Here is a 56,518-nt window from a genome sequence, read left to right on the forward strand (position 1 = left end):
CTTCACGTGCACGATGGGCAGGCGCTGGCGCTCGGGCAGCGTCTCCAGCAGGCCGGCAAGGTCGCGCTTCGCATCGCTGGCTTCGGTGGCCGAATCGGCGAACACCGCGAGGTCGTCGTCCAGCGGGTCATGCAGGTCTTCACGGACCGACTTGGCACGCAGCAAGTCGATCATCTTGTAGCGCGCGATCGCATGCACCCAGGCCGTCAACGGCTGGTCGCTCTGGTAGGTGTGGCGCTGGTTGTGCATGGCGAGCAGGCATTCCTGGACAAGGTCTTCCACTTCATCGGGCCAGCCGAAAAGGCGTTTGCCCAGAAAGGCGCGCAGGTGCGCGCTGAGTTTCTGCAGGAATTCGCGGTAAGCCTTCGCATCGCCGGCCAGGCCGCGAAGAAACAGGCTCCGCAGCGCCGCTTCCGCGTCGCTCATTTGCATCCTGCTGCCTTCGGAGGTTCGTGCCATCGGGCGATTCGGTTACAGCTGCGTCGGAAAAGGGTGCGACGGATTGTGCCGCGACCTCGCCGACCCCATGGGCTAAGCTGCGCCGATGTGGAACGCACTCGTCTCGCATCCCTGGGCCTATCCGGCGCTGGAAGTGGTGCACATCGTCGGCATCGCGCTGCTGTTCGGCGGCCTGGTGGTCTTCGAGCTGCGCGTGCTGGGCATGGGCCGCGAGTTGCCCGCGCCGCTGCTGGCGCGCCTGACCCTGCGTCCCGCGCTGGCCGGCTTCGGCCTGTGCGCCGTCACCGGGCTCACGATGTTTGCCAGCCAACCGGACGAGCTGCTCGCCAACAACGCCTTTCGCATCAAGCTGCTGCTGATCGCCCTGGCCGGCGCCAACGCCGCGCTGTTCCACTTTCGCAGCGGCGTTGCGGCCCTCGACCGGACGGCCCGGGTGCAATGCCTTCTGTCCTTGGGGTTTTGGCTGGCTGTCATCATCTGCGGGCGCTGGATCGCGTACGCCTGAACACAAGGAGATCGAAATGATGCAAAGACGCCTCTTCGTTGCCGGTTCCGTGGGCCTCGCGGTCCCCCTGCTGCCGGTGCTGCCCGCCATGGCCCACCATGGATGGAGCAGCTTCGACCAGGATCGCCCGTTGTACCTGGAGGGGCGCGCCGCCAAGGTCGTGTGGCGCAACCCGCACGGCGAACTGGAGCTCGAGCTGCCCGAGAACCCCACCCTCCCCGCCGACCTGAAGCAGCGCGCGCTGCCCAAGCAGTCTTCGGCCGTGGACGGCGCGGCCCTGCTGGCCAAGGCGCAGTTGCCGACGCGGCGCGACCGCAAGTGGCAAGTCGAACTGGCACCGCTCACGCGGCTGCAGGCCTGGGGCGTGGAAGAGATCAAGCCCGGCACGCAGCTCGGCGTGCTCGGCTTCACCTTCACCGGCGAAAAAGGCGATGCCGTGCTGCGCGCCGAATACCTGTTCGTCGGCGGCAAGGCTTACGGCCTGCGCTCCTCGCCAGCCTGAGCGCCCCCCGCTCGACGTCGGCGGGGCATGGTCCGCCCCGGCTTGCCAGCCGCACAAGTGCTCGGTACATTGCATTTTTTGAGGGCCTCCAATGTCCGTAGATAGCACCGAGATCCCTTCCGCGCTGCCGGCCGGCACGGCACCCTTCCCTCCGCTCCATCCCTCCTCGTCGACCGGGCACATCCGCCTGACCTCGCATGCCGGCGGCTTCGGCGCACTGCCCATCCAGTGGGGCGCGGCCACCGCCACCGAGCGCGGGCCGATGGTGGGCACCACCACCAAGCGCGCGCACCGCAACGTCATCGGCACGCACAGCGGCTCGTACAGCGTGTACCGCGCGCTCGCGGTCGCGTCGGGCGCCCTGAAGCGCGAGCACAAGGCCGACCTCACCAACACCGCGCCCACCGACGTGATCGGCCCGTATCCGCAGTGGAGCGAGCCCGGGCGCATCGTCTCGCTCGACCCCTGGGGCGCGTTGATCGCAGATGTGTTCTCGGCCGAGTTGGCCGCGGGCTACGACATCCGCCCGACCATCGCGATCACCAAGGCCCATGTGATCCTGCCCGAGGTGATCGAGGCACTGCAAAGCGGGCGCCTCAAGGCCGACGGCCACTTCCTCACCAGCGGCGGCGCCGCGATGGTGACCAAGGCGGCCATCGAGCCCGTGTGGTACCTGCCGGAAGTGGCGCGCCGCTTCGGCTGTTCCGAAACCGACCTGCGCCGCACGCTCTTCGAGGAGACCGGCGGCATGTACCCCGAACTCGTCACGCGCTCCGACCTGGAGGTGTTCCTGCCGCCCATCGGCGGGCAGACCGTCTACATCTTCGGCAACCCGCGCGACCTGGCCAACCCCGAGGTGGAACTCACCGCACGCATCCACGACGAGTGCAACGGCTCGGACGTGTTCGGCTCCGACATCTGCACCTGCCGCCCCTACCTCACGCACGCCATCGAAGAGTGCATCCAGGGCGCGCAGCGCGGCGGCGTGGGCCTCATCGCCTACTCGCGCAAGGAAGGCCGGGCGCTGGGCGAAGTGACCAAGTTCCTGGTCTACAACGCCCGCAAGCGCCAGGTGGGCGGCGACACGGCCGAGCAGTATTTCGCGCGCACCGAGTGCGTGGCCGGCGTGCAGGACATGCGCTTCCAGGAGCTGATGCCCGACGTCTTCCACTGGCTGGGCATCAAGAAAATCCATCGCCTGGTGTCCATGAGCAACATGAAGTTCGATGCGATCACCGGTTCGGGCATCGAGATCGGCGAGCGCGTGAACATTCCCGATTCGCTGATTCCGGCCGACGCCCGCGTCGAGATGGACGCCAAGATGGCCGCCGGCTATTTCACGCCCGGCCCGGTGCCGGACGCCGACGAACTCAAGAAGGCCAAAGGCCGGGGACTGAGCGAATGAGCAGCAGCAACAGCAACAACAGCAAGATCGACCCGGCCAGCGAATTCACCACCGACACCAGCCACGCAACCGGCGCGGCCACCCTGCTGCGCACCACCGCCGCCATCCGCCAGCGCGCGGGCGCCCTCCTCGCACGCGCGCGCCGGGGCGAGTCGCAGTGGTTCCGCATCGGCAGTGACGACGCGCTCGAAGACGCGGCGCGCACCGTGGCCGAGGTCACGCGCGAGCGCTATCCGTGGGACACCATCCCGTACCACAGCCGCTGGCGCCACTTCGAGGCGGGCGGCGTCGACCGGCTCAAGCAACTCGATGCGCTGCTGGGCAAAGGCATCGACAGCCGGCAGCGCGCCCGGGCGCACATCGACCTGGTGCTGGTCAGCGTGCTGCTCGATGCCGGTGCCGGCCCCGACTGGCATTACACCGAGTCCGCCACCGGCGAGCGCTTCACCCGCTCCGAGGGCCTGGGTGTGGCGAGCTTCCATGCGTTCACGAGCGGGCTCTTCTCGTCCGACCGCGACCATCCGCTGCAGGTCGATGCGGCCGGCCTCAAGGGCCTGGTGGCCGACCGGCTGGGCGACGCGTTCCAGGTCAGCGAAGTCAATCCGCTCGTGGGCCTGGCCGGTCGCGCCACGCTGCTGCGGCGGCTGGGCGAGGCGATGAACGAGCAGCCCGAGGTGTTCGGCAACGACGGCCGGCCCGGCCGCCTGTTCGATGCGCTGGTCGGCCCCTACGGCCCGGCCGCGCCGCCCACGGCCGAGGTCACCGCGCACCAGATCCTTTCGCTGCTGCTGGAGACGCTCTCGCGCATCTGGCCCTCGGCGAATTCGGTGGACAGCATCGCCATCGACGGCAGCGACAGCGCCGGTGGCATCGGCTCGGGCGACCCGGCGCTGGCGCTGGGCGACTGCTGGCGGCACAGCGCGGTGCGCGGCCCCGGGCTCACCAACGGCTGGATGCCCTTTCACAAGCTCTCGCAATGGCTCACCTATTCGCTGCTCGAACCCTTCGAATGGGCGGGCGTGAAGGTACGCCATCTCGACGCGCTCACCGCCCTGCCCGAATACCGCAATGGCGGCCTCCTGATCGACAGCGGCGTGATCGTGCCGAAGGACCCCGCCTTTCTCACCCGCCGATGGAAGGCGGGCGACGAATTCATCGTCGAATGGCGCGCGCTCACCGTGGCGCTGCTCGACGAGGTGGCGCCGCGCGTGCGCAAGGTACTCGACCGCACCGAAGAAGAACTGCCGCTGGCCTGCGTGCTCGAAGGCGGCACCTGGGCGGCGGGCCGCGCACTGGCACAGCGCTTGCGTGATGGCGCACCACCGCTCCTGATCGAGAGCGACGGCACCGTCTTTTAGACTCACCGGTCCAGCAACGGTACAAAGAATTCCAATGAGCAACGTCCATCTCGTCGACCACCCCCTCGTGCAGCACAAGCTCACGCTGATGCGCCGCAAGGATGCATCCACCAACAGCTTTCGCCGGCTCCTGAACGAAATCAGCATGCTCATGGCCTACGAGGTCACGCGCGACATGCCGATGCAGGACATCGAGGTCGAAACGCCGCTGGAGACCATGCAGGCCAAGGTCATCGACGGCAAGAAGCTGGTGCTGGTGTCCATCCTGCGCGCCGGCACCGGCATCCTGGACGGCATGCTGACCGTGGTGCCCGGCGCCCGTGTCGGCCACATCGGCCTGTACCGCGACCCCAAGACGCTCACGGCCGTCGAGTACTACTTCAAGATGCCCGGCGAAATGGAGAACCGCGACGTGATCGTGGTCGACCCGATGCTGGCCACCGGCAACTCGGCCGTGGCCGCGGTCGAGCGGCTGAAAGAGCTGAACCCGAAGTCGATCAAGTTCGTGTGCCTGCTGACCTGCCCGGAAGGCGTGGCGACGATGCAGAAGGCGCACCCGGATGTGCCGATCTACACCGCCGCGATCGACCGCGAGCTGAACAGCCACGGCTACATCCTGCCGGGCCTGGGCGACGCGGGCGACCGCATCTTCGGAACGAAATAAAGCTCGCCCCCAGGCTGCGCGGCACTTCGTGTCCGCTTCTCCTTCCCCCTACCGGGGGCAACACCAGCGGCCCGGCGAAGCCGGTTCCGCGGTGTTTCCCGAATGGGGGGGCGGTGGAGAACTGGGCATGGAGGTTGCAGCGCTTGAATTTTTTACGACCGAGGAGAAGACCGTGACAGCACGCCGTCAGTTGATCATTCGTTCCGTCGCCATCGCCGCAGCGCTTGCGGCCGGTGCGCCGGGCATCGCGCTCGCGCAGGCCAAGCTCAAGGTGGCGGCGGTGTACACCGTGCCCTTCGAGCAGCAATGGGTGGGCCGCATCCACAAGGCGCTCAAGGCGGCCGAGGCGCGCGGGGAGATCGAATACAAGGCCACCGAGAACGTGAGCAACGCCGACTACGAGCGCGTGATGCGCGAGTACGCCACGGGCGGCAACCAGCTGATCCTGGGCGAGGTGTTCGGCGTGGAAGCGGCGGCGCGCAAGGTCGCGAAGGACTTTCCCAAGGTCGCCTTTCTGATGGGCTCGTCGCTCAAGCCGCAGGCGCCCAACTTCAGCGTGTTCGACAACTACATCCAGGAGCCGGCGTACCTGAGCGGCATGGTGGCCGGTGGCATGACCAAGAGCAACCGCATCGGCATGGTCGGCGGCTTTCCGATTCCCGAGGTCAATCGCCTGATGAACGCGTTCATGGCAGGCGCGAAGGAAACGAACCCCAAGGTCGAGTTCAGCGTGAGCTTCATCAACAGCTGGTTCGACCCGCCCAAGGCCAAGGAAGCGGCCTTCGCGATGATCGACAAGGGCTCCGACGTGATGTACGCCGAGCGTTTCGGCGTCTCGGATGCAGCCAAGGAAAAGGGCAAGCTCGCCATCGGCAACGTGATCGACACACAGAGCCAGTACCCCGACACGGTGGTCGCCTCGGCCCTGTGGAACTTCGAGCCTTCGGCCGACCGCGCGATCAAGCTGGTGAAGGAAGGCAAGTTCACCGCCGAAGACTACGGCGTGTACTCGCAGATGAAGCACAAGGGCTCGGAGCTCGCACCGCTCGGCACCTTCGAGAAGAAGGTGCCGGCCGACATCGTCGCGAAGGTGAAGGCCAGGCAGGCGGACATCCTTTCGGGCAAGTTCACCGTGAAGGTGGATGACGGTCAACCCAAGTCGACGGCGAAGTGAGCAAACGAATGACGACGATGCGCTGGCGCACTCTTCTCGCGGCTGGTGCGCTGGCCCTCGGTCTCTCGGGCTGCGTCGGTGTCTACAAGGGCACCGGCGTCAGCATCAACAGCAGCACCCGCCTGGACGACACGCCCCGCATCGCGGTGCTTTCGGCCTTCCAGCCCGAGCTCACGTTGCTGCTGGCACGGCTGCAGGGGCCGGCAAAGCACAGCGTGAACGGCGTCGAGTTCACCACCGGCACGCTCGAAGGGAAGCCAGTCGTGCTGTTCCTCTCGGGCATCAGCATGACGAACGCGACGATGAACACGCAGCTCGTGCTCAACCGCTTTCGCATCACCCACATCGTGTTCAGCGGCATCGCGGGCGGCGTGAATCCGAAGCTGCATGTCGGCGATGTGACGGTGCCCGCGCAATGGGGCCAGTACCTCGAGGTGCTGATGGCACGCGAAACCGCGCCCGGCAGATACAGCAAGCCGCCTTTCATCAAGGACGCCACCTTCCCCAATTTCGGGATGATGCATCCGCGTCCGGTCGAGGTCCGCTCCGCGGCCAAACCGGAGATCGAGCGCAAGTTCTGGTTCGAGGCCGACCCGAAGATGCTCGAAGTGGCGCGCAGCATCCGCAACGTCGACCTGGCCAACTGCAGCGCCGGCAAGTGCCTGCCGCGCAAGCCGCAGCTGGTGGTGGGCGGCAACGGCGTCTCGGGCCAGGCCTTCATGGACAACAAGGCCTACCGCGAATACACCTTCAAGACCTTCCAGGCGAATGTGCTCGACATGGAAACCGCGGCCGTGGGCATGGTGGCCTACAGCAACGGCGTGCCCTACATCGCCTTCCGCTCGCTCAGCGACCTCGCGGGCGGCGGCGACGGCGACGGCGAGAACGAGATGGGAACCTTCATGGGCATCGCGGCCGACAACTCGGCGAAGGTGATGCTGGCGTTCCTGGCTGCGTGGAAGTGATGCGGGTCTTTCTCCCTCCCCTCCCGGGGGAGGGTCGGGGTGGGGGCACGCGGCGCTCGATAGATCACTGCGGCGTTGCGGGCGCCGCTTGCCCCCATCCCTGCCTTCCCCCGGAAGGGGAAGGAGCAAGGCCTTCATGACCAACGCGAGCGTCCTGCGCCTTCAAGCCATCACCAAACGCTTCGGCACGCTCGTGGCCAATGACGCCATCTCCCTCGACCTGCAGGCCGGCGAAGTGCTGGCACTGCTCGGCGAGAACGGCGCGGGCAAGTCCACGCTGATGTCGATCCTGTTCGGCCACTACATCGCCGACGAAGGCAGCATCGAAGTGTTCGGCGCGCCGCTGCCGCCCGGCAACCCCAAGGCCGCGCTCGCCGCGGGCGTGGGCATGGTGCACCAGCACTTCACGCTGGGCGACAACCTCAGCGTGCTGGACAACGTGATGATGGGGACCGAGCCGCTGTGGCGCCCGGTGTCGCGCCGAGCAGCCGCCCGCGCGCGGCTGCTCGAAGTCGCGCAGCGCTTCGGCCTGCCGGTGCAGCCCGACGCGAAGATCGGCAGCCTGTCGGTCGGCGAGCGCCAGCGCGTGGAAATCCTCAAGGCGCTGTACCGCGGTGCGCGCATCCTGATCCTCGACGAGCCGACCGCCGTGCTCACGCCGCAGGAAAGCGAGGCGCTCTTCGCCACGCTGGCGCAGATGGTGGCGCAGGGCCTGTCGGTGATCTTCATCAGCCACAAGCTGGGCGAGGTGCTGCGCGTGTCGCAGCGCATCGCCGTGCTGCGCGGCGGCAAGCGGGTGGCCGAGGCGCGCACCGCCGACACCACGCAGGCGCAGCTCGCGCTTTGGATGGTCGGGCATGCGGTCGAGGCACCGCAGCGGCGGCCCGCCAAGTCGGTGGGCGATGCGGTCTGCGTGCTCGACCATGTGAGCACCGCATCCACCAAGGACGGTGGACAGGACCGGCTGCGCGAGGTATCGCTGACACTGCGCGCCGGTGAAATCACCGCCATCGCAGGCGTCTCTGGCAACGGGCAAGTGGCGCTCGCCGAACTGCTGTGCGGCACACGCCGCGCTGTCTCCGGCACCGCCCAGTTGATGGGCCGCGCGCTGCCGCCGTCGCCCGCCAAACTCGTGCAGCGCGGCGTGGCACGCATCCCCGAAGACCGGCATGCGGTCGGCGTGGTGGGCGACCTGCCGGTGTGGGAGAACGCGGTGTCCGAGCGGCTGCGCAGCCCGGTGTTCTCGCGCTGGTCCGTGTTCGTGCGACGGGCGGCCGCGCGGCTGCATGCCCGGCGCATCGAGAAGGCATTCGACGTGCGCGGCGCGGGGCTTATGGCACCGGCGCGTTCGCTCTCCGGCGGAAACATGCAGAAGCTCATCCTGGGGCGCGCATTGCTCGCGCCCGAACAGGCGGAAGACTCTGACAACAAGAAGTACCCCACGCGCGCGCCGCGCCTGATCGTCGCGCATCAGCCGACCTGGGGCCTGGACATCGGCGCCGTCGCTTATGTGCAGCAGCAGCTCATCGCAGCGCGCGATGCAGGCGCGGCGGTGCTGGTGATTTCGGACGACCTCGATGAAGTGCTCACGCTAGGTGACCGCGTGGCGGTGATGCACGGTGGCCATCTCGGCGAAGCACGCCCAGCCACGGCCTGGACGCGCGAAGCCATCGGCCTGGCGATGGCTGGCGCCACCAAAGGCGCGCCATGATGCGGCTCGAACGACGCCATGAAACCTCGCGCGCCGCACTGGTGCTCGCGCCCATCGGCGCGGTGGTCTTCACCATGATCGTCAGCGCATTGCTCGTGCTCTGGGCCGGCGCGCCGGTCGGCCGCACCTACGCGTTGCTGCTGCAGGGCGGCTTCGGCTCGGTGTTCGCGTGGAGCGAGACGCTCACTCGCGCGATCCCGCTGATCCTCACCGGCCTGGCCGCCACGGTCGCCTTCAAGGCGCGGCTCTTCAACATCGGTGCCGAGGGGCAACTCTTCGCCGGCGCGCTCGCCGCCGTGGCCGTGGGCGGCATGCATGGCGGCACGGGCTTCGAACTCTCGCCCTGGGTGCTGTTCCCGCTGATGATGCTGGCCGCCGCCGTGGCGGGCGCCCTGCTGCTGCTGGGCCCGGCGCTCATGAAGAACAAGCTCGGCGTCGACGAAGTGGTGACAACACTGCTGATCAACTTCATCGTGCTGCTCGGCGTCTCGGCGCTGCTCGACGGGCCGATGAAAGACCCGACCGCCATGGGCTGGCCGCAGAGCGTGTCGCTGCAGCCCGATCTCGAACTCGGCAAGCTCATTGCGCAGACGCGCGTGCACACCGGGCTGCTGTGGGCGGGGTCGCTGGCGGTGATCGTCTGGGCGATCTTCAAATACACGGTGCTGGGTTTCGACATCCGCGCAGTGGGCGCCAATGCGCGCGCCGCCGCGTTCGCCGGCGTGCCGGTCACGCGCACCGTGGTGATGGTGTCGCTGCTCTCGGGCGCGCTCGCCGGGCTGGCCGGCGCCATTGAGGTGGCGGGCCGCACCAGCTACGTCACGCTCGACATGTCGCCGGGCTATGGCTACACCGGCATCGTCATCGCGATGCTGGCCGGGCTGCATCCGCTGGGGGTGATCGCAGCCGGCGTGTTCGTGGCGGGCGTGCTGGTCGGCGCGGACACGATGAGCCGCGCGGTGGGCGTACCGACCTACATTGCGGACGTGATCGTGGCCGCTTCGCTGATCGCGGTGCTGGTGGCGACGCTGCTGACGCAGTACCGGGTGCGGCTCAAATGACAAAGCGGCCTTCCCCGGATTTGCTCCTTCCCCTCCCGGGGGAAGGCTGGGATGGGGGCATCGGCCTCCAATGCGAGCACCGCTTGCCCCCACCCCAACCCTCCCCCAGAGGGGCAGGGAGAAACACCCGATGACCGACCTGCTCGACATCCTCGCCAACCCCTCCTTCTGGGTCGCAGTGCTGCGCATCGCCACGCCGCTGATCCTCGGCACGTTAGGCGTGCTGCTGTGCGAACGCGCAGGCGTGCTCCATCTCGGCATCGAAGGGATCATGGTTGCCGGCGCCTTCACAGGCTGGCTCGCGGTGTACGCCGGCGCGCCGCTGTGGGCCGGCGTCGGCGTGGCGGCGCTCACGGGCATGGTGTTCGGGCTGCTGCACGCCTTTCTTACCGTGGGACTCGCGCTGTCGCAGCACGTCTCCGGCCTCGGCATCACGCTCCTCGCGACGTCGCTCAGCTACTTCGGCTACCGCGTGAGCTTTCCGAAGGTGGACACGCCGCCGACCATCACGCCCTTCGCGCCGATGGACTGGCTGCCCGTGCCCATCCTCAACGCCCAGACCGCGCTCACGCTGTTCGCGCTGCTGCTGGTGCCCGCCGTCGGCTGGGTGCTCTACCGCACGCCGCTCGGCCTCGCGCTGCGCATGGTCGGCGAGAACCCGCAGGCGGCGGAGAGCCAGGGTGTATCGGTCGCGGCCACGCGCACAGGCGCCATCGTCGCGGGCTCGGCGTTGATGGGTGTGGCGGGGTCGTTTCTCACGCTCTCGGCGTTCAACGCCTTCTTCTTCAACATGGTGAACGGCCGCGGCTGGATCTGCGTGGCGCTGGTGGTGTTCGCCTCGTGGCGGCCGGGCAAGGCCCTGCTGGGCGCGCTGCTGTTCGCGTTCTTCGACGCGCTGCAACTGCGGCTGCAACAATCGGGCGATGCGGTGCTGCCCTACCAGATCTACCTGATGCTGCCGTACCTGCTGTCGATCCTGGCGCTGGTGCTGGTGGCGCGCAAGGCCAGCTATCCGCAGGCGCTGATGAAGCCGTACCGCAAAGGGGAACGTTGAGATGGTGAAGACGACCGCTGCCGCGCTGCTCGCCGGCCTGCTGGCGCTTTGCGGCCCGGGCGCGCATGCCCTGGGCAGCGACTACAGCTACGACACGTTCAAGACGCCCGACTCGGTCAGTTGGGTGCAACTGTGCGGCGCCTGGGGCAAGAATCACCAAGGCACGTACCGCGTGGTTCACGCGGACCAGTACGCGCAATCCTTCCTGTACGTGCAGTGGATGACGCGCGACGCCAACGGCGGCCTGCATGCAGCGCACACGGTCGCCATTGCCGAGCTCGACAACGACCATGCCGAGATCGCCCTCACCGACATCACATGCCGCGCCACGCCGCGCGGCATCGTAGTGACCGCAAAGGCAAGCTCGGGGCATGACGACAAGCTGCGCCGCGTGACCATCGAGGTCGGGCCGGCGGCGGGGCAATACCGCTATCGGGCGCAGCGCACGCGCTGAAGGACGCCCGGGCGCGCTCAGCGCCTGAATGACGTAGCCAAGCCGTCGATGAAAGTACCGTACTTGACGCAAGGTACGCCCTTGCGAGCGATGTGCTCCTTTGCCTTCTTGTCGGCCATGCCCAGGACTTCGAAAAGCAAGGCGTCTTGCTCTTTCTCGGACGCAAGACCACGCCTCTTTCCCTCCGTCCGCACGGCCTCGATCGACTGCCGGAAGAGCGGTTCGTGCTGCCCCTGCCAGGCCTTGAGGACCGGGCGGGTCGGGACCTTCTGCTTTTCGCAGTGATCGGATGCGAGAGACGCGTACTCAAAGTAGAGGAGATTTTCCGTCGCAGCTCCGAGGGTCAACGCAAAGCACATCGGTGCACTGGTCAGCAAAGCGGTCAGAACCAGGGCTGCTTTCATCGGGACCTTTGAAGTGTGGCGCGGGATTCTCGCGTTAATTCGCGTCCCAGGCGCCATCGAGAAGGAAAATAGCGCTTACCCGATCTCACCGCCCCCACGATGCTCGACCTCCTCATCACCAACGCCACCCTCCCCGACGGCCGCACCGGCATGTCGATTGCCGTGCAGGACGGCCGCATCGCCGAGGTCACCGAAGGCCTCAACGCACCGGCCCACGAGACGCTCGATGCGCAAGGCCTGCTGCTTTCACCGCACTTCGTGGACCCGCATTTCCACATGGACGCCGCGCTGAGCTACGGCCTGCCGCGCGTCAACGAGAGCGGCACGCTGCTCGAAGGCATTGCGCTGTGGGGCGAGCTCAAGCCGCTGCTCACCGCCGACGCATTGATCGAGCGCGCACTGGCGTATTGCGATTGGGCCGTGGCCAAGGGGCTGCTTGCCATCCGCACGCATGTGGACACCAGCGACCCGAGCCTGCTCGCCGTCGATGCGCTGCTCGAGGTCAAGCGCCAGGTCGCGCCCTACCTCGACCTGCAACTCGTCGCGTTCCCGCAGGATGGCGTGCTGCGCTCCCCGGGCGGTGTCGAGAACCTCACGCGCGCGCTCGACAAGGGTGTGGATGTGGTCGGCGGCATCCCGCATTTCGAGCGCACCATGGCGGATGGCGCCGCCAGCGTGAAGCTGCTGTGCGAGCTGGCCGCCGAGCGCGGCAAGCTGGTGGACATGCACTGCGACGAGTCCGACGACCCGCTCTCGCGCCACATCGAGACGCTGGCTTTCGAGACGCATCGCCTGGGCCTGCAGGGCCGCGTGACCGGCTCGCACTGCACCTCGATGCATTCGATGGACAACTACTACGTGAGCAAGCTGCTGCCGCTCATTGCGCAGAGCGGCGTGGCCGTCATCGCCAATCCGCTCATCAACATCACGCTGCAGGGCCGCCACGACACCTATCCGAAGCGCCGCGGCATGACGCGCGTGCCCGAGCTGATGGCCGCCGGCGTGAACGTCGCTTTCGGCCACGACTGCGTGATGGACCCCTGGTACGGCATGGGCTCGGGCGACATGCTCGAAGTGGCGCACATGGGCCTGCACGTCGCGCAGATGACAAGCCAGGCCGGCATCCGCCAGTGCTTCGAGGCGGTGACGACGAACGCCGCGCGCGTGATGCACCTGAAGCGCTACGGCATCGAGGCCGGCTGCGACGCGAGCTTTGTGCTGCTGCAGGCGCGCGACCCCGTCGAAGCGATCCGGTTGCGGGCGACGCGGCTCAAAGTGTTCCGCAAAGGCAAGCTACTGGCCGAGACGCCCGCGGCAACCGCCACGCTGCACCTGCCGGGACGCGCGCAGGCCAGCAGCTGGATGATTCCCAAGGCGTCGTAGTCCGTGCAGATACCCGGCGGCCGCCTCTCGTTCCGACCGATGCTGGCTTCGGACCTGCCGCTGCTGCGCGAGTGGCTGGGCCGGCCCCACATCGCCGAATGGTGGGGCCCGGCGCCGTCGCAGGCCGAAGTCGATGACGACTACGCACCGATGCTCGCGCCCGGCTCGACCGATCGCGCCTACATCGCCCTGCTGGACGAGGCGCCCTTGGGCTACATCCAGTCCTACGTGGTCATGGGCTCGGGCAACGGCTGGTGGGAGGAAGAGCGCGACCCGGGCGCGCGCGGCATCGACCAGTTTCTCGCCAATGCCGATCAGCTGAACCTCGGACTGGGCAGCGCGATGGTCCGCGCCTTCGTCGACCGGTTGTTCGAAGACCCGGCCGTGACGAAGGTGCAGACAGACCCTTCACCGAACAATCACCGCGCCATCCGCAGCTACCGGCGAGCCGGCTTCCAGGACCAGGCGGAAGTGCTTACGCCGGACGGGCCTGCGCTGCTGATGGTGCGTCAGCGTTAGTGGCTTGCAGGTCGCACCACATGTGGACCTTGGCAAAGAACACATCGTCCAGCGCAACGGCCTGCGGCTCGACGCCGAAGACCCGGAAGCCGCAGCGCTCGTACAGCGTCTGTGCCGCGCTGTTGCCCTCAGTCACGGTGAGCTGCACCAGTCGCAGCCCGCCGTGGGCGCGTGCGTGGTCCAGCAAGGCGAGCACCAGGCGCCGGCCGAAGCCCGCTCGGCGCGCCGAGGCGATCACCGACATGCCGAACAGCGTGGCCTTGTGCCGCTCACGCTCGCGGCCCCCGAAGCTCAGGCCGGCCGCGCCGACCAGCGCGCCTGAATCGTCGAACGCGCCGTAGACCACGCTGGGCGCATCGGACTCGGCACCCAGGCGCTGCGCCCACCAGCTCAGCGGCAAGTCTTCTCGCTCGGCGACGGTGGTGGTGAAGGCGCTCGGGTGCGTGGCGTAGGCATTGAGCATCAAGGCGCGATACGCGGCCGCGTCCGCAGCGGTCAGCCGGCGAACGAGCTTGCCGTGCTGGAAGACGGTGTTTTCAGAAGCGGACACAGACGCAGTGCTTTTCAGGCCTCGGGTGCGATCGCTTCGGCGTATTCGTAGAGCGCGCCCAGAATTTCCTCGCCGCGTTCATCCGCCGTTTCGGACAGCGCATCGACTTCGCTGAACAGCTGCTCGATGGTGCGGGCCCCGCCCTCGCCGTGGAACAGGCGCGCCACCCGCAGCGCCTCCCAGCGCCCGGCCTCTTCGGGAGCCAGCGATTCGGGCCAGTTGCGCGCGCGGTAGCGGAACAGGATTTCCTCGAGGCGGCCGTCGTCGAAACCGGTGCGGTCTTTCGCCAACTCTGCCGCCGAGAGGCCGCGCAGCTGGTTGAGCCGGCGGCGATCGGCGTTGCCGACGAAACCGCCGTAGAGGTCTTCGTCCACGTCGGGCGCCGCCTCCTTCGGCCGGGCGTACACCTGCGACCAGATGGCGCTCATGTCGGGCAGGTCGCGTGCGATGGCCGCGTGGCGCATGGCAGTGTCCAGGTCCACACCCCAGCGCTCGGCCATGGGCGGTGCCAGCGTGCGCAGGTTGCCCACCACCATCGGCGACTTGTTGAGATGAATGCCCTTCACCGGCAGGCGGGTCACGCCCTCGGGCAGGTCGGCGGTGCGGGTGAACAGGCGCAGGCGCAGCGTGTCAGCATCCAGGTCGCGCAGCTCGCTCGGGTCGTGGGCGAGGTCCCAGGCGAGCAGCTCGTTCTTGTTGGTCGGATGGCTCGCCAGCGGCCACATCACCGCAAGGCAGCCGCGCTCGACCGGGAACATGCCCGAGACATGCAGGAAGGGCTTGGCGGTCTCGCGCATCGCGGGCAGGCCGAGTTCGCTTGCCACGCGGTCCTTGCGATGCAGGCCGAAGGCAAAGTCGAAGAGCTTGGGTTGTTTGTCGCGAATAAGCCGGGCCAGCGCGATGGTGGCGCGCACGTCGGAGAGCGCGTCGTGCGCCGACTCGTGCAGCAGGCCGTTGGCGCGCGCCAGGTCTTCGAGCTTGAAGCTGGGCTTGCCGTCTTCCTTCTTCGGCCACTCGATGCCCTCTGGGCGCAGCGCGTAGGTCAGGCGCACCACGTCGAGCAGGTCCCAGCGGCCGCAGTCGTTCTGCCATTCGCGCGCGTACGGATCGATGAGGTTGCGCCAGAACAGGAAGCGGGTGACCTCGTCGTCGAAGCGGATGGTGTTGTAGCCGACGCCGATGGTGCCGGGCTGCGAGAAGGCCTGCTCGATCTGCGCGGCGAATTCATGTTCGGGAATGCCGCGCTCCAGGCACACCTGGGGCGTGATGCCGGTGATCAGGCACGCCTCGGGGCTGGGCAGGTAGTCCGGCGCGGGCTTGCAATAGACCATGAGCGGCTCGCCGACTTCGTTGAGTTCGGCATCGGTGCGGATGGCGGCGAACTGCGAAGGCCTGTCGCGGCGCGGCACGGCGCCGAAGGTTTCGTAGTCGTGCCAGAGAAAGGTGTGGTTCATTCAGAGCAAGGGTGAAAACAAGCGCGCAATGGAATCGCCGAGGCGACGCCAGAAATTCTGTCGCCGGTGGGCGCGCACCGCGCCGGCGCTGTGCAGGTCGGTCTCGAACTGTGCCGCCAGCGGGCGGGCCAGCTCGGGGCCGTAGACCACCGCGCAAACCTCGAAATTGAGCCGGAAGCTGCGGTTGTCGAAATTCGCGGTGCCGATCATCGCGCAATGGTCGTCGACCACCAAGGTCTTGGAGTGCAGCATGCGCGCCTTGTACTCCCACACCTTCACGCCGGCGGCGATCAGTTCGTCGAAGTACGAGCGCGCGGCGGCGCTCACGATGGCCGAGTCGCTGCGGTGCGGCACCAGGAGGCGCACGTCCACGCCGCGCAAGGCGGCACTGGTGAGCGCCATCAGCGCGGGCTCGCCGGGCACGAAGTACGGCGTGGTGAGCCAAGCGCGGTGCGTGGCCGAATGGATCGCCTCGACGTGCATGCGGTGGATGGGCTCCAGCCCGTTGTCGGGGCCGCTGGTGACGATCTGCACGGGAATGTCGCCGGCTTCGTGCTGCGGCAGCATCGCGCCCATGGTGTCGTCCATGCCGCGCGGGTCTTCGCCGGTGGCGTAGGACCAGTCTTCAAGAAAGGTCGTCTGCAGCCAGCGCACCGCGCTGCCCTCGATGCGCAGGTGCACGTCGTGGTACGCGTCGGGGTTGGTGCGCTTGTCTTCCTCGTCCGTGATGTTGACGCCGCCTGTAAAGCCGACGCGGCCGTCGCACACCACGATCTTGCGGTGGGTGCGGTAGTTGGTCACCGGGCGCAGGCGCCGGCCGATCTTGGTGTCGTGGAAGAGCGCCACCTTCACGCCCGCCTCGTGCATCGGCGCCATGAACCTGCGGCCGATGCGCTTGGAGCCGAGCGCGTCGAGCAGCAGGCGGACCGTCACGCCTTCTTTCGCGCGCTCGACCAGGAGGTCGCGCAATGCGGTGCCGATGCGGTCGGGCTCGAAGATGTAGTACTCGAGGTGGATGTGATCCCTGGCCGCGCGCACGGCCTCGAAGATGGCGTCGAAGGTGCGCGCGCCGCCAGAGAGCAGCTCCACATCGGTCGCGCTCGACACCGGCAGCCCGCAGGCCGCCGTGCCCAGTCGCGCCATCTGCTGCAGCGCCGGCGGCGCGTTCTGCGCCGCATCGCGCAATCGCGCCACATCTGCCTGGGCGTGCGCGCCGGCGCGGCTGCGCAGCCGCTTGATGCGTTGCTTGCGCAAGCGCTGCGGCCCGAGGAAGTAATAGATGACGAAGCCCGCGAACGGCAGCAGCGCCAGCGACAGGATCCAGCTCATGGTGGACACCGGCGCGCGCTTCTGCATCACGATCCAGACCGACAGCACGGCGATGTAGCCGCTCCACGCCAGGGAGAGGCCGGTTTTCCATTCGTGGCTGAGTTCGGGGAGGATCAAGGTGCTTGCAGGCGGGTGGTTGCCGGCGCCCAAAGAAAAAAGGCCGGCAGCGCGATGCTACCGGCCTTTGGAGGCGGTTCCGCGGCCTTGTCGGCCACGGAATGCCTGGTTCCGTTCAGCTTGCCGCGGCCTCTTCAGCCTCGGGCTTGGATTTGCCCTCTTTCTTGGGCAGCGGCTGGATGTCCAGCAGCACTTCGTCCTTCTCGTCAAGGTCGACTTCGAGGCGCCCGCCTTCGGTCAGGCGACCGAAGAGCAGCTCGTCGGCCAGCGCACGACGGATCGTGTCCTGGATCAGGCGCTGCATCGGGCGTGCGCCCATCAACGGATCGAAGCCCTTCTTGGCCAGGTGCTTGCGCAGCTTGTCGCTGAAGGTGACTTCCACCTTCTTCTCGGCCAGCTGGGTTTCGAGCTGCAGCAGGAACTTGTCGACCACGCGCAGGATGATGTTTTCATCGAGCGCCTTGAAATTGACGATGGCGTCCAGCCGGTTGCGGAACTCGGGCGAGAACAGACGCTTGATGTCGCCCATTTCGTCGCCCGCTTGGCGCGGGTTGGTGAAGCCGATGGTCGCCTTGTTCATGGTCTCGGCACCCGCGTTCGTCGTCATGATGATGATGACGTTGCGGAAGTCGGCCTTGCGCCCGTTGTTGTCAGTCAGCGTGCCATGGTCCATCACCTGCAGCAGCACATTGAAGATGTCCGGGTGCGCCTTCTCGATTTCGTCGAGCAGCAGCACCGAATGCGGCTTCTTGGTGACGGCTTCGGTCAACAGACCGCCCTGGTCGAAACCGACGTAGCCCGGAGGCGCGCCGATCAGGCGACTCACCGCGTGACGCTCCATGTATTCCGACATGTCGAAGCGGATCAGCTCGATGCCCATGATGTAGGCAAGTTGCTTGGCCGCTTCGGTCTTGCCGACACCCGTGGGTCCGGAGAACAGGAACGAGCCGATCGGCTTGTCGCCCTTGCCCAGGCCCGAGCGCGCCATCTTGACCGCCGAGGCGAGCACTTCGAGCGCCTTGTCCTGGCCGAACACCACGCTCTTCAAGTCGCGTTCGATGGTCTGCAGCTTGCCGCGGTCGTCGTTGCTGACGTTGGCCGGGGGAATGCGCGCGATCTTGGCCACGATTTCCTCGACCTCGGTCTTGCTGATGGTCTTCTTGCGCTTGCTCGGCGGCAGGATGCGCTGCGCGGCGCCGGCTTCGTCGATGACGTCGATGGCCTTGTCGGGCAGGTGACGGTCATTGATGTACTTGGCACTCAGCTCGGCCGCAGCCTGGAGTGCCGCCACCGCGTACTTCACGCCATGGTGTTCCTCGAAGCGCGACTTCAGGCCCTTGAGGATGTCGACGGTTTCCTGCACCGTCGGCTCGACCACGTCGACCTTCTGGAAGCGACGCGACAGGGCCGCATCCTTCTCGAAGATGCCGCGGTACTCGGTGAAGGTGGTCGCGCCGATGCACTTGAGCTGGCCGCTGGAGAGCGCCGGCTTGAGCAGGTTCGATGCATCGAGCGTGCCGCCCGAGGCCGCGCCCGCACCGATCAGGGTGTGGATTTCGTCGATGAACAGAATGGCGTTGGGCTTGTCCTTGAGCGACTTGAGCACGCCCTTGAGGCGCTGTTCGAAGTCGCCGCGGTACTTGGTGCCGGCCAGCAGCGCGCCCATGTCGAGCGAATAAACCTGCGCCTCGGCGAGGATCTCGGGCACGTCGTTCTGCGTGATGCGCCAGGCCAGGCCCTCGGCAATCGCGGTCTTGCCGACGCCGGCTTCACCCACCAGCAGCGGGTTGTTCTTGCGCCGGCGGCACAGGATCTGGATGACGCGCTCGACCTCGTATTCGCGGCCGATCAGCGGATCGATCTTGCCGTCCTTGGCGAGTTGGTTGAGGTTTTGGGTGAACTGCTCGAGGGGCGATGCCTTCTCGTTGCGTTCGCCGCCGCCCTCTTCGCCTTCACCTTGAGGCGCTTCGCTGCTGCCTTTGACGGCTTCCGGCGGATCGCTCTTCTTGATGCCGTGGGCAATGAAGTTGACCACGTCCAGGCGGGTCACGCCCTGCTGGTGGAGGTAGTAGACCGCGTGCGAGTCCTTCTCACCGAAGATCGCGACCAGCACGTTGGCGCCGGTGACTTCCTTCTTGCCGTTGCCGGTGGACTGCACATGCATGATGGCGCGCTGGATCACGCGCTGGAAACCCAGCGTGGGCTGGGTGTCTACATCGTCGGTACCCGCCACTTGCGGCGTGTTGTCCTTGATGAAGTTGGTAAGGGACGCCCGAAGGTCGTCGACGTTGGCCGAGCAGGCGCGCAGGACTTCTGCGGCGCTCGGGTTGTCCAGCAAAGCGAGCAACAGATGCTCCACGGTGATGAACTCGTGGCGCTGCTGCCGGGCCTCGACGAAGGCCATGTGCAAGCTGACTTCCAGTTCCTGGGCAATCATGTGATTTCCTTTTGCCTTGCTGTAAATAAGTTCTCAGATGGGTTGGAGCTTGCGCAATTCAACAGGTTCACGCAACTGGCTCGCTGACGCATTGCAGCGGGTGCCCAGCCTGCTGCGCCGCCTCCATGACCTGATTCACCTTGGTGGCCGCCATGTCGCGGGAATAAACCCCGCAGATACCGCGGCCATCGAGGTGGATCTTCAACATGATCTGGGTGGCCGTCTCGCGGTCCTTGCTGAAGTATTCCTGCAGAACCACGATCACGAACTCCATGGGGGTGTAGTCGTCGTTGAGCATGACCACCTGGTACATCTGCGGCGGCGCGGTCTTTTGCGGCCGGCGCTCCATGACGACCGAATCTCCGTCATCCCCGGCCGGTTTTTGGGCCGGGGGGGTGGGAGGGGTCTTGGGAATTCTCGTTGCCATGAAAAAGATTCTATAGAGCGTGCAAGCACCGTGCCGACGCACGAAGACTTGGTGGCGCGTATTCGACAAATCAAGAGGCTTGCGCCGTGTGCGCCAACTCAAGGGCGAAGAAAAGCCGGCGAAAGGCCGGCTGGATCAAATTTGCTGCAGTACCGGCTTCGAAGGCCCTTGCCGCTTCTTGCCCCGCAATCGGGTCATCGCGGGCAGATCAGGCGGCAAAGCATCGATTTCTTCGTCGCTGAGTTCTCGCTGGGGAATCTTAGGCGCCTCAAGGGTGTAGACGGACACCGGGTGCTGCGCGGCGTCGTCCCGTTCGGTACGCAAAACCGATGCGACAGGTGCAATGCGGGGAGCGGGGGCCGCGACCGGCAGGGGTGGCGGTGGCACGGCGTCCGGCCTCGATACCAAAGGGCCCGACAGCAGGGCCTGCCATTCGGCCCGCCTGCGGTCGTCTTGCTCCAACTGCCAACGCTGCAAAGCGCCGAATCCTGCCTTGTCGCGCTCGGCCTGCTGCCGGCCCAGAAGCTCCAGTTCGACCCGCAGGCCCTGCTGGATCCACTGTGGAACGCACAGCAAAGCCTGTTGCAGGTCCCGCTGAGCCTGTTCACGCGCCTGCTCGAAGGCCTGTCGCTGAGCGCACAGTTGCCCGCGGATGGCATGCGAGAGCGCCCATGCGCCCACGCCAGCGCCCAGCACCCCCACGGCCAGGCAAACCAGCACCAAACCGAACGGGGTATCGACCGTCATCGCGGCAATGCTCCTGCGGAATCCCATTTCTGCAACAGATCGAGCGGGATGGCATCGGCGATCTGGGCAAAGCGCTTGCCGACCATGAATTCCGCCTGCTTGAGCAACACCGCGACAGGACTGCTCGGCTCGTGGTGCTCGAACCACTCCCGCGCGGCGCGAATGCTGTGCAGGACTTCGCTGCGCGTTGCCAGGTTTGCACCGGCATGGCCGAGCGTGCTTTCGGGCTCTTCACGCGGCGTCGGGGACATGGTCTGCGCCGGAGGGGTGCTCTCCTCGAATGGCGCCAGCAGCCGGGTCAGCGCCAGCAACGACGGGGCATCCTGCGTCAGGTGATGCGCGGCCCATGCCGCGATCTGCCCGGCGGCCCGCGCCGCCTGTGCGAGCAGGTTCACCGGCGAATCAGCATCGCCGTTTGCAGCTAGGCGCAGTTGGGCAAGCTGCTGCGCAACGGACTCCGGACTGGCTGCATCGGCGGGACGCGGCACCGACCATGCACGCTCGATGTCGCGCACCGTCAGGTGCCGCACGGCGTTGGCCGCGACGACGATATCGCGCACATCGCCCAGCAGGCCGTCGGGGTCCGCCAGCGCCGCCAGGGCATTGGCGCGCACGGCCGGATCGCGTTCACCCTCGACGACGAGCTGTGGATGCATCGCATCAGGCCAGGCCTCCAGCGCCGCAGCCAGTGCGCCCAGCGAATGCGCGAGCCCCGCAGCCTGCGCGAGCCGCGTTCGCGCCCTGCACAACCAGACGAACAGATGGATGTCTCGGGTCCTGAGCAGAAGGCGGCGGCAATCGCGCTCGACCTCGACCCAGTTGGGCGCCTCCGGGGTGCGGACGAACTGCCCGTACTGGGCGTCCCCGCGCGGTGACATGCGCGAAAGCAATACGGAAAACTCGGCGTCGTATTCGAGACTGGGGCCGCAGGGCTCATGGGCGCTCAGCGGCTCGAGCACGGTGACTGAAACAGGAGAGATCGCGTCTTGGGTCATGGATGACAAACGAGAAGATTCAATTCAATGAACAGCCTGAGCGGCATCGCGACAACGCGCCCCGATGTACTGCTCCGGCTCGAACACCATGCCCACGGTGTAGTCGGCCGCTTGCGCTGCGTTGGGCGCGACACCCCTGCCTTCCGACCCGCCGAGCCAAGTGGACCAGCCGAGCTTTTCGGTGTCGTCGAGACGCGCAGGCGGGGTGCTGTCGTTGCGCACACGCAATTCGACCTCCCAGACGAATTCGTAGCCTACGAAGCCTCGCACCCATTCGACGAGCAATGCGAGGTCCTCGCCCTGCGGCGTGAAGCGCAGGTACTGACCGAGGCTCAGCGGCCCGAGCACCAGCCTGAACTTGTTCTGCCGATCGGCCACGACCTCCCCCGCCATCGCGCCAATGCCCATGACGCTGGAAGCGCGCGCCCGGCCCAGAAGGCTCTGGTCCTCGGCGTCGATGCGGATCCAATGCAGCACGAATTCCTGCAACTGCACGGGCACGGCAAAGAACTGGGCCAACGTGGCCGCCAGGCCGTCCGGATTGCGTGCCTCGCGGCACAGGTGCGTCGATGCCGCCAGGCGGGCATGCGCCGGCAACACCGAGTCTCTGATCTCCAAGGGGTCATGACCGGTGAGACGCGCGATGTAGCGACTGAAGACCTCGTCTTCGGCACGGTCCAGGCCCGCGGCGGCCTGGCTCTGGGCCCACGCCCGGTACATGTGCGTCAGGTATCGGTGGTGGAACAGATCGAGAAAATCCGCGAGCGTGCTGTCGTTGTGGTTTTCGGTGCGATCGCGCACCAGCTCCGTGTAGTGCAGCGGGAGAGGACCGTTGGGGCCCAGCAGACCGAGACCGTACACCCGCACCATCGGAAGCGCCGGATTGTTTCCCATACGGGAATGCGCGGTGCCCGACGTCGGCGAACTCGCGTCGCCGGGCAACGCAGCGCCGGCGATCTCGCGCGGCGCAAATATCAGTGCCGCCGTCTGGCCCAGGCGAAAAGGTTCTTCCTGCGGACGGCTCGCAAGTCCGATGGGAGGATGTGCTGCATGAAAGGCGCCAAGGCGCCGCAACAGCGCGAAGAAGCCGAACTTCCAGGGCGACTGGCGCAGTCGCCCGAGCATCTGCTGCAGCACCGGTTTCACGCTTGAACTCATCGCGAAGTCCCATCGACTTCATCGTCGTGCGCGGAAGATCCGCCCATGCGGACATGGCTGTCCGGCGAAAACGCGTGATGCTCTCGCCGCGTCAGGCTGGGGAGCACCGCCACGGTCTCCCGCGCCAGGTCAGGGGCGAACAAAGCGAGCACCTCCCTGGGCGGCTCCATGTCGAGAAGCGCCGAGCCGATGAAAGGCTCGAAGGTGTCGAGCGTCCGATCGATACCTTCGCGCGGCGACAGAATGTCGCGCAGCAACGGATAGGTCTCGGCCTGCTTGCTCAGCAGCTCCAGCGAAGGCGCGGGCTCGTTGCCAACGGCCAGGAAGCCTTCCCAGTCGGCACGCCCCGCGAGCTGGTCGGGGTCTTGCACCACCCGCACAAACTCTTCGTGCAGCTCGTCGAGCAGCGTGACGGCGGGGCCGGTGTTCATCGAAGACGCCGGCTGCCGAACGACAGGCGCGCTGCGCACCTCTCGCCGACGCGTTTCACCCAGCATCTCGGCGAGGGTGTCCGTGGCCGGGCGAGACCTCGCGCCCGCGATATCCAGCACGCCGAAAGGATCCGTCAAAGCGCTGTCACGCCGACCGCCCGCCTCGCCGTATTGCCCCTCCAGTTCCTGCAGTTCGAACGGGCTTTCGGCTTTCGCTTGCTCGTACACCTCATCGCCCTCTTCCAGCACGAAACGCAGCAGGCCCAGCTCGATCGTGTCGCCCGCGGCAACAGGCACCACGGATCCGGACTGCACGCGTTCGCCATTGCGCACGCAGACCATCGTGAAACTGCCGTTCGACAGCGTCCAGCTGTTGGTCTTCTCCTGCCACGCGATCCGGCAAAGGTTGGCAACGCGCCACTGGGCATCGCTTTGGCATTCGCCGCACAGTTCGAGCGCGTCGGCCATGCCTGCGCCGGCGGGCGGAATCAGCATGGACGCATTGCGGGGCTCACCGGCACTGTGGATAAGGCGCAGGCGCAAACGTGTTGCGCCGCGATCTTTCGCGAGGATGCTCACGGTGCTCACGGTGCTCACGACGGGCCTCTCCAGAGCTTTTGTAGCTGGTTGCCAGCGCTGATGAAACGCCCTTCGGCATCCTGTTGCCAGAAGGCGCTCTCGACGCGTGCGCCTTGCAGGCGCCGGGGCCAATCGGCCCAAGGAAGATGGCGAACGCCGTGCAATTGCGCGGCCGGATCGTCAGCCGAAGCCGGTCCCGCGTAGCGATCCAGCAAGGCTTTCATCCGGCGGGTTCTTTGAACAGGGGCGTCGTCTCGCGCCTGCCGCTGCTCGCGCCAAAGCGCACGCAGGGTGGCCTCGAGCGCGGCGGCATCGGCCCGTCCTGGCAGCCGTATGTAGTGCGCGACGGCGCGGGCCAACCAGAATTGCCAGTCAAGGGGTTGTCCGTGTTGCGCCTCGAAATGGCGGCGAACCCAGAGCGGATGCGCTTGCTGATAGACCACCAAGGGATAGTGGCGCCCGACCATGTCGACCGATGGCGCGATGACGCCCAGTACGAAGCGGCGTCGCGCGAACTCCAATGTGCCGGGCGGCAACACAAAGGCGACAGGCATGGCGGACGCGCTGGATGCAACCCCGGCGCCGGCGGTCGGGCTTTGCCGCGCGATCCAGGTCATCCAGGCTTCAGATTCGCCGTGACGCATGCCGCTGCGCACGAAATCGGCATGGCCCGGCAGCTTGCCCCAGATGGCAGGTGACAGGATTTGCCAGGAGGCGATCAGCTTCCACCACATGGCTCAGGCCGCCCTTCCTGGACAGCGAAAGCCCTTGAGGACATCGCTGCCGAGCGGATTGGGCTGACTGCCGGAACTGATGTCGATCAACGCCTTGCGTCCGTCAAATACATATTCGACGCTCAAGCGCCCTGGCGTCGCCGTGCTCACGATACGCCCCTTTTCGAGCAGCCGAAACAACGCCCACGGACCGCTGGCCAGCACGGTCGACGTCGGACCCGAGATTCGTGGATTGGCCGTGATCTCCGCCATTGCGCCGCCGCGCGGCCCCGGCCAGGCGACAGCGAAGGCCTGCACGGGGCCGTGAACGTAGCGCTGGCCCTGGCCGTCGATGTCGATGACCAGGTCGGTGATGCTGGGCTCCAACTCGAGCACCCGCAGGTCCATCTTCCAGGCGAACTTCTTGCCGCCTGCATCCCGAAAAAACAGCTCGCGTATCTGCTGCGCCCGGTAGAAGGCATCGAGATTCGGGCCGCTCTGGGCGAGCAGCTTGAGCAGCTCGCCGAGCATCGTCGGCCCGGCCGTTGCAGGCGCCGGCGCGACGCCCTGGCCGACGCCTTCCGCACCGACCATGGCATTGGCCATGTTCGGATCCTTGTAGCGCCAAGGGCGCACGCTGGTGTCCACATGCGGCGCGAGGTACTTGTTGAAAAACTCGTCGGCCGCACCGCCTGAGGAAAATACCAGCGTGAAGTCTTCGATGGACGCGTCCTGAGCCACCGCGGCCAGCGGATAGCGCCCTTCCACACCGCGCTTGCAGGGCTCGCTGACCTGCATCGCCATCAGGCCCATGATGCGATCGAGCTGGTGTTGCGCCTGGCTGCGCAGGATGCCGGTGGCGCCCAGCGTCACCTTGTCGCCGCCGCTGGTGGCCAGCGCGGTCAGCACCTCCCGAAAAGGCGCCGGGAGTTTGCCGGCCTCCAGTTTCAACCGCGCGCCTACATCGGCACCGCCGGGCGGGAGGCTACCGGCCGACAGCGCCGTATCGGCGACTACCAGCAAGGTGTAGAACTCGTTGACCAGCCCCGAAATGGTTTCGAGCCCCGGCTTGGCGCCGGAGGGACCGGCGCTGCCGACCCCGATGTCCGGCTGGCCGGTGACCACCTCGCGCAATGCAGCGAACCGGTTGTCGACGGCTTGCCTTTCGAGTCGCTCTTCCGCGCGAATGCCCAGATTCCGGCCAATGGCGCTGGTCTGCTTGTTCAGTTCGGCGGTGGCCTTGTCGAGAAAACCTTTCTCGTCCGGCGCGCGCACGACGAGCGGACGCGACAGCGTGGTCTCGCGAGCCGCTGCGCGCGCCAACCGTGCCAGGGGTGAGTCAGGCGCGGCGAACTGCCGCAGCACGCTCAGGTCGAAGCCCAGGCTGGTGCCGGTGGTGTCGCTGCCGCCGACTGTGCGGATCGAGTCCAGAAAACTCTCCCAATGCTGTGCGTACTCGTCGAGGTACTGACGCCGGATGTCCTCCAGCAGCGGGTCGTTTTGCAGTTCGCGCGCAGCCGCGCCCACAAGACCAGCCGCGCCGCGTCCCATGACCCAGGCATCGTCGTCAAGTGCTTGTCCAACGAATTCGGGAAGCCGCTTGCTGAAGACATCGTGGTACCCGTCGTAGGTGAACAAACCCGGCACGCCCTTTTCGAGAGGCAGCCCGTCGGCGCGCGAAAAAACGGTGCCGGCCTGCGGGCCGACCGCCCGCACCAGGGTGAACTCCTGCGGCGCGTCGGTCTGCATCGCCGCCTTGGCACGCTCGTAGACGCGCTGCGTCGACGTGTTGCTGTTCAGAAAGTCCTGCGTGGTCCGCACCAGCCCCTCGTTCGGCAAGGATGCGGACTGCACCGGCCGTTCGCCGGAAAACAGTGCCGTCACGTGCCCGACCATCGAGGCGCGCCCACCAAAGGCGGCGGCGCTGTCGGCGCGCTCCCAGTCCTTCAGCACCCAGTTGCGAACGTCCTGCGCCCCGCCCTTCATGAACCTGTCCTTGTCGTGCAGGAGCTTGTAGACGCGCAAGGTTTCGTAGGCCGTCTTGGCGTCACCATCCTTCACGCTCTGTGCAAGTACCGCTTCCATCCGCTGAAGAATGGCCGGCAGCAGGGTGTGGTCCTGCAACTGTGCATAGGCGTCGTTCGACGCCTCCAGAATCGGAGGTACCGTGTACAGGCCGTAGAGAAAACTGCCGGGCGGGTTGTCGATGTCGAGCCCCGTATAGCCGGGCAACTCGCGCGCACTGTTGAGCACATCGGGTACGCCGGTCGGCTTGAAGCTGGCGAACAGCGTGCGCACCTGACCGGTGAGCATGTCCGCCCGCTGGCCAACCGTGGCCAGATACTCGCGGTTATTGCCGAAACTCAGCGCCAAAGCCCCGGCCAACCACAGGAAGATCACCACCGACAAGGCATGCCCCATGAGGCGCAACATGCGAAAGCGAAATTCCCAGCGCAGGTTCGGCCGCACCAGATGCGCTTCCGGAATGACCACCCTGCTCAGGACATCCTGAAGGAAAAATCCCTGCTGTCCGCGACCGGGCAGCGTATAGGCCAGGGCTGCGTCGCCGCTGACCCCGGGTAGAGCCCCCAGGCTGCGCTGCAGCCGTGCGAGCAGCGTGCCGGGGTCTGCGGGCAGATCCACATCGGCCTGCGCACCGCTCGTGAAGTAAACGCCGCGCAAGGTGTCGTGCCATTGGGTTCCATCGAAACGCGATGCAAGAAAGATCTCGTCGAGCATGGGTACCAGCAGCACGGAGAGTCCGGCCAGTTCCTGCGGCAATGCGAACAGGCGCTTGCGGCGGTCCACATCGAATTCTTCGTTCAAGCGCGAACGCAGGCCCGCCGCGAGCCGATTGTTGAGCAGCGCAAGTTCGGTTTCCAGCTGTCCCCGCAACGCCTCTCGGTTCTGCACGGCGGCACGCGTGCTCTTCATTCCGTGGAACGGCAGCGTAAAGCCCCAGGGCTGCGCCCGCCCTTCGCTGGTGAGCGACTGAAAGTACTCGCCGAAACCACGCAGAACGTCCATCTTGGTGACGATGACGTACACCGGGAAGCGAATGCCCAGCTCCTGGCGAAGCTCGGCCAGGCGGTCGCGCACCATGCTCGCGTGCTCGGCGCGCTCCGCTTCGGTCGTCGTCAACAGCTCGACGGCATTGAGCACCACGATCACGCCGTTGAGCGGCGCACGCGTACGGTGCTTGCGCAACAGGCCGAGGAAACCTCGCCACTCGACCGGATCGGTGCTGGGATTGCTCTCCTGTGTCGTGAAGCGGCCGGCGGTGTCGATCCACACCGCCTCGTTGGTGAACCACCAGTCGCAGTGCAGCGTGCCACCCTCTGAATGCAGCACCATGCGCTTGGAGGCATGCCCCATGCGGCGTGCCAGCGGGAACTGCAGCCCTGAGTTGAGCAGCGTCGTGGTCTTGCCGGCCCCGGAGCTGCCGACAAGCATGTACCAGGGCAGTTCGTAGAGATACCGCTTGCCCTCGAACAGGCGACGCAGACCGCCCCGACTGCGCAGGCCCTTGAGCTGCACCAGCGCGCGATTGACGGCTGCGGTGACCGTCTTGATCTCTTCCCTGCCGGTCTCGTCCTTGTCGGCGTCCTTTCCGAAGCTCAGAAATTTGGCCAGCAGATCGTCGTTGTTGCGAAGGGCATGCCAGAGCCGGTAGAGCCAGTAAAGCGCATACATCAGGAGGATGGCAGCGACGATCGCCGCGCGTACCCACAGCGGTGCCAGGGGTCTCGCCGCGCCGACAGCCAGCAAGGGCCCCGCATGCCACAACAGCAGGCACAGCGCTGTCACCCCCACGAGGCTGTAAGGCCCGGACACCAGCCAAAGAATGCCCAGCACGAGCAGCAGCACGATGAGTGTCACGCGCACGCCCACCGAGGCCAGGGGCCGCAGGCCGTCCAAGGCGAGCAAGGGACCGATGAACCAGATCGCCAGTGCCAGCATGCCCATCGCGAGGAATGCCAGCATCTGCCGCGAAAAAAGGAATGCGAGGAACTGTTTGAGGTATTGCATAAGTGACTCCCGACCGATCCTTGGTGCCTAGCGCGCTGCGACAGGCGCAACCGCATGAGCAGCGCTGCTCGCGTCGCCTTGCGTGACAACGATGTCGACGCGCCGGTTTCTGGCGCGGCCCGCTGCTGTTGCACCGTCGGCGATCGGCACCGTGTCGCCCCGCCCTTCTGTGCGAATGCGCGAGGCCTCCACGTTTTCTTCGAGCAGCACCGCAGCCACCGCGGCGGCGCGCTTCTCGCTCAGGACCTGGTTGTTTGGAAACTCGCGGGTGCGGATCGGCTGGTTGTCCGAATGGCCAGTGATCTGAACCGCTCCCGGCACCTCCTTGATCTCTTTGGCCACCTTGACCAGAAGCGGCAGGACCCTGGCGTTCAGACGAGCCTGCCCCGGCACGAACATGTCATCGCCCTTGAAGGTGATGGCGCTGCGGCGCTCGTCTTCGTCCACCGTGACTGTGCCGCGTTCGATTTCGGCAGCCAGCAGCTCTTTCAGGCGCAAGGGCTTCACCGCGGGCGGCGGGCGCATCCGGCCGATGGCGGCGATGCGTTGCTCGACACCGGCACTCAGCTGCAGAAGTTGGTATTTGTACCAAGCGAACAAGCCGAACAGGACCAGCAGCAGCACGGTCCCCGTCACCCATACCGGCACACTACGCAGCAGCCGCAATTTGCCTGCTGCGACGCCTCTCCAGTGCGGCGAAAGCTCCAGGGGAACATCGCCGCGCGCCGTGCCCAACAGCGTGAACAGGCGATGGCGAACGGTCTCCAACTGACGGCGGCCGTTGGCCGCGGTGCTGAAGCGGCCTTCGAAGCCCAGGCCCAGGATCTGATACATCAACTCGAGCAGATCGATATGCTCCTGCGGGCTCGCCGCCAGGCGTCCCACCAGCAGAAAGAACTTGTCGCCGCCCTTGGTGTCGCCGTGGAACTTTGCCGCAAGCTGCTGACCGGCCCATATGCCGGCTTCACCGTTCTGGCCGCCGCCCCACGGCGTGCTGTTGGCGGCTTCGTCGAGCGCGGTGCACAACGCGTAGCTTGCCGCCACCACATGCTCGTGCCTGATCTGCGCGCTGCTGCAGAGAGACTGGAAAGTCGCGACTTCGCGCTCCAGCAACTGGCGCAACACGGTCACACCCTCGCTGCCGAGCGTCGCCGGCATGTCGGCCAATGCGCGCAGCAAAGGCTGAGCAGCGGCCAGCAGCGGATTCTGTGCCGCAGTGATCGCGGCGAGTCGCTCCTGCACAGATGGCTCGGGGGCGATGCGATTGCGTGCGTGCGACTCGTCCGCTCCCATGCCATCGAACGCCTCGCCTTCCGGGTTCGGCAGGTTCTCATCCGCCGCTGCGTTTGCTGGTTCTTCTGTGTGGAGCATGGGCGTATCGGGATATGAAGGGGTCGTGGTCATGGGTAGCACCGATGCGTCATTTCTCGCGCACGCCCCACAGTTCCATGCGCAGGCCCGGGAAGTCGCCTGCCACGTGCAGCGCAAGTCCGCCGTGCTTGACCATGTGCTCCCACAACGGACCGCGCGGGTCGATCTGGAAATAGACGAAACCTGCGTTGAACGGGATCTGGCGCGGCGGCACCGGCAGCGTTTGCAGCGGGATGCCCGGCAGGTGCGAGCGGATGAGTTCGGCGAGCCGGTCGCTGGGCCCGACCTTGCAGCTCGCGGGAAACTGGCTCGCCAACTGATCGGGCGGCGTGTGCGCCGCGACCGCGAACACGAGGCTTGAGAAACCTTGCAGCTCCGAAGGCTCGACGCTCGCCACGTGCACTCCGTTCGCGCGGCTGGCAAGAGGAATGCACTGCGCGCTGCGCACCAGCACGTCGTTGAGCAGCGCCTGAATGTCGGCCATCAGCGCCCTGAAAGACAAGCAGGGGTCCAGGTGCTGGTACGCGGGGTGCGGGTTCGGACGCCGCGTGCTCGCACGCACGAAGGTCGCGAGTTCACCGCTCAAGGTACGCAATGCCGTGTAGAGCGCCTCCGGCGGCGTCTCCCGCACGCGCAGCCAGTGTTCGAGCAAAGGCTCATAGCGGTTGAGGATCTGCAGCAGCAGGAAGTCGGACACCTCGGCCGCCTCGCTCGACTTGCCGTCGTTGCCGCTGAGCCGTGCCGCAAGAGACTGTGCGCGCAACCGGCACAGCCCATGCAGGTTGGTGATCCAGTCGGTCAGCATCGGGCTGGCCCCATAGCCGGCGACTGGGGGAATCAGGTGCGGGTCCGTCGCGATGCTGCCGTCGGAGCGCAACACCGTCACCTTGGCTATCGGAAGACCGATCCAGGCGTCGGTCAGCTCCCGCTGCGGCAGCAGGCGCAGGCGCAGGCGGGAGAGCTGCACTGTCTTGGGGCCCTGGCCGACGGAGTTGGCATCGCGCAGTTCGGTATCGAAAACCGAGAATCGCGCCAACGACCCTGCCGCAGCCATGGCATCGTCGAAAGTCGTTTCCTCGCCGTTGGGGGTCCGTATGGGCACGGCAAGGTAGATGACCTGCTCCAGGTGCTCCGGCAAGACCGTGAGCGGCGCCGGGGGCAGGGTCTGGCCTGGCGCATCGAAGGGTGTTCCGTCCGGAAAAATGCCTGCGGCCCCCGCGAGCACCAGCTTGCCCAAGGACAGTGACTCTGCGTCGATGCTGTAGTGGCTGAAGCCCCAGAAAAAAGGGCTGAGCGAAGCGGCGCGTTTGTGCGCCAGGTGTTCGAGATAACGCTCCTGCTGCTGAAACAGCTGCGGACGCAGAAAAAGGCCCTCGCTCCAGGCGACTTTGTTGTACCAACTCATGGGATCGATCGTTTTGCTTGCGAGCCGGAGGCTTATTTGAGAGGGGTGAGCCGGATGCCCTTGGCCTGCAGGTCGATCTGCAACCTGAGCTTGTTCGCCGGCAGGACCGAGCGATACCAGGCGGCTTCGGGTGCCGGATCGACCTTTTGAACCGCGCGCCAGTCCGCCTGCGCGAGATCGCGGTAACCCGCGACAACGCCGATGGCGGCGAGGTCCGGATGCGACTTTCGGCGCAGGGTCTTGACGTCCCCCGGCCGCAGAATGAATTCGTCGCGAACGAGCAGGTCGCTGCCGATCAAGGCCTTGTCGTTGCCGGCAAGCGAGAAGTAGTCGGCGGATTCGAAACCGCCATCCGACTTGAGCTCGTAGATGCGGACCAGGATCGGTGCTGCCCTTCCCTTGTCGTCGGGATTGACGCCCGCCTCGGCCCTGATCGTGATATCGAGCCGTGTCTGTTCCCTGGGATGGGTGAACTGGGCGTGCGAAGACTGCGCGAAGGCCAGCGCCAATGCCAGGGCCATCGGCGAACACGCGGCAAGAAGCCACCGGCGGAAACCGGACACATTGAGGACCATGCTGGAAAAGGTAAGGCGGAGTCGTCGAGAAGGTCGGCCACAAGCGCGCGACGCGCCTTTGCGCATCGCATCGCGTCACCTGTGGCCGAAAGAGGCCCTGAAGAAGCTCAGGGGCGCGCTGGCGCCATCAGGACTCCTTGTTGCCCTTGATGTCGTAGCCGGCGGTGACTGCCCCGCCACTGCCGCCCTGTGCGTTCTGCACCGAGTACTCCTGCTTGATCTTGGAGAACGACAGGCGCACGCGCTCCTTGACGCGCATCTCGTCGGAGTTCGAGCCGAAAGGCTGGATGGAGGTAATGATCACGTCGCTGAAGGTGAACCTGAGGTACTCGAGCGGATTGCCGCCCGCCTTGCGCACGGTGAGCTTCGCTTCCTGGACGTGCTTGCCCGTGAGGCAATACTTCATGAGGTTGGGACTGGAGCGGTCGACAAAGTGGTCGAACTCCAGATCCTCCACGGTGGCCTTGCCCGCACCGCCGCCCGAACCGGCATGCATGGTGGACTCCTGAAATGCCTTCCAGTTGAAGGCAAGAACCTCGATCTCGTTCTTGTGGTCGGAATCCTGGGACTCGCCCTCGATGCCGTTGATCTTCAGAAAAATATCCTGCGCCATAAAAAACTCCCTGATTGATTTATCGAATGTCTGACGAATGTCCGAACGCTCTGGCGGCGTCTCGAACGACTTTGCGGATGGCGTCTGCGCGCCACTTCCTCGAACAATGCTTGACGATGCAGAAAAAGACGCTTTGCAGCCGCTCAGGCCGTTTCCTTGAGGGACGGCAGCTTCGCCACCAGACGCAGCGAAACGGTCAGCCCTTCGAGCTGGAAGTGCGGGCGAAGGAAGAACTTCGCGCTGTAGTAGCCGGGATTGCCCTCCACGTCTTCCACCACGACCTCGGCGGCCGCGAGTGGTCTGCGGGCCTTGGTCTCCTGCGAGGAGTTGGCAGGATCGGCATCGACGTAATGCATGATCCATTCGTTGAGCCAGCGCTGCATGTCGTCCCGCTCTTTGAAGGAGCCGATCTTGTCGCGGACGATGCACTTGAGGTAGTGCGCGAAACGGGTGCTCGCAAACAGGTACGGCAAACGTGCCGACAGGTTCGCGTTGGCCGTTGCGTCGGGGTCCATGTACTCCTGCGGCTTCTGCATCGATTGCGCGCCGATGAAGGCGGCGTGGTCGGTGTTCTTGCGATGAATCAGCGGAATCAGGCCGGCCTTTGCGAGTTCGGCCTCACGCCGATCGGAGATGGCGATCTCGGTCGGGCACTTCATGTCGAAGCCGCCGTCGTCGGTGGGAAATGTGTGGCATGGCAGGTTCTCGACGGTGCCGCCGGACTCCACGCCGCGAATCATGGTGCACCAGCCGTACAGCTTGAAGCTGCGGTTGATGTTGACAGCCATCGCATAGGCCGCATTGCTCCACACGTAGTTCCTGTGGTCGGCGCCTTCGGTTTCTTCTTCGAAGTCGAACTCATCGACCGGATTGGTTTTCGCGCCGTAGGGCAAGCGTGAAAGAAAACGCGGCATGGCAAGCCCGACGTAACGCGAATCCTCGGTGTTTCGCAGCGCGTTCCAAGGCGCGTGTTCGAGGTTCGACGTGATCTTGGCCAGGTCGCGAGGGTTTGCGAGTTCTTGCCACGACTCCATGCCGAGCAGCGATGGCGCCGATCCTGCGATGAAAGGTGCGTGTGACGCCGCAGAGATCTTGGCGATTGCGGCCAGGAGTTCTACATCGGACGGCGTGTGATCGAAGTAGTAGTCGGCAACAAGGCAGCCGTAGGGTTCACCGCCAAGCTGGCCATACTCTTCTTCATAGATGCGCTTGAAGATCGGGCTCTGGTCCCATGCAATGCCCTTGTGGCGGCGCATCGTGCGGCGCACCTCGTCCTTGGACACATCCATGAAACGGATCTTGAGCTTCTCATCGGTTTCGGTGTTGTAGACCAGGTGGTGCATGCCGCGCCACGCCGACTCGATCTTCTGGAATTCGTCCTTGTGCAGCACGAGATTGATCTGCTCGGACAGCTTGCGGTCGATCTCGGCAATGATGGCTTCGATGCTGCTGTAGGCATCGTCGGTCATCGTTGCCGTGTTGACGAGCGCCTGCTCGGCCAGCGTGCGAACGGCCGCTTCGACCGCGCTGCGGGCCTCCTCGGTCTTGGGCTTGAACTCCCTGTCGAGTAGCAAGGAGAAGTCGGAGGGCGCAACATATTGCGCTGCTGCCGGTGCATCGAGCACCAAATCGTTTGCGATGTTCATGTGAAGTTCCTTGGGATCAGGCCCGTTGCGCCGATTCGATGGCCGAAGCTTCGTCGGAGCCCGTTGCGCGAGGCTTGGGTGCCTGCGACAGCGACTTCATGAGCGCGGGGTCTTGCAACAGCTTGTTGACCAGGCCTTCGGCGCCGGCCTTTCCATCCATGTAGGTCTGGAGATTGGCCAGCTGGCTGCGTGCCTCGAGCAGGCGAGCCAAGGGCTCGACCTTGCGGGCGACGGCGGCCGGCGAAAAGTCATCGATGCTCTCGAAGGTGATGTCGACCATCAATTGGCCCTCGCCCGTGAGCGTGTTGGGAACGGCGAAGGCAACGCGCGGCTGGATGGCCTTCATGCGTTCGTCGAAGTTGTCGATGTCGATGTCGAGGAACTTGCGATCGGCCACCGGCGGCAGTGCTTGGGCAGGCTTGCCGGACAGATCGGCCAGAACACCCATGACGAAGGGCAACTCGATCTTCTTTTCCGAACCATAGATTTCCACGTCGTATTCGATCTGCACACGTGGCGCCCTGTTGCGGGCGATGAACTTCTGGCTGCTGCTGTTGTTGGTCATGAAACTCCCTGATGAAAAACGGCGAGGCGCGCCGAAAGAACGGCGACTTGAAGGAATCAGGCGTACTCGGTGTGACAGGCGATGAGGTCCCCTCCTTGCAATGGCTGGTTGGAGACGACATGCGCCTTGTTGTCGAGGTACATCCGGGTGATCGTGCGTCGCTGCTGCAAGGCGTCGAGCCACTCGCCCGACAAGACGGGCAACAGGTTCTGTTCGATGAAGGCGATCAGGCGGCGAGCGCCGGTCTCATGGTTGCCGCATCGCTCGACCATGCCGGCCGCCAGTGCGGGTGAGTAGTCCAGATCGATACCGTGCTGCTCCTTCATGCGGCCGATCACGCGGCCAAGGTGCAGCGAGACGATGTTGTCCAGCGCCTGCCCGCTCAACGGGAGGTACGGCACGACGGACAGGCGCCCGAGGAAAGCAGCAGGAAAGACCTCGCGAAGAAGGGGCTTGAGCGCTTCGCACAGAACTTCGGAGTCGGGGGGTGACGCCGAGTTTTCACACCGGCTCGCGATCAGTTCGGCCCCCGTGTTGCTCGTCAGCAGGATCGTGGTGTTCCGAAAGTCGATGCGGCGGCCTTCGCCGTCTTCCATCCAGCCCTTGTCGAACACCTGATAGAAGATCTCATGCACATCGGGATGAGCCTTCTCCACCTCGTCAAGCAGGATCACGCTGTAGGGCTTTCTGCGCACGGCTTCCGTGAGGATCCCGCCCTCGCCGTAGCCGGCATAGCCCGGCGGCGAGCCCTTGAGCGTTGACACCGTATGCGGCTCCTGGAACTCGCTCATGTTGATGGTGATGAGGTTCTGCTCGCCGCCGTACATTGCCTCGGCCAATGCCAGGGCGGTTTCGGTCTTGCCCACGCCCGAAGGGCCGACCAACAGGAAGACACCCACCGGCTTGTCCGGATCGGCAAGTCGCGCGCGAGATACCTGGATGCGCTTTGCAATCGCGGCGAGCGCATCGCCCTGCCCGATGACGCGTCTGTCTAGCGTGGAGTGCAGGCGGGTGACTGCATCGACCTCGTCCGTCACCATGCGGCCCACGGGAATGCCCGTCCAGTCTGCGACGATGGAGGCAACCACCGACTCGCTGACGTGGGGAAAGATCAACGGCGCGTCCTGCTGGCGGCAGAGAAGCTCGTCCTCCAGTGCGAGCAACTGCGCCGAGGGCCATTCGCCCTCGGCGCCACTCCTGCCCTCCTCCCTCTTCTTTGTTCTCAGCGCTTGAATCTGCCGAACTAGGACAAGCTCTTCCTGCCACTGAGCCTCGTGGACCGACAGCTCAAGCTCGGCCACGCTCAAGCCTGCCTTTGCCGCCTCGATGCGCTGGCCCCTGGCTTCGCTGCCTTGAGCGATCACCCCTTCTTGCGCCAGCAGCGCGAGTTCGGTATCCAGGGCCGCAATACGCTGACGCAGCCTGTCGACAACGGGGGGCAGCGTGTGCAGCGACATGGCAACGCGCGCGCAGGCCGTGTCGAGCAGGCTGATGGCCTTGTCGGGCAACTGGCGCGACGGGATGTATCGATGCGACAGCGTCACCGCGGCGCGCACCGCTTCATCGAGCACGGCAACCCCATGATGTTCTGCAAACGTGGCGACCAGGCCGCGCACCATCTGGATGGCAGAAGCTTCCTCGGGCTCCACTACTTGCAGGAGCTGGAAGCGCCGCGTCAGCGCGGGATCTTTCTCGATATGGCGCTTGTATTCGCTCCAGGTGGTCGCACCGATGGTGCGCAAGGTTCCGCGTGCGAGCGCAGGCTTGAGCAGATTGGCCGCATCCCCGGTTCCGGCCTGCCCGCCAGCGCCAACGAGGGTGTGGACCTCGTCGATGAACAGGATGACCGGCTGGCTCGACTTGCCTGCCTCTTCGAGCAGCGATTTCAGGCGCGACTCGAACTCTCCGCGCATGCTGGCACCGGCCATCAGCGCACCGACATCCAGGCTCAACAGGCGTGCATCGCGAAGCTGCGGGGGCACCTCGCCGCTGGCAATTGCCAGCGCAAGGCCTTCGACCACTGCTGTCTTTCCCACACCGGCGTCTCCGGTGAGCAAGGGGTTGTTCTGCCGCCGGCGCAGCAGGATGTCGATCATCGTGCGGAGTTCATCGGCACGGCCGATGACAGGATCGATGCGCCCGCTCCGCGCACCTTCCGTCAGGTCGGTGCAGTACCGACCCAGAGCCGATTTGCCGTCCGGCAGATCGGCGATGGCACCGCTTGCCTCGCCCGGAGCAGCAGATGGAAGCCCCGAGCCGTCGTGAGGCCCTTCCCTTTCCTCGGGTGAGCCATCGACGATGGGAGCCAGGGCATGCGTCAGTTGCTCGACGGCGATCTTGCAAAACTCGGGCGATATGCCGAGCAAGACGCGTCGCAGGTCAGGTGTTTGCACCAAGGCCCCAAGCAACCAGGCACCGCGAACGCAACGGCCATTGAATTCAAGGCTCGAGAGCGTCCACGCGCGCTCGATCGCCGTTTCGATGTGATGAGAAAAATCGCTGAGTGAGCTTGCCGCCGAAGGCAGGCCTGACAGGGCCAGGGCAAAGTCCTTTTCCACCACTTGCGGATCGACATGGAAGTGGCGGCAAATGCGATGCAGGTCGCTGTCGTTGAGTTGCCAGAGTTGATGAAGCCAATGCACCAGCTCAACGTAGGGATTGCCTCGGAGCTTGGCAAAGGCAGTGGCGGATTCAATGCCACGAAACAGGGTGAGATTGAGCTTGCCGAACAGCGCTCGCCGGGAGATCGTCATGCGTCGACCTGCCCGCCGATGAACGGCACTGAATTCGCTACGGCATTGCCTGCCGCAGTCGATGCCTGCCCACTGCCAATTACCGCTTTTTGGACCACCGAACGCTCCCTATGCTTTTTCGAATAGGCGCGATTCTGGGTGCTCGTGCAGACCTGTGCGGTGCACAGTTTCTACCAATAGTTAAACCGAAAAAGCAGGTGTTTATTCCGTGAAATTTCCCCAAAGCTGCTTGGCTCGCGCAATGCCAAAGTAGTAATCGGCATTGCGCATTGCGCGCGCCGCAAAAGAAAAAGCCCTCGAATTCCTTCTCGGAAATTCAAGGGCTCATTGCAGCGACGCCTCGCGGCGTCCTAATGCGCAGTCGATTACATGTGATCGATCATGACTTGCCCGAAACCCGAGCAGCTCACCTGCGTCGCGCCTTCCATCAGGCGCGCAAAGTCGTACGTGACCTTCTTGCTGGCGATCGATTTCTCCATGGCGCTGATGATCAGGTCGGCCGCTTCGGTCCAGCCCATGTGGCGCAGCATCATTTCGGCCGAGAGAATTTCGGAGCCGGGGTTCACGTAGTCCTTGCCGGCGTACTTGGGCGCCGTGCCGTGCGTGGCTTCGAACATGGCCACGGTGTCGCTCAGGTTCGCGCCAGGGGCAATGCCGATGCCGCCCACTTGCGCAGCCAGCGCGTCGGACACGTAGTCGCCGTTGAGGTTCAGCGTGGCGATCACGCTGTACTCGGCGGGGCGCAGCAAGATCTGCTGCAGGAACGCATCGGCAATGCTGTCCTTGACGGTGATTTCCTTGCCCGTCTTCGGGTTCTTGAACTTCATCCACGGGCCGCCGTCGATCAGCTCGGCGCCGAATTCCTTGGCGGCCAGTGCGTAGGCCCAGTCACGGAAGCCACCTTCGGTGAACTTCATGATGTTGCCCTTGTGCACGATGGTCACGCTGGGCTTGTCGTTGTCGATGGCGTACTGGAAGGCCTTGCGCACGAGGCGCTCGGTGCCTTCGATCGACACAGGCTTCACGCCGATGCCGGAGGTATTGGGGAAGCGGATCTTCTTGACGCCGAGCTCGTCCTGCAGGAACTTGATGAGCTTCTTGGCCTTGTCGCTTTCGGCCTCGAACTCGATGCCGGCGTAGATGTCTTCGGAGTTCTCGCGGAAGATGACCATGTTGGTCTTGTGGGGCTCGCGCACCGGGCTGGGCACACCCTTGAAGTACTGGATGGGGCGCAGGCACACGTAAAGGTCGAGCTCCTGGCGCAACGCAACGTTCAGCGAACGAATGCCGCCGCCGACGGGTGTGGTGAGCGGGCCCTTGATAGAGACCACGTAGTCGCGCACAGCATGCAGGGTTTCTTCGGGAAGCCAGACGTCGGGACCGTACACCTTCGTCGATTTTTCGCCGGCGTAGACCTCCATCCAGTGAATCTTCTTCTTGCCGCCGTAGGCCTTGGCCACGGCTGCGTCCACCACCTTGAGCATCACCGGGGTGATGTCCAGTCCCGTGCCGTCGCCTTCGATGAAGGGGATGATCGGTTGGTCAGGCACATTGAGCGAGTTGTCCGCGTTGACAGTGATCTTCTGGCCTTCGGCCGGGACTTTGATGTGCTGATAGCTGGACATGAGGGGGAGGCTCCGGGAGTGACGTTATTTTTGACGACTGTCAGCGAATTCAGACAACGAGGGGGATTCGCTGTACAACGTGCCAACAAATCGCTGTACATTTTAGACGCAGCCCATCAGCTGGCGTTTGTCAACCATAGGGGCATTGGGCTCGTTAGTGGCTGACCTTCTGCTCGCCGGGAGGCGTTTCCAACCAATTCTCGATAGAGGAATCTTCAATGAGCAAAATTCTCGCAGTCATGATCGCTGGTCTGTTCGCAGCTGGCGCCTATGCCCAAAACCCGGCCGGCGCCACGCCCGAACAAGGGAACGCAACCAACAGCAAGGCCCAGGCGCGCGCTGAAGCCAAGAAGGCTTCCAAGCCCGCCGGCCAAGTGCCCGCTCCTGCTGGCGACATCGCAAAGACGCCCGAAGGCGGCGTCATCGGTGGCGACAAGGCTGCAGCTTCGGGCGAAAAGCGCGCCGAAACGCGCGACCAACGTCGTCGCAACAAGGACGGCAGCGTCAAGCCCAAGTCGACCCAAGGCGGCACGCCCCAGTAATTCTGGCGTGCACCAAAGAAGCGCTCTTCGGAGCGCTTTTTTTTCGCCTGTCGTTGCCGGACTGCGTCAACCGCGAGAAACGGGCGCCGTTGAATGTGAACCTCCGCAGGGAGGTATCCAAATCAACGATATCAAAGGATTTCTCATGAAAAAGCTGCTCGCAGTCTTGGTCGCCGGTCTTTTCGCTGCCGGTGCGTTCGCTCAACAACCCCAGCCCGCAGCAGCTGCGCCTGCCGCTGCCGCAAAGGTCGCCAAGCATGCGCCGAAGAAGCATGCCGCCGCCAAGAAGCACAAGGTTCGCCACGTGGCCAAGGCCCCCACGGCCGCCGCCAAGAAGGTGTAAGCTTTCAGGCCCTTCCGGCAATGCCCGCATCAGCGGGCATTTTTATTGGCTATGGGCCGGGCTGTTTCGATGCCCCGCCCTGAAAGAGTTGTCCGATGTTCCAGCGTCTAGCCGCCCTGCTCCTGCTGTCCGCATCCTTCGTGATGCCGACGCACGCACAACCGCAGCAACAACAACCCCAGACCGACCTGCCGCGCACGCAACTGTCGGTGGGCCTCTACAAGATCGATGCGCAGATCGCGCAAACACCGCTTCAACGGGAAATCGGCCTGATGTTCCGCAAGAGCATGCCGCAGGCCGAGGGCATGATCTTCGTGTTCGAGCAACCTGCCACGCAGTGCTTCTGGATGCGCAACACGCTGCTGCCGCTGACCGCGGCTTTCGTGGCCGACGACGGACGCATCGTCAACCTCGTCGACATGCAGCCCATGACAGAAAACTCGCATTGCTCCGAGGAGCCGGTGCGCTATGTGCTCGAGATGAACCAAGGCTGGTTCGCCAAAAAGAACATCAAGAAGGGAGCCAGGCTCGGCGGCGAGTTGTTCCCAGCCGCCAAGCGCTGATCCTCTGCTGGCCGTAGCACGTACGGCGCACAAAAAAGCCGACCCAGGTCGGCTTTTTCAATGGAGCGATCAGGCTTCAGCCAAAGTTCTTGGCGGCGAAGTCCCAGTTGACCAGCTTGGCTAGGAAGGTCTCGACGAACTTCGGGCGAAGGTTGCGGTAGTCGATGTAGTAGGCGTGCTCCCAGACGTCCACGGTCAGCAGCGCGGTGTCTGCAGTCGTCAGCGGCGTGCCGGCGGCGCCGGTGTTCACGATGTCCACCGAGCCGTCAGCCTTCTTCACGAGCCACGTCCAGCCCGAACCGAAGTTGCCCACGGCCGACTTCACGAAGGCTTCCTTGAAGGCGTCGTAGCTGCCCCACTTGGCATCGATGGCCTTGGCCAGCGCGCCGGTGGGTGCACCGCCGCCCTGGGGTTTCATGCAGTTCCAGAAGAAGGTGTGGTTCCAGATCTGGGCGGCGTTGTTGTAGATGCCGCCGCTGGCCTTCTTGATGATTTCTTCGAGCGTGAGGGCTTCGAACTCGGTTCCCTTTTGCAGGTTGTTGAGGTTCACCACATAGGCGTTGTGGTGCTTGCCGTAGTGGTATTCGAGCGTTTCCTTCGAATATTCGGGGGCCAGTGCGTCGAGCGCGTACGGCAGGGGTGGGAGCACATGTTCCATGGTTTTTTCTCGTGGGTTGGTTGTGGGGAATTCAGGATTCTAGGAATTAATCATTGAGGCGGCGTCGGACGCGTTCCCGTTGTCTCGCCGGGGGTCACGGTCAGGTCGACCTCGCCGTCCGCGAGCCGCGCGACGACCGCATCGCCCGCATGCAGATTGCTCGCACTCACAATGGCGCGGCCGTCGCTGTCGGTGAGCCACGCATAGCCGCGTTGCAACACCAATGCAGGATCCAACAGCCGCAGGCGCAGCGCCACGCGCTCCAGAAGCTCGCGTCTCTGCACCAGCACGCGATCGAATTTCATCGGGAAATCTGCCGCGATCAAGCGAGGCCCTCGCGCCGCACGCTCCGCCCTCGACAGCACCGCGAAATGCAAACGCTGCGCATGGTGCGCCAGGCGAAGCTGCTGACGGGCCACGAGGTTCGAGGGCCGGCCGAGCCGCCCGGCCGCCTGGTCCAGACGCTGCCCGAGCGCGTCCAGGCGCGCGCCCAAGGCATCGCCGAGCCGTTCGTCGAGCAGGTCGATGGCGCCCAGCCACAGGTCGCGCGGCGCGCTGACGAGTTCCGCTGCCGCAGTCGGCGTGGGCGCCCGCAGGTCCGCGCAGAAATCGGCGATGGTGAAGTCGGTTTCATGCCCCACGCCGCTCACCACCGGCACGGGACTTTGCACGATGGTGCGCGCAAGGGTCTCGTCGTTGAAGGCCCAGAGGTCTTCGATCGATCCGCCGCCGCGCACCAGAAGAATCACATCGACGGGCTGCTCCAGTGCATAGAGCGATTGCAGCGCCCGAACAAGTTCAGCCGGCGCGTTGGCCCCCTGCACCGCTGCGGGCGCCAAGACCACGGGGATGTGCGGCACGCGACGGCGCAGCGCGGTAACGACGTCGTGCAGCGCCGCAGCGCCCAACGAGGTGACGACGCCCACCGCACGCGGCATGGCGGGCAGCGCTCGCTTGCGTGCCGGATCGAACAGCCCTTCGGCTTCGAGCCGCGCCTTGCGCTGCAGGAACTGCTCGAACAACGCGCCCTGCCCCGCACGCCGGAGGCTTTCGACGACCAGTTGCAGATCGCCGCGCGGTTCATACACAGCGAGGCGGCCGCGCACCTCGACCTGGTCGCCGTCGCGCGGTGAAAAATCAAGCAGGCCGGCAGCGCGGCGAAACATCGCGCAGCGCAGCTGGCCCGACTCGTCCTTCAGGGAGAAGTAACAATGTCCACTCGACGCGCGCGAAAAACCCGAGATTTCGCCACGCACGGCGACCGGATTGAAGCGTGCATCGAGCGCATCGGCCACCGCCCGGCACAGCGCACCCACGGCCCAGATGCGCGGTCCGGGAACGGAATTCGATTCGCGCGGATTCACGAAACGCGCGAGCGGCCGAGAGCCACTCTTCCACAACAGACGCCGTGGGCACCGCGCAGAGCCCACCATGCGGGGAAGGCGCACGGTTTCTCGTGCAAGTGGTTGATTTGATTCAAAAAAGTGCTGCTCAAAATTCAATCGTTTTAACGAAAAGCCCGGCCCATGCGGGCTCGGGCGAGTTGCGACGCAGGTTAGTCACAAAGTTATCCACAGAATCTGTGCGTCGTTGCCGACACGCAAACTAGCTGTCTGCCGATGGTGGCTCGGTGGATAATCGCCGCGCATTTGCAGTCTACGGCCGGAGGATTTTCTTGTTTTCCATCATTGTTGCTGCGGGTTGGCCGATCTGGCCGTTGCTCGCCTGTTCGGTCATCGCGCTCGCGTTGGTTATAGAACGTTTCACGAGTCTCAAGACCGTGAAGATATTGCCGCCGAAATTGCTGGACGAAACCATCACCGTCTCGCGCGGGTCGGTTCCAGGTCCGGACCTTGTGACCAAGCTGGAACGCAACTCGATGCTCGGGCAGGTGCTGGCCGCCGGCTTGCGGGCACTGAACGCCAATCCGCGCTGCAGTGAAGACGACCTTCGCGCCGCCATGGAAGCCTCAGGCCGCACCGTGGCGCACAAGCTGGAGCGCTACCTGCCGGCGCTGGCCACCATCGCCTCGGCGGCACCGCTGCTGGGCCTGCTGGGCACCGTCATCGGCATGATCGAGATCTTCGGTTCGCAGTCGCCCGGAAGCGGCGCTGTCGGCTCGGGCAATCCGGCGCAGTTGGCGCACGGCATCTCGATCGCGCTCTACAACACGGCGTTCGGCCTGATCGTTGCGATTCCGACCCTGATCTTCTGGCGCTACTTCCGCACCCGGGTCGACGAATATCTGCTGAACCTCGAGCTCTCGGGCGAGCGTTTTGCACGACATCTGAACGCGCTGCGCAAATGACGCGAGGCCGCATGCAGTTTCGCCACGGCGCGCGCGACGAGCCGGAGATCAACCTGATCCCGTTCATCGACGTGTTGCTGGTCGTGCTGATCTTCCTGATGCTGTCGACCACCTACAGCAAGTTCACCGAGATGCAGTTGCGGCTGCCGACGGCGGACGTCGACGCGCAGCGCGACTACCCGAAGGAAGTCATCGTGACGGTGTCGGCCGACGGGCGCTACACGATCAACAAGACCGCCGTCGCAGACCGCAATGTCGAATCGGTGGCGGCGGCACTGGCAAGCGCGGCCACCGGCGGCAAGGACAGCGTGGTGATCATCAGCGCCGATGCGAGCAGCCCGCACCAAGCCGTCATCACGGTCATGGAGGCTGCGCGCCGCGCCGGCCTGATGCAGATCACCTTCGCGGCCCAGTCGACGGCGCAAGCCGGGCGCTGAGTGCCTTCGCAGGACCGCGGCGGCCCGGGCCCTTCGGCTTCGCGGCTGCAAGGCGCCTGGCTGCACCGCGGTTGGCTGGCGTGCCTGTTGTGGCCGGTGTCGCTGCTGTACGGCGCCCTCTTCTCGCTGCGGCGCCTGTTCTACCGCCTGGGATGGCTTCGGACCGAACGCGTTCCGGTGCCTGTGATCGTTGTCGGCAACGTGATTGCGGGCGGTGCGGGCAAGACGCCGGTGGTGATGGCCGTCGTTGCGCACCTGCAGGCGCGAGGGCTGCGGGTCGGCGTGGTGTCGCGCGGGTATGGACGCCGCACGGACGATTGCCGCGAGGTGCTCGTCGACAGCGATCCGCATGAGGTCGGTGACGAGCCGGCCCTGATTCATCGCTCCACACGGGCGCCCGTCTTCGTGGCGCGAAAACGCATCGAGGCCGCGCGCGCACTTCTGGCGCGGCATCCGGCCACGCAGGTGATCGTGAGCGACGACGGCCTGCAACATCTGGCGCTGGCACGCGACATCGAGATCTGCGTTTTCGACGACCGCGGCATTGGCAACGGCTGGCTGCTGCCGGCCGGACTCCTGCGTGAATGCTGGCCGCGCCGCTGCGACCTCGTGCTCCACAGCGGAGAACGACCGGCGTTTGCAGGTGGCTACACCGCCACACGCAGCCTTTCGCAACATGCGGTGACCAGCGATGGCCAGTTCGTGCCACTGGAAGCTCTGGCCGACAAGCCTTTGGTCGCGCTGGCGGCCATCGCGCGGCCCGAGAGCTTTTTTGAGATGCTGCGCGCCCGCGGGCTGACGCTCGCCGAGACGATCGCGCTCCCTGATCACTTCCACTTCAACGCATGGCAACGCCCGCCCAGCAGCGACCGCCCCCTGCTCTGCACCGAAAAGGACGCCGTCAAGCTCTGGCGCAAGGCCCCCGATGCACTGGCCGTGCCGCTGCAATTCGCACCCGCCCCGGAATTCTTCACCGCGCTCGACGCAAAGCTATCATCGACCGATGGATACCAAGCTGCTTGAACTGCTCGTCTGCCCCGTGACCAAGGGCCCCCTGACCTGGAACGCGGAAAAGCAGGAACTGTGCTCGCGCAGCGCCCGCCTCGCCTATCCGGTGCGCGACGGCATTCCGGTGCTGCTGGAAAACGAGGCGCGCACCCTGTCCGACGAAGAGCTGGGTCTGTGAGCTTCACCGTTCTGGTGCCGGCGCGCCTCGCATCGACGCGCTTGCCCAACAAACCGCTGGCCGACATCGCCGGGCTGCCGATGGTTGTTCGCGTGGCCCGGCGGGCAAGCCAATCGGGCGCGACACGCGTGGTGGTTGCGGGCGACGATCAGTCGATCGTGGCGGCCTGCACGGCGCACGGCGTCGAGGCCATCCTGACCCGCCAGGACCACGCGAGCGGCACCGACCGGCTGGCCGAGGCCTGCGCGCAACTCGGCCTTGACGACGACGACATCGTCGTCAACGTCCAGGGCGACGAACCTCTCATCGATCCCGAACTCATCGACGCCGTCGCCGCCGCGCTGGCCGTTCATACCGAAGCGGCGATGAGCACCGCCGCCCACGAGATCGATTCGTTGAGCGACTTCCTGAACCCGAACGTGGTGAAGGCGGTGCTCGACGCCCAGGGCAACGCGCTCTATTTCAGCCGCGCGCCCATCCCCTGGTGGCGCGACGGCTCCGCCAATGGCGCAGCGCCTTCCGTGCTGCCCACCCCCGCGCCGCTGCGCCACATCGGCATCTACGGCTATCGCGCGGGTTTCGTGCGCAAGTTTCCGTCGTTGCCACCGGCCCCTGTCGAGGCGACGGAAGCGCTCGAGCAGTTGCGCGCGCTGTGGCATGGGCATCGCATCGCGGTGCATGTGAGCCATGTCGCCCCCGGACCGGGCATTGACACCCCTGAAGACCTGGCCCGCGTGCGCGCAGTGTTCGCCGCCGAGCCGACGCCCTGAGTCACGCGCCGTTACCTCTGGCGCGCAACCGTAATTCCTCGCTGGAACGCATGCTATCCTCGACGTGAATCCGCCTTGTCCAGCCCTTGGGCCGACGCTTGGCGCGACACAAATCTAAGAACCGTCCGAGGACACCATGAGACTAATTTTGCTGGGCGCGCCCGGGGCGGGCAAAGGCACGCAAGCGGCCTTCATCTGCCAAAAGTACGGCATTCCCCAAATTTCGACCGGCGACATGCTGCGCGCCGCCGTCAAGGCCGGCACGCCGCTCGGACTGGAGGCCAAGGCCGTCATGGATGCAGGTGCATTGGTCAGCGACGATCTGATCATCAACCTGGTGAAAGAACGCATCGCCCTGCCCGATTGCACCGGCGGCTTTCTGTTCGACGGTTTCCCGCGCACCATTCCGCAGGCCGATGCCATGAAGGCTGCGGGCGTCAAGCTCGACTATGTGCTCGAGATCGACGTGCCCTTCGGCGACATCATCGAGCGCATGAGCGGTCGCCGCTCGCACCCGGCGTCGGGCCGCATCTACCATGTCAAGTTCAATCCGCCCAAGGTCGAAGGCAAGGACGATGCGACGGGTGAAGACCTGATCCAGCGCGAGGACGACAAGGAAGAAACCGTTCGCAAGCGGCTCGACGTCTACAGCCAGCAGACGCGTCCGCTGGTCGATTACTACTCGGCCTGGGCCAAGGCCGATCCGGCCGCAGCGCCGAAGTACCGCGCCATCAAGGGCGTGGGCAGCGTCGACGAAATCACCCAGCGTGCGCTGGCTGCACTGAGCAGCTGATTCCCCACCGCCCCTTTTTCGGGGGCGGCTATTCCCCCAGCAGTTCCAGCATCAGCGCGATGCGCGCCTTCACAGGCGTGAGCGCACCCGCGTCCCGCAGCCGGTCGTCGGCTTTCGGCAGGATGCGCCCCTTGGCGCAGCGAGTCGCACGCAGCACCGCAACACCGGCGCCCTGCGCCTTCAACGCCGCCGCTTCCAGCGCGTGGTGCAAGGTGCCGTTGCCGGTTGCAGCCAGAACCAGCCCACGCACAGGCTCCGCTGCACCGTCCCGAAGCAGCGCGTCGATGATCTGGCCGCTCGCGCCGGCATGGCTCATGACAATTTCGACCCTGGGCCAGGGCAACGGTGCGTTCACGGCCTCGGAGGTCGCTGACGACGATGCATCCGGCCACGCCCGCACGAGCCGCACAACCCCCTCTTCCACATAGCCGATCGGCCCGGCATCGCCCGACGCGAAGGCATCGAGGCTGTAGGTGTGCACCTTCTGCACGTCCTTGCCGCTGTGGACCGTGCCTGCGCACACCACCGTCACGCCTCCCGCACCAGTGGTGGAGGCCACCGCGAGCGCGTCCCGCACGTTCTGCGGGCCGTCCGGCGAAAGCGCAGTGGCCGGACGCATCGCACAGGTCAGCACTACCGGTTTTTGCGATGAGAGCACCGAGTGAAGGAAGAAGGCGGTTTCCTCGAGCGTGTCGGTGCCATGGGTGATCACCACGCCCGCCACGTCCGGCTGAGCCAGCCAATGCGCGCAGCGCTGCCCGAGCTTCTGCCACGTCTCGAACGACATGTCCTTGCTGTCGAGCTGTGCCACCTGCTCGGCCACCAGCGTCACGCCCTCGGGCGCGGTGATCCCGCCCAACAGGTCCGCCACGCCGACCTGCCCGGCGGTGTAGCCGATGTTGTCGCCGCTGCTGGCTGCTTTGCCGGCAATGGTTCCGCCGGTGCCCAGAACCACCACGCGTCGCAATTCAGGCAAAGGGGAAATAGCCATGGCTTGTCAACTTCCGAAAACTGGTTAAAAATACAGGTACTGGATATCTAGCCAGTGCCGCAAGGAACCACATATGCAGTTCGCAGTGAAGCTTACCGCCCGCCAGCAGCAGATTCTCGACTTGATCCAGAGCGCCATCGCACGCACGGGCGCTCCGCCCACGCGCGCCGAAATCGCCAATGAACTGGGGTTCAAGTCGGCGAACGCCGCCGAAGAGCATCTCCAGGCACTGGCTCGCAAGGGCGTCATCGAGCTCGTCAGCGGCACCTCGCGCGGCATCCGCCTCAAGGGCGACGCACTGCGTTCGCTCAACGAAACGCGCCACCGCGAAGGCGGCCAGTTCTCGCTGTCGTTGCCCGGCATGGCGCAGCTGGCGCTGCCGCTCATCGGCCGCGTTGCAGCGGGCTCGCCCATCCTCGCCCAAGAGCACGTCGACCAGACCTACTACGTCGAAAACACGCTGTTCCAGCGCCAGCCCGACTACCTGCTCAAGGTGCGCGGCATGTCGATGCGCGACGCCGGCATCATGGACGGCGACCTCCTCGCGGTGCAGGCCACCAAGGAAGCCCGCAACGGCCAGATCGTGGTTGCGCGCCTGGGCGACGAAGTCACCGTCAAGCGCCTGAAGCGCAACAAGCAGGTGATCGAGCTGCACGCCGAGAACCCCGACTACCCAACCATCATCGTGCAGCCCGGTGAGCCCTTCGAAATCGAAGGCCTCGCGGTCGGCCTCATCCGCAACACCATGCTGATGTAGGCCTCGCGGCCTGCACCCAGCAGCACCCCATCCGGCAGCGACAGGTGGCGGGCGTATGGCGCAATGTCGCCATCACCCTGTCGCAGCCGATTCAAGAAATCCTGCCTGTGTTCAACCTCAGACTTTTTTGGAGTTCACATGGGAATCGCCCTCATCGCCATCGTTGATTTCTGGATGCCGCTGCAATCGCTTGCAAATCGGCTGATGCCCGCGCGCCGGCCTCACCATCGAGACAGCAGCGACACCTCTGCCGGCTTGCGCTATGTGGCGGTGCGTCCCGCCTGCACCGCACGGTCGGCCGGCATGGCTGCGCCGGCAGCGGCAGCTGTATCACCGGCACGCCCGCTGCGCGTGGTGCGTGTGGTCGACGAAAAGGGCTCGCAGCGCAGTGCCAACCGCGTCGTCATCTCCGGCCGCATGGCCGACGTCTGCGCCGAGCTCGACCGGCTGGCCGCACTCGAGGCCGCTGAAAACATGAGCAGCGCCCCCCGTTCCGCGCACCTGCACTGAGCCACACACCACCTCGGGGAGCGCTCCGGGGGGTATCCAAACGTTCACTGGTGCGACATGCCAATGCTGCGAGGCACAATGGCACGCCATGAACATTGTGATCCTCGACGATTACCAGGACGCCGTGCGCAAGCTGCGCTGCGCCGCCAAGCTGGACGCGTACGCGGCCAAGGTCTACACCAACACGGTCAAAGGCATCGGACAGCTCTCGGTGCGCCTGAAGGACGCCGACGTGATCGTGCTGATTCGCGAGCGCACCCACATCTCGCGCCAACTGATCGAAAAGCTCCCCAAGCTCAAACTCATCTCGCAGACCGGACGGGTCGGCGGCCATATCGACGTCAATGCCTGCACCGAGCGCGGCGTGGCGGTGGCCGAAGGCAGCGGTTCCCCGCAGGCGCCAGCCGAACTGACATGGGCGTTGATCATGTCGGCCATGCGCCGGCTGCCGCAGTACATCAGCAACCTCAAGCACGGCGCGTGGCAGCAGTCGGGCCTCAAATCGGCTTCGATGCCGCCCAATTTCGGGCTGGGTTCGGTGCTCAAGGGCAAGACGCTCTGCATCTGGGGCTATGGCCGCATCGGCCAGTTGGTCGCGCGCTACGGGCAGGCCTTCGGGATGCAGGTGGTGATCTGGGGGCGCGAGGCAAGCTGCGCGAAGGCGCGGTCCGACGGCTTCCAGGTCGCGCAGAACCGCCACGAGTTCTTTGCCGCCGCCGATGTGCTCTCGGTGCATCTTCGGCTCAACGAGGAGACCACCGGCCTCGTCACGCTCGAGGACCTTTCACGCATGAAGCCGACCGCGCTTTTCGTGAACACCTCCCGCGCCGAACTGGTCGAGGCCGATGCCCTGCTCGCCGCGCTCAACCGCGGGCGCCCCGGGCTCGCGGCCATCGATGTGTTCGAGAGCGAGCCGCCGCTGCAGGGCCATGCGCTGCTGCGGCTCGAAAACTGCATCTGCACGCCGCACATCGGCTACGTGGAGCAGGACAGCTACGAGAGCTACTTCGGCCAGGCCTTCGACAATGTCGTGAGCTTCATCAAGGGCAACCCCACCAACATCGTGAATCCGGGCGCGCTGCAGGTTCGCCGGTGAGTTCATGAGGCGCCGGGCCGCCCCAAGGCGAATGCGGCAGCAGCCGAAGAAGGTCGCTCAGTGACCCGGCCTGCGTCCCGGGGCGCTCTCTGGGCGCTGCTGGCCGGCAATTTCGTGATCGGCACCGGCGTGATGGTGGTGCCCGGCACGCTCAATGAGATCAGCGCCTCGCTTTCTGTCACTGTCGCGACAGCAGGCCAGTTGATCACCGCGGCGGCTGTCGTGATGTGCCTCGGCGCGCCGTTGCTCGCAGCCGTGGTCGCGGGCTGGGACCGCCGCCTCCTGCTCGCCCTCACGCTGCTCTGGTACGCCGCCGGACACGCACTCGCGGCGTGGATGCCCAGCTTCGGCGCCCTGCTGCCGGTGCGCATGCTCACGGTGATCGCGCCGGCGATCTTCACGCCGCAGGCGGCGGCCTGCGCCGGCATGCTGGTGCCGCCCGAGCACCGCGGACGCGCCGTGACCTTCGTCTTTCTCGGCTGGTCGATGGCCTCGGTGCTGGGCCTGCCCATCGGCGCGATGATCGGCGGCCACCTGGGCTGGCGCATGGCCTTCATGGCTGTCGCGGCGCTCAGCATCGTGAGCGCTGCGTCGATCTGGCTCACGCTGCCGACCGGCATCCGTCCCGCCGCGCTCACCGCCGCTGCCTGGTCGCGCGTGCTGCGCAGCCCGGTGCTGATGGGCATCGTGTCGGTGACGGCGCTGCAGGGTGCCGGGCAGTTCGTGCTCTTCAGTTATTTCGGTCCGATCCTCAAACAGAGCTTCGGTGCGGACCCCACCACGCTGAGCCTGATGTGGGCGCTGTTCGGCGCCTTCGGCCTGATGGGCAACATGGTGGTCAGCCGCTACATCGACCGCATCGGCGCGGGCCGCATGGTGCTGCTGACGACCGTGCTGATTGCGCTGAGTCTGTTCCTCTGGCCCTTTGCGAGCACGATCGCCTGGCTGGCGGTGGTGCTCGTGCCCTGGGGCCTGGGCTGCTTTGCCACCAACTCGGCGCAACAGGCGCGGCTCGTGGGGCTTGCGCCCGCCCTTGCTTCGGGCTCCGTCGCGCTCAACAGTTCGGGCATCTACATCGGCCAGGCGGTCGGTGCGGGACTGGGCGGCTGGCTGCTGGCCAACGACGCTGCGCCGTGGATGAGCCGGGTCGGCCTGGCACTGCTGCTGGTCGCCATCGGGCTCAGCGTGGCCATCGACCGCAGCCGCCGGCCGGCCTGAAATTGCGGCTCCGCGTAAAACCCGCTACGTCCCGCACGCACGGGATTGCAAAATCGGAGCCTGCTGCCGCGCCCCCGGCCCGTTCCGGTCCTTGACTCGCGCGACAGCCCGGACACCCTCAACCAGTGAGAATCTTCATCCAATGACAGTGAACTACACCCGGATCGGCGTGATCGGCGCCGGCGCCATGGGTCGCGGCATCGCCCAGATCGCCGCGCAGGCCGGCAGCGAAGTGCTGCTGCTCGACAGCTTTGCGGGCGCCGCCGAGCGCGGTCGCGAAGCCCTCATCGCCCAATGGAACAAGCTGCATGAAAAGGGCAAGCTCGACGCCGCGGCGCGCGACGCGCAGATCGCGCGCGTGCGGGCTGTCGATTCGGTGCAGGCGCTGGCCGGCTGCGACCTCGTGATCGAAGCCGTGATCGAAGACCTCGAGGTCAAGCGCAAGCTCTTCCGCGAACTCGAGGCCGTGGTGGCGCCCAGCGCCACGCTGGTCACCAACACCTCGTCGCTCTCGGTCACGGCCATCGCGGCCGGGCTCGCGCGGCCCGAGCGCGTTGCGGGCTTCCATTTCTTCAACCCCGTGCCGCTGATGAAGGTGGTCGAGGTGGTGGCGGGCTTCAAGACCGCGCCCGAGGTCTGCAAGCAGCTTGCGGGCTACGCGGTGCAGATGGGCCACAGCGCAGTGCAGGCGCAGGACACGCCCGGCTTCATCGTCAACCATGCGGGCCGCGGCTACGGCACCGAGGCGCTGCGCATCGTCGGCGAGGGCGTGACCGACTTCGCGACCGTCGACCGCATCCTCAAGGACCAGGCGGGCTTTCGCCTCGGCCCCTTCGAGCTGCTGGACCTGACGGCGCTGGACGTCTCGCACCCGGTGATGGAGTCGATCTACCACCAGTACTTCGAAGAGCCGCGCTTCCGCCCGAGCGTGATCACCGCACAGCGCCTGGCTGCCGGCGCGCTGGGCCGCAAGACGGGCGAAGGCTTCTATCGCTACACCGACGGAGTCATGCAGCAGACGCCCGAGGCCCCGGCACCGGTGATCGAAGGTACGCCGGCGGTCTGGGTCTCGCCCCGCGCCGCGCGCCGCGCCGAGCTGCTGCGCCTGGTCAACACGCTGGGCGCGCAGATCGACAGCGGCGCCACGGCTGCGCCGCATTCGCTGATCCTCGTGGCCCCGCTGGGCTTCGACGTGACCACGGTGGCCGCCGTCGAACGCCTGGACGCCACGCGCACCGTCGGCATCGACATGCTGATCGACGACGCCGCCACCAAGCGCCGCGTGCTCGCCACCAACCCGGCCACGCGCCGCGACATCCGCGATGCCGCGCACGCCCTCTTTGCGCGCGACGGCAAGGCAGTGAGCGTGATCCGCGACAGCGGCGGCTTCGTCACGCAGCGCGTGATCGGCACCATCGTCAACATCGCCACCGACATGTGCCAGCAGCGCGTGTGCTCGCCGGCCGACCTGGAAACGGCCGTGCAACTGGGCCTGGGCTACCCGCGCGGACCGCTCGCCATGGGCAACCTCTACGGCCCGACCAACATGCTCGAAGTGCTGTTCAACCTGCAGACGGTGTATGGCGATCCGCGCTATCGCCCGAGCCCGTGGCTGCGCCGCCGCGGCGCGCTGGGCCTGAGCCTCCTGCACGAAGAAGAATAAACAGCCAGACAACCCACCAACCGACTGAAAACGCGACACAGCGATGACCGCCGAACTCAAGAGCACCAGCGAGGGCAGCACCATGGTGCTGACGATCGCCAACCCCACCCAGCGCAATGCGCTGGGCCCCGAGATCTATGCCGCCGGCATCGAGGCGCTCAACGGCGCCGAGAGCAGCAGCGAGATCCGCAGCGTCGTCATCGTGGGCGAAGGCCCCTTCTTCTGCGCCGGCGGCTCGCTGCAGCGCCTGATGGCCAATCGCGAACTCGACCGCTCGGTGCAGGCCGAGAGCATCGAGGGGCTGCACAACTGGATCGACTCGATCCGCACCTTTCCCAAGCCGATCATCGCGGCGGTCGAGGGCGCGGCAGCCGGCGCGGGCTTCTCGCTCGCGCTGGCCTGCGACTTCGTGGTGGCCGCGCGCGACGCGGTGTTCGCGGCCTCGTACAGCAACGTGGCGCTGTCGCCCGACGGCGGCCTGAGTTGGCACCTGGGGCAGCAGTTGCCCCGCCAGCTGGCCAGCGAATGGCTCATGAACGGCGAGCGCATCGGCGCACCGCGCCTGCATGCGCTGGGTCTTGTCAACGAGCTCACCGAAAACGGGCAGGCGCTGGCAGGCGCGCTGGCGCTGGCGACCAAGCTCAACGCCCGCGCGCCCAACTCGCTGGCCAGCATCAAGGAGCTGCTGAGCGAAGCGCGCGGCGCCACGCTGAACACGCAGCTCTCGCAGGAGCGCGACCACTTCGTGCGCAACCTGCACCATGCGAACGCGGGCATCGGCATCGCCGCGTTCCTCGACAAGAAACCACCGCGGTACGAGTAGCGCCTCGCGGCGTCGCTCCCGTGACACCCATCAGTTTTTCAGTCGCCGAGAGGACAGACCAATGGACGACCCCATTCTTACTATCGAAGAACGTGAAGCGATCAACAGTGGTCGCTGGTTTTCTTCCCTATCTCCATCGCTACGGCACGACATCCTCCGATGCGCTTTCGTCAAACGCTACAAGGACGGCGACCTGATCGCCGCGCGCGGCGACCCTCCCGAACACTGGATTGCCTGCGCCAAGGGCGCGGTGCGCGTGAGTTCGACGGCGGTCTCGGGCAAGCAGGTGACGCTGACCTACGTGGAGCCGGGCATCTGGTTCGGCGACGTGGCGATGTTCGACGGGGACCGGCGCACGCACGACGCCTATGCGCATGGGGACAGCACCATTCTCTGCGTGGCGCGGGCCGACTTCCAGAAGATCCTCAACTCGCATGTGGAGCTGTACGAGGCACTGATGCGGCTGCAGGCACGCCGCATCCGCACGCTGTTCGGGCTGGTGGAAGACCTCAACACCCTGCCCTTGCGCGCACGCCTGGCCAAGCAGCTCATTCATCTGGTGCGCAGCTATGGCGTGCCCAACCTGGACGACGGCAGCCAGATGCGCATCGGCCTGCAACTGGCGCAGGAAGAACTGGCGCAACTGCTGGGCGCCTCGCGCCAGCGGGTCAACCAGGAACTCAAGACCATGGAACGCGAGGGCACGATCCGCATCGAGCCCGCCGGCCTGGTTGTATTGGATCGCGCGGCCTTGATGCGCGTCTCGGAAGCGGACATCTGACATGAGCCAGGACTTCTCCAACTTCGTCGGTACCCGCGCGGTGTCGCAGCAGCATGCGTTCGACATCGAGGTGCTTTCGGCCTGGCTCGAGAAGAACCTCGACGGTTTCAAGGGCCCGCTCACGGTCGAGATGTTCAAGGGCGGGCAATCGAACCCGACTTACAAGCTCCTCACGCCATCGCAAAGCTATGTGATGCGCGCAAAGCCCGGCCCGGTCGCCAAGCTGCTGCCCTCGGCGCATGCCGTGGAGCGCGAGTTCAAGGTGATGAGCGGCCTGCAGGGCACCGACGTGCCCGTGCCGCGCATGCATTGCCTCTGCGAAGACGAGTCCGTCATCGGCCGCGCCTTCTACGTGATGGAGTTCATGCAGGGCCGCGTGCTCTGGGACCAGTCGCTGCCCGGTTTCAGCAACGCCGAACGCGCGGCCTACTACGACGAGATGAACCGCGTCATCGCCGCGCTGCATACGGTCGACTTCGCCGCGCGGGGCCTGGCCGACTACGGCAAGCCCGGCAATTATTTCGAGCGCCAGATCGGCCGCTGGAGCAAGCAGTACAAGGCCTCGACCGACGGTGCGGGCGAACTGTCCCAGCCGATCGAGGCCATGGAGCGGCTGATCGACTGGTTCCCCGCCCACATGCCGGCGAGCGCGCGCGACGAAACCAAGGTTTCGATCGTCCACGGCGACTACCGCCTGGACAACGTGATGTTCCATGCCACCGAGCCGCGGATCATCGCGGTGCTCGACTGGGAGCTCTCCACGCTGGGGCATCCGCTGGCGGACTTCAGCTACCACTGCATGTCCTGGCACATGCCGCCCACCACCGGTCGCGGCATCGGCGGCGTGGACGTGGCGGCGCTGGGCATCCCCACCGAGAGCGAATACATCCGCCGCTACTGCGAGCGCACGCGCATCAGCACGCCCGAGGCGCTGGCGCCGGACTGGAATTTCTATCAGGCCTACAACCTGTTCCGCATGGCCGCGATTCTTCAAGGCATTGCGAAGCGGGTCGAAGCCGGTACCGCATCGAGCGAGCAAGCCGTGGCGTCTGCACGCGGCGCGCGTCCGATGGCCGAGATGGCCTGGCAATTCGCCCAAAAGGCATAGCCAGCCCCTCCCCCAAAAACCCACCAGGAGACAGCATGGATTTCGAATATTCGGCCAAGACCAAGGAACTGCAGAAGCGCGTCAAGGCGTTCATGGATGAAAACATCTACCCGGCGGAAGCCGAGTACAGCGCCGAGCTGGCGGCGAACACGGCCGCCGGCAAGCGCTGGACCGCGTTGAAGACGGTCGAGAAGGTCAAGGAAAAGGCCAAGGCCCAGGGCCTGTGGAACCTCTTCCTGCCGGTCGACAGCGCCTCCGCCTCCGGCTACGCCGGTGCGGGCCTCACGAACCAGGAATACGCGCCGCTGGCCGAAATCATGGGTGCGGTGCCTTGGGCGAGCGAAGCCTTCAATTGCTCTGCACCCGACACCGGCAACATGGAAACCATCGCCCGCTACGGCTCCGAAGAAATCAAGGCACGCTGGCTCAAGCCGCTGCTCGAAGGCCAGATCCGCTCGGCCTTCGCGATGACCGAGCCCGATGTGGCATCGAGCGACGCCACCAACATCTCGACCCGCATCGAACGCCAGGGCGACGAGTACGTGATCAACGGCCACAAGTGGTGGATTTCGGGCGCGGCCGATCCGCGTTGCGCCGTGTTCATCACCATGGGCAAGAGCGACCCCGATGCACCGCGCCATTCGCAACAGAGCATGGTGATCGTGCCAGCCGACGCCAAGGGCATCCGCATCGTGCGTCCGCTGAACGTGATGGGCTACGACGATGCGCCGCACGGCCACGTCGAGATGTACTTCGAGAACGTGCGCGTGCCCGTCGACAACATCCTGCTGGGCGAAGGCCGCGGCTTCGAAATCGCCCAAGGCCGCCTTGGCC

55 protein-coding genes (2 of these 55 cut by a window edge) are annotated in these 56,518 nt (G+C 65.7%); 31 read left to right on the plus strand and 24 right to left on the minus strand.

Features of this window, described 5'->3' with window-relative positions:
* Positions 1-426: the 5' portion of a sigma-70 family RNA polymerase sigma factor gene (locus ABIC90_RS09145; RefSeq protein ID WP_354353782.1), read on the minus strand. Its footprint begins 132 nt before the window's first position; the window shows 426 of its 558 coding nt (coding positions 1-426); it begins with the start codon at positions 424-426; the stop codon falls past the left edge of the window.
* A 118-nt stretch (positions 427-544) separates the two neighbouring features.
* On the opposite strand from ABIC90_RS09145, the gene ABIC90_RS09150 reads away from it, so the two are divergent.
* From ABIC90_RS09150 to ABIC90_RS09200, 11 genes are all read left to right on the plus strand, one after another.
* Positions 545-964 carry a hypothetical protein gene (locus tag ABIC90_RS09150; protein ID WP_354353783.1) on the plus strand — a complete coding sequence of 140 codons (420 nt, stop codon included), beginning with the start codon at positions 545-547 and terminating at the stop codon, positions 962-964.
* Between the two features lie 16 nt (positions 965-980).
* Positions 981-1,466: a DUF6152 family protein gene (locus ABIC90_RS09155; protein ID WP_354353784.1), complete on the plus strand. Its 486-nt coding sequence runs from the start codon at positions 981-983 to the stop codon at positions 1,464-1,466.
* A 91-nt stretch (positions 1,467-1,557) separates the two neighbouring features.
* A complete protein-coding gene (locus ABIC90_RS09160; RefSeq protein WP_354353785.1) occupies positions 1,558-2,871 on the plus strand; it encodes a GTP cyclohydrolase II in 1,314 nt (437 codons plus the stop codon).
* Positions 2,868-4,229: a URC4/urg3 family protein gene (locus ABIC90_RS09165; protein WP_354353786.1), complete on the plus strand. Its 1,362-nt coding sequence runs from the start codon at positions 2,868-2,870 to the stop codon at positions 4,227-4,229. Before ABIC90_RS09160 ends, ABIC90_RS09165 begins: the two co-directional genes overlap by 4 nt.
* A 34-nt stretch (positions 4,230-4,263) precedes the next feature.
* Positions 4,264-4,893: a uracil phosphoribosyltransferase gene (gene upp / locus ABIC90_RS09170; RefSeq protein ID WP_013541661.1), complete on the plus strand. Its 630-nt coding sequence runs from the start codon at positions 4,264-4,266 to the stop codon at positions 4,891-4,893.
* Between the two features lie 172 nt (positions 4,894-5,065).
* On the plus strand, positions 5,066-6,067 hold the full coding sequence (locus ABIC90_RS09175; protein WP_354353787.1) for a BMP family protein: 1,002 nt from the start codon (positions 5,066-5,068) through the stop codon (positions 6,065-6,067).
* A gap of 8 nt (positions 6,068-6,075) precedes the next feature.
* Positions 6,076-7,032: a 5'-methylthioadenosine/S-adenosylhomocysteine nucleosidase gene (locus tag ABIC90_RS09180; RefSeq protein WP_354353788.1), complete on the plus strand. Its 957-nt coding sequence runs from the start codon at positions 6,076-6,078 to the stop codon at positions 7,030-7,032.
* Between the two features lie 136 nt (positions 7,033-7,168).
* Positions 7,169-8,743 carry an ABC transporter ATP-binding protein gene (locus ABIC90_RS09185; protein ID WP_354353789.1) on the plus strand — a complete coding sequence of 525 codons (1,575 nt, stop codon included), beginning with the start codon at positions 7,169-7,171 and terminating at the stop codon, positions 8,741-8,743.
* On the plus strand, positions 8,743-9,804 hold the full coding sequence (locus ABIC90_RS09190) for an ABC transporter permease (protein ID WP_354354086.1): 1,062 nt from the start codon (positions 8,743-8,745) through the stop codon (positions 9,802-9,804). Before ABIC90_RS09185 ends, ABIC90_RS09190 begins: the two co-directional genes overlap by 1 nt.
* A 130-nt stretch (positions 9,805-9,934) precedes the next feature.
* Positions 9,935-10,858, plus strand: a complete 924-nt coding sequence (locus ABIC90_RS09195; protein WP_354353790.1) for an ABC transporter permease — start codon at positions 9,935-9,937, stop codon at positions 10,856-10,858.
* 1 nt (position 10,859) lies between these two features.
* Complete coding sequence (locus tag ABIC90_RS09200) at positions 10,860-11,312, plus strand: hypothetical protein (RefSeq protein WP_354353791.1); 453 nt, start codon at positions 10,860-10,862, stop codon at positions 11,310-11,312.
* Positions 11,313-11,329: 17 nt separating this feature from the next.
* Here ABIC90_RS09200 and ABIC90_RS09205 read toward each other — a convergent pair whose 3' ends face one another.
* Complete coding sequence (locus ABIC90_RS09205; RefSeq protein WP_354353792.1) at positions 11,330-11,716, minus strand: hypothetical protein; 387 nt, start codon at positions 11,714-11,716, stop codon at positions 11,330-11,332.
* A gap of 99 nt (positions 11,717-11,815) precedes the next feature.
* Here ABIC90_RS09205 and ABIC90_RS09210 point away from each other — a divergent pair, with 99 nt between their 5' ends.
* Together ABIC90_RS09210 and ABIC90_RS09215 are read left to right on the plus strand one after the other, a co-directional pair.
* Positions 11,816-13,099 carry an amidohydrolase family protein gene (locus tag ABIC90_RS09210; RefSeq protein ID WP_354353793.1) on the plus strand — a complete coding sequence of 428 codons (1,284 nt, stop codon included), beginning with the start codon at positions 11,816-11,818 and terminating at the stop codon, positions 13,097-13,099.
* Between the two features lie 3 nt (positions 13,100-13,102).
* Positions 13,103-13,618 (plus strand): GNAT family N-acetyltransferase, encoded by a 516-nt coding sequence (locus ABIC90_RS09215; RefSeq protein ID WP_354353794.1) that lies wholly within the window; start codon positions 13,103-13,105, stop codon positions 13,616-13,618.
* On the opposite strand, the gene ABIC90_RS09220 is transcribed toward ABIC90_RS09215, so the two are convergent.
* The 19 genes from ABIC90_RS09220 to icd form a co-directional block, all read right to left on the minus strand.
* Positions 13,575-14,168, minus strand: a complete 594-nt coding sequence (locus tag ABIC90_RS09220) for a GNAT family N-acetyltransferase (protein ID WP_354353796.1) — start codon at positions 14,166-14,168, stop codon at positions 13,575-13,577. The two genes, ABIC90_RS09215 and ABIC90_RS09220, sit on opposite strands and share 44 nt — an antisense overlap.
* A 14-nt stretch (positions 14,169-14,182) precedes the next feature.
* Complete coding sequence (sbcB, locus tag ABIC90_RS09225) at positions 14,183-15,622, minus strand: exodeoxyribonuclease I (RefSeq protein ID WP_354353797.1); 1,440 nt, start codon at positions 15,620-15,622, stop codon at positions 14,183-14,185.
* Positions 15,623-17,068, minus strand: coding sequence for a cardiolipin synthase (gene cls, locus ABIC90_RS09230; RefSeq protein ID WP_354353798.1), 1,446 nt, complete (start codon positions 17,066-17,068; stop codon positions 15,623-15,625). It abuts the gene before it with no gap.
* A gap of 115 nt (positions 17,069-17,183) precedes the next feature.
* Positions 17,184-19,505: an ATP-dependent Clp protease ATP-binding subunit ClpA gene (gene clpA / locus ABIC90_RS09235; protein ID WP_354353799.1), complete on the minus strand. Its 2,322-nt coding sequence runs from the start codon at positions 19,503-19,505 to the stop codon at positions 17,184-17,186.
* Positions 19,506-19,572: 67 nt separating this feature from the next.
* Entirely contained in the window at positions 19,573-19,932 is a 360-nt protein-coding gene (clpS, locus tag ABIC90_RS09240; RefSeq protein ID WP_354353800.1) for an ATP-dependent Clp protease adapter ClpS, read from the minus strand.
* A gap of 135 nt (positions 19,933-20,067) precedes the next feature.
* Positions 20,068-20,679, minus strand: a complete 612-nt coding sequence (locus ABIC90_RS09245; protein WP_354353801.1) for a hypothetical protein — start codon at positions 20,677-20,679, stop codon at positions 20,068-20,070.
* Positions 20,676-21,674 carry an ImpA family type VI secretion system protein gene (locus ABIC90_RS09250; RefSeq protein ID WP_354353802.1) on the minus strand — a complete coding sequence of 333 codons (999 nt, stop codon included), beginning with the start codon at positions 21,672-21,674 and terminating at the stop codon, positions 20,676-20,678. Before ABIC90_RS09250 ends, ABIC90_RS09245 begins: the two co-directional genes overlap by 4 nt.
* 24 nt (positions 21,675-21,698) lie before the next feature.
* Complete coding sequence (gene tssG / locus ABIC90_RS09255; protein ID WP_354353803.1) at positions 21,699-22,832, minus strand: type VI secretion system baseplate subunit TssG; 1,134 nt, start codon at positions 22,830-22,832, stop codon at positions 21,699-21,701.
* Positions 22,829-23,860 (minus strand): TagK domain-containing protein, encoded by a 1,032-nt coding sequence (locus ABIC90_RS09260; RefSeq protein WP_354353804.1) that lies wholly within the window; start codon positions 23,858-23,860, stop codon positions 22,829-22,831. The genes tssG and ABIC90_RS09260 overlap by 4 nt, the downstream gene beginning before the upstream one ends.
* Positions 23,857-24,576: a type VI secretion system-associated protein TagF gene (gene tagF, locus ABIC90_RS09265; protein WP_354353805.1), complete on the minus strand. Its 720-nt coding sequence runs from the start codon at positions 24,574-24,576 to the stop codon at positions 23,857-23,859. The genes ABIC90_RS09260 and tagF overlap by 4 nt, the downstream gene beginning before the upstream one ends.
* Before the next feature lie 3 nt (positions 24,577-24,579).
* Positions 24,580-28,584 (minus strand): type VI secretion system membrane subunit TssM, encoded by a 4,005-nt coding sequence (gene tssM / locus ABIC90_RS09270; RefSeq protein WP_354353806.1) that lies wholly within the window; start codon positions 28,582-28,584, stop codon positions 24,580-24,582.
* A gap of 27 nt (positions 28,585-28,611) precedes the next feature.
* Positions 28,612-29,988: a type VI secretion system protein TssL, long form gene (gene tssL / locus ABIC90_RS09275; RefSeq protein ID WP_354353807.1), complete on the minus strand. Its 1,377-nt coding sequence runs from the start codon at positions 29,986-29,988 to the stop codon at positions 28,612-28,614.
* 16 nt (positions 29,989-30,004) lie between these two features.
* Entirely contained in the window at positions 30,005-31,360 is a 1,356-nt protein-coding gene (gene tssK, locus ABIC90_RS09280) for a type VI secretion system baseplate subunit TssK (protein WP_354353808.1), read from the minus strand.
* Between the two features lie 32 nt (positions 31,361-31,392).
* Positions 31,393-31,935: a type VI secretion system lipoprotein TssJ gene (gene tssJ / locus ABIC90_RS09285; RefSeq protein ID WP_354353809.1), complete on the minus strand. Its 543-nt coding sequence runs from the start codon at positions 31,933-31,935 to the stop codon at positions 31,393-31,395.
* Between the two features lie 127 nt (positions 31,936-32,062).
* A complete protein-coding gene (locus ABIC90_RS09290) occupies positions 32,063-32,548 on the minus strand; it encodes an Hcp family type VI secretion system effector (RefSeq protein WP_354353811.1) in 486 nt (161 codons plus the stop codon).
* 143 nt (positions 32,549-32,691) lie between these two features.
* A complete protein-coding gene (gene tssC / locus ABIC90_RS09295; protein ID WP_354353812.1) occupies positions 32,692-34,194 on the minus strand; it encodes a type VI secretion system contractile sheath large subunit in 1,503 nt (500 codons plus the stop codon).
* Between the two features lie 16 nt (positions 34,195-34,210).
* Positions 34,211-34,759: a type VI secretion system contractile sheath small subunit gene (gene tssB, locus ABIC90_RS09300; protein WP_354353813.1), complete on the minus strand. Its 549-nt coding sequence runs from the start codon at positions 34,757-34,759 to the stop codon at positions 34,211-34,213.
* A 56-nt stretch (positions 34,760-34,815) separates the two neighbouring features.
* Positions 34,816-37,512, minus strand: a complete 2,697-nt coding sequence (gene tssH / locus ABIC90_RS09305; RefSeq protein ID WP_354353814.1) for a type VI secretion system ATPase TssH — start codon at positions 37,510-37,512, stop codon at positions 34,816-34,818.
* A 365-nt stretch (positions 37,513-37,877) separates the two neighbouring features.
* On the minus strand, positions 37,878-39,137 hold the full coding sequence (icd, locus tag ABIC90_RS09310) for an NADP-dependent isocitrate dehydrogenase (protein WP_354353815.1): 1,260 nt from the start codon (positions 39,135-39,137) through the stop codon (positions 37,878-37,880).
* A gap of 218 nt (positions 39,138-39,355) precedes the next feature.
* Here icd and ABIC90_RS09315 point away from each other — a divergent pair, with 218 nt between their 5' ends.
* The 3 genes from ABIC90_RS09315 (at position 39,356) to ABIC90_RS09325 (ending at position 40,585) form a co-directional block, all read left to right on the plus strand.
* Positions 39,356-39,679, plus strand: a complete 324-nt coding sequence (locus ABIC90_RS09315; protein ID WP_354353816.1) for a cell envelope biogenesis protein TolA — start codon at positions 39,356-39,358, stop codon at positions 39,677-39,679.
* A 145-nt stretch (positions 39,680-39,824) separates the two neighbouring features.
* On the plus strand, positions 39,825-40,022 hold the full coding sequence (locus tag ABIC90_RS09320; RefSeq protein ID WP_354353817.1) for a hypothetical protein: 198 nt from the start codon (positions 39,825-39,827) through the stop codon (positions 40,020-40,022).
* A gap of 95 nt (positions 40,023-40,117) precedes the next feature.
* On the plus strand, positions 40,118-40,585 hold the full coding sequence (locus ABIC90_RS09325; RefSeq protein WP_354353818.1) for a DUF192 domain-containing protein: 468 nt from the start codon (positions 40,118-40,120) through the stop codon (positions 40,583-40,585).
* Between the two features lie 76 nt (positions 40,586-40,661).
* Here ABIC90_RS09325 and ABIC90_RS09330 read toward each other — a convergent pair whose 3' ends face one another.
* Positions 40,662-41,243, minus strand: a complete 582-nt coding sequence (locus ABIC90_RS09330; RefSeq protein ID WP_013541695.1) for a superoxide dismutase — start codon at positions 41,241-41,243, stop codon at positions 40,662-40,664.
* Positions 41,244-41,293: 50 nt separating this feature from the next.
* On the minus strand, positions 41,294-42,607 hold the full coding sequence (gene xseA, locus ABIC90_RS09335) for an exodeoxyribonuclease VII large subunit (protein WP_354353819.1): 1,314 nt from the start codon (positions 42,605-42,607) through the stop codon (positions 41,294-41,296).
* Positions 42,608-42,918: 311 nt separating this feature from the next.
* Here xseA and ABIC90_RS09340 point away from each other — a divergent pair, with 311 nt between their 5' ends.
* The 6 genes from ABIC90_RS09340 to adk all read left to right on the plus strand — a co-directional run bounded on the left by ABIC90_RS09340 (position 42,919) and on the right by adk (position 46,737).
* On the plus strand, positions 42,919-43,551 hold the full coding sequence (locus ABIC90_RS09340; RefSeq protein WP_354354087.1) for a MotA/TolQ/ExbB proton channel family protein: 633 nt from the start codon (positions 42,919-42,921) through the stop codon (positions 43,549-43,551).
* A gap of 11 nt (positions 43,552-43,562) precedes the next feature.
* Entirely contained in the window at positions 43,563-43,988 is a 426-nt protein-coding gene (locus tag ABIC90_RS09345) for an ExbD/TolR family protein (RefSeq protein ID WP_436318192.1), read from the plus strand.
* Positions 43,989-45,011, plus strand: a complete 1,023-nt coding sequence (gene lpxK / locus ABIC90_RS09350; RefSeq protein ID WP_354353821.1) for a tetraacyldisaccharide 4'-kinase — start codon at positions 43,989-43,991, stop codon at positions 45,009-45,011.
* Positions 44,992-45,174 (plus strand): Trm112 family protein, encoded by a 183-nt coding sequence (locus ABIC90_RS09355; RefSeq protein ID WP_013541700.1) that lies wholly within the window; start codon positions 44,992-44,994, stop codon positions 45,172-45,174. Before lpxK ends, ABIC90_RS09355 begins: the two co-directional genes overlap by 20 nt.
* On the plus strand, positions 45,171-45,944 hold the full coding sequence (gene kdsB, locus ABIC90_RS09360) for a 3-deoxy-manno-octulosonate cytidylyltransferase (RefSeq protein ID WP_354353822.1): 774 nt from the start codon (positions 45,171-45,173) through the stop codon (positions 45,942-45,944). The genes ABIC90_RS09355 and kdsB overlap by 4 nt, the downstream gene beginning before the upstream one ends.
* 136 nt (positions 45,945-46,080) lie before the next feature.
* Positions 46,081-46,737, plus strand: coding sequence for an adenylate kinase (adk, locus tag ABIC90_RS09365; protein WP_354353823.1), 657 nt, complete (start codon positions 46,081-46,083; stop codon positions 46,735-46,737).
* A gap of 28 nt (positions 46,738-46,765) precedes the next feature.
* Here the strand turns inward: adk and ABIC90_RS09370 are convergent, their stop codons facing one another.
* Entirely contained in the window at positions 46,766-47,728 is a 963-nt protein-coding gene (locus ABIC90_RS09370) for an asparaginase (RefSeq protein ID WP_354353824.1), read from the minus strand.
* Between the two features lie 73 nt (positions 47,729-47,801).
* On the opposite strand from ABIC90_RS09370, the gene lexA reads away from it, so the two are divergent.
* The 9 genes from lexA to ABIC90_RS09415 form a co-directional block, all read left to right on the plus strand.
* A complete protein-coding gene (lexA, locus tag ABIC90_RS09375; RefSeq protein ID WP_013541704.1) occupies positions 47,802-48,485 on the plus strand; it encodes a transcriptional repressor LexA in 684 nt (227 codons plus the stop codon).
* A 138-nt stretch (positions 48,486-48,623) separates the two neighbouring features.
* Positions 48,624-48,995 carry a hypothetical protein gene (locus ABIC90_RS09380; RefSeq protein WP_354353826.1) on the plus strand — a complete coding sequence of 124 codons (372 nt, stop codon included), beginning with the start codon at positions 48,624-48,626 and terminating at the stop codon, positions 48,993-48,995.
* Positions 48,996-49,083: 88 nt separating this feature from the next.
* Positions 49,084-50,091, plus strand: a complete 1,008-nt coding sequence (locus tag ABIC90_RS09385) for a D-2-hydroxyacid dehydrogenase family protein (RefSeq protein WP_354353827.1) — start codon at positions 49,084-49,086, stop codon at positions 50,089-50,091.
* Between the two features lie 60 nt (positions 50,092-50,151).
* The gene (locus tag ABIC90_RS09390; protein WP_354353828.1) at positions 50,152-51,309 is read left to right on the plus strand and encodes an MFS transporter; all 1,158 of its coding nucleotides are present in this window, start codon (positions 50,152-50,154) and stop codon (positions 51,307-51,309) included.
* Between the two features lie 142 nt (positions 51,310-51,451).
* Positions 51,452-52,972 carry a 3-hydroxyacyl-CoA dehydrogenase gene (locus ABIC90_RS09395; protein ID WP_354353829.1) on the plus strand — a complete coding sequence of 507 codons (1,521 nt, stop codon included), beginning with the start codon at positions 51,452-51,454 and terminating at the stop codon, positions 52,970-52,972.
* Positions 52,973-53,015: 43 nt separating this feature from the next.
* Positions 53,016-53,795: an oxepin-CoA hydrolase, alternative type gene (locus tag ABIC90_RS09400; protein WP_354353830.1), complete on the plus strand. Its 780-nt coding sequence runs from the start codon at positions 53,016-53,018 to the stop codon at positions 53,793-53,795.
* A 61-nt stretch (positions 53,796-53,856) separates the two neighbouring features.
* Entirely contained in the window at positions 53,857-54,576 is a 720-nt protein-coding gene (locus tag ABIC90_RS09405) for a Crp/Fnr family transcriptional regulator (RefSeq protein ID WP_354353831.1), read from the plus strand.
* Between the two features lies 1 nt (position 54,577).
* Positions 54,578-55,684, plus strand: coding sequence for a phosphotransferase (locus ABIC90_RS09410; protein ID WP_354353832.1), 1,107 nt, complete (start codon positions 54,578-54,580; stop codon positions 55,682-55,684).
* A gap of 35 nt (positions 55,685-55,719) precedes the next feature.
* A protein-coding gene (locus tag ABIC90_RS09415; protein ID WP_280806952.1) for an acyl-CoA dehydrogenase family protein crosses the window boundary here: on the plus strand, positions 55,720-56,518 show its 5' portion. It continues 473 nt past the right edge of the window; only the first 799 of its 1,272 coding nucleotides appear in the window; it begins with the start codon at positions 55,720-55,722; its stop codon lies beyond the right edge, outside the window.

It is taken from the genome of Variovorax boronicumulans, assembly GCF_040544675.1.
GTDB lineage: Bacteria > Pseudomonadota > Gammaproteobacteria > Burkholderiales > Burkholderiaceae_C > Variovorax > Variovorax boronicumulans_D.

Bases quoted from the DNA above. Each gene is read 5' to 3' on its own strand.
- ABIC90_RS09150 (WP_354353783.1), top strand. From the start codon at position 545: ATGTGGAACGCACTCGTCTCGCATCCCTGGGCCTATCCGGCGCTGGAA.
- ABIC90_RS09155 (WP_354353784.1), top strand. From the start codon at position 981: ATGATGCAAAGACGCCTCTTCGTTGCCGGTTCCGTGGGCCTCGCGGTC.
- ABIC90_RS09160 (WP_354353785.1), top strand. From the start codon at position 1,558: ATGTCCGTAGATAGCACCGAGATCCCTTCCGCGCTGCCGGCCGGCACG.
- ABIC90_RS09165 (WP_354353786.1), top strand. From the start codon at position 2,868: ATGAGCAGCAGCAACAGCAACAACAGCAAGATCGACCCGGCCAGCGAA.
- upp (WP_013541661.1), top strand. From the start codon at position 4,264: ATGAGCAACGTCCATCTCGTCGACCACCCCCTCGTGCAGCACAAGCTC.
- ABIC90_RS09180 (WP_354353788.1), top strand. From the start codon at position 6,076: ATGACGACGATGCGCTGGCGCACTCTTCTCGCGGCTGGTGCGCTGGCC.
- ABIC90_RS09185 (WP_354353789.1), top strand. From the start codon at position 7,169: ATGACCAACGCGAGCGTCCTGCGCCTTCAAGCCATCACCAAACGCTTC.
- ABIC90_RS09190 (WP_354354086.1), top strand. From the start codon at position 8,743: ATGCGGCTCGAACGACGCCATGAAACCTCGCGCGCCGCACTGGTGCTC.
- ABIC90_RS09195 (WP_354353790.1), top strand. From the start codon at position 9,935: ATGACCGACCTGCTCGACATCCTCGCCAACCCCTCCTTCTGGGTCGCA.
- ABIC90_RS09200 (WP_354353791.1), top strand. From the start codon at position 10,860: ATGGTGAAGACGACCGCTGCCGCGCTGCTCGCCGGCCTGCTGGCGCTT.
- ABIC90_RS09205 (WP_354353792.1), bottom strand. From the start codon at position 11,716: ATGAAAGCAGCCCTGGTTCTGACCGCTTTGCTGACCAGTGCACCGATG.
- ABIC90_RS09210 (WP_354353793.1), top strand. From the start codon at position 11,816: ATGCTCGACCTCCTCATCACCAACGCCACCCTCCCCGACGGCCGCACC.
- sbcB (WP_354353797.1), bottom strand. From the start codon at position 15,622: ATGAACCACACCTTTCTCTGGCACGACTACGAAACCTTCGGCGCCGTG.
- clpA (WP_354353799.1), bottom strand. From the start codon at position 19,505: ATGATTGCCCAGGAACTGGAAGTCAGCTTGCACATGGCCTTCGTCGAG.
- clpS (WP_354353800.1), bottom strand. From the start codon at position 19,932: ATGGCAACGAGAATTCCCAAGACCCCTCCCACCCCCCCGGCCCAAAAA.
- ABIC90_RS09245 (WP_354353801.1), bottom strand. From the start codon at position 20,679: ATGACGGTCGATACCCCGTTCGGTTTGGTGCTGGTTTGCCTGGCCGTG.
- ABIC90_RS09250 (WP_354353802.1), bottom strand. From the start codon at position 21,674: ATGACCCAAGACGCGATCTCTCCTGTTTCAGTCACCGTGCTCGAGCCG.
- tssG (WP_354353803.1), bottom strand. From the start codon at position 22,832: ATGAGTTCAAGCGTGAAACCGGTGCTGCAGCAGATGCTCGGGCGACTG.
- tagF (WP_354353805.1), bottom strand. From the start codon at position 24,576: ATGTGGTGGAAGCTGATCGCCTCCTGGCAAATCCTGTCACCTGCCATC.
- tssM (WP_354353806.1), bottom strand. From the start codon at position 28,584: ATGCAATACCTCAAACAGTTCCTCGCATTCCTTTTTTCGCGGCAGATG.
- tssL (WP_354353807.1), bottom strand. From the start codon at position 29,988: ATGACCACGACCCCTTCATATCCCGATACGCCCATGCTCCACACAGAA.
- tssK (WP_354353808.1), bottom strand. From the start codon at position 31,360: ATGAGTTGGTACAACAAAGTCGCCTGGAGCGAGGGCCTTTTTCTGCGT.
- tssJ (WP_354353809.1), bottom strand. From the start codon at position 31,935: ATGGTCCTCAATGTGTCCGGTTTCCGCCGGTGGCTTCTTGCCGCGTGT.
- ABIC90_RS09290 (WP_354353811.1), bottom strand. From the start codon at position 32,548: ATGGCGCAGGATATTTTTCTGAAGATCAACGGCATCGAGGGCGAGTCC.
- tssC (WP_354353812.1), bottom strand. From the start codon at position 34,194: ATGAACATCGCAAACGATTTGGTGCTCGATGCACCGGCAGCAGCGCAA.
- tssB (WP_354353813.1), bottom strand. From the start codon at position 34,759: ATGACCAACAACAGCAGCAGCCAGAAGTTCATCGCCCGCAACAGGGCG.
- tssH (WP_354353814.1), bottom strand. From the start codon at position 37,512: ATGACGATCTCCCGGCGAGCGCTGTTCGGCAAGCTCAATCTCACCCTG.
- icd (WP_354353815.1), bottom strand. From the start codon at position 39,137: ATGTCCAGCTATCAGCACATCAAAGTCCCGGCCGAAGGCCAGAAGATC.
- ABIC90_RS09315 (WP_354353816.1), top strand. From the start codon at position 39,356: ATGAGCAAAATTCTCGCAGTCATGATCGCTGGTCTGTTCGCAGCTGGC.
- ABIC90_RS09320 (WP_354353817.1), top strand. From the start codon at position 39,825: ATGAAAAAGCTGCTCGCAGTCTTGGTCGCCGGTCTTTTCGCTGCCGGT.
- ABIC90_RS09325 (WP_354353818.1), top strand. From the start codon at position 40,118: ATGTTCCAGCGTCTAGCCGCCCTGCTCCTGCTGTCCGCATCCTTCGTG.
- ABIC90_RS09330 (WP_013541695.1), bottom strand. From the start codon at position 41,243: ATGGAACATGTGCTCCCACCCCTGCCGTACGCGCTCGACGCACTGGCC.
- ABIC90_RS09345 (WP_436318192.1), top strand. From the start codon at position 43,563: ATGCAGTTTCGCCACGGCGCGCGCGACGAGCCGGAGATCAACCTGATC.
- ABIC90_RS09355 (WP_013541700.1), top strand. From the start codon at position 44,992: ATGGATACCAAGCTGCTTGAACTGCTCGTCTGCCCCGTGACCAAGGGC.
- adk (WP_354353823.1), top strand. From the start codon at position 46,081: ATGAGACTAATTTTGCTGGGCGCGCCCGGGGCGGGCAAAGGCACGCAA.
- ABIC90_RS09370 (WP_354353824.1), bottom strand. From the start codon at position 47,728: ATGGCTATTTCCCCTTTGCCTGAATTGCGACGCGTGGTGGTTCTGGGC.
- lexA (WP_013541704.1), top strand. From the start codon at position 47,802: ATGCAGTTCGCAGTGAAGCTTACCGCCCGCCAGCAGCAGATTCTCGAC.
- ABIC90_RS09380 (WP_354353826.1), top strand. From the start codon at position 48,624: ATGGGAATCGCCCTCATCGCCATCGTTGATTTCTGGATGCCGCTGCAA.
- ABIC90_RS09385 (WP_354353827.1), top strand. From the start codon at position 49,084: ATGAACATTGTGATCCTCGACGATTACCAGGACGCCGTGCGCAAGCTG.
- ABIC90_RS09395 (WP_354353829.1), top strand. From the start codon at position 51,452: ATGACAGTGAACTACACCCGGATCGGCGTGATCGGCGCCGGCGCCATG.
- ABIC90_RS09400 (WP_354353830.1), top strand. From the start codon at position 53,016: ATGACCGCCGAACTCAAGAGCACCAGCGAGGGCAGCACCATGGTGCTG.
- ABIC90_RS09405 (WP_354353831.1), top strand. From the start codon at position 53,857: ATGGACGACCCCATTCTTACTATCGAAGAACGTGAAGCGATCAACAGT.
- ABIC90_RS09410 (WP_354353832.1), top strand. From the start codon at position 54,578: ATGAGCCAGGACTTCTCCAACTTCGTCGGTACCCGCGCGGTGTCGCAG.